At 60.7% G+C, this 54,176-nt stretch carries 40 protein-coding genes (1 of these 40 only partly in view); 21 read left to right on the top strand and 19 right to left on the bottom strand.

Translation table 11 applies throughout. The features are described from left to right. On the top strand, positions 1–413 hold a 413-nt coding region (locus ACODSP_RS15010; RefSeq protein ID WP_488966374.1), incomplete at its 5' end, for an ISAs1 family transposase. A gap of 53 nt (positions 414–466) precedes the next feature. On the opposite strand, the gene ACODSP_RS15005 is transcribed toward ACODSP_RS15010, so the two are convergent. From ACODSP_RS15005 to ACODSP_RS14965, 9 genes are all read right to left on the bottom strand, one after another. Then, positions 467–2,179 carry a hypothetical protein gene (locus tag ACODSP_RS15005; protein WP_488966376.1) on the bottom strand — a complete coding sequence of 571 codons (1,713 nt, stop codon included), beginning with the start codon at positions 2,177–2,179 and terminating at the stop codon, positions 467–469. Beyond that, a complete protein-coding gene (locus ACODSP_RS15000; RefSeq protein WP_488966373.1) occupies positions 2,068–4,026 on the bottom strand; it encodes a beta strand repeat-containing protein in 1,959 nt (652 codons plus the stop codon). The genes ACODSP_RS15005 and ACODSP_RS15000 overlap by 112 nt, the downstream gene beginning before the upstream one ends. 66 nt (positions 4,027–4,092) lie before the next feature. Next, positions 4,093–8,202, bottom strand: coding sequence for a hypothetical protein (locus ACODSP_RS14995; RefSeq protein ID WP_488966372.1), 4,110 nt, complete (start codon positions 8,200–8,202; stop codon positions 4,093–4,095). A 283-nt stretch (positions 8,203–8,485) separates the two neighbouring features. After that, positions 8,486–9,523 (bottom strand): NAD(P)H-binding protein, encoded by a 1,038-nt coding sequence (locus ACODSP_RS14990; protein WP_488966371.1) that lies wholly within the window; start codon positions 9,521–9,523, stop codon positions 8,486–8,488. A 305-nt stretch (positions 9,524–9,828) separates the two neighbouring features. Next, complete coding sequence (locus ACODSP_RS14985) at positions 9,829–10,767, bottom strand: hypothetical protein (protein WP_488966370.1); 939 nt, start codon at positions 10,765–10,767, stop codon at positions 9,829–9,831. Further along, positions 10,764–12,155: a hypothetical protein gene (locus ACODSP_RS14980; protein WP_488966369.1), complete on the bottom strand. Its 1,392-nt coding sequence runs from the start codon at positions 12,153–12,155 to the stop codon at positions 10,764–10,766. The genes ACODSP_RS14985 and ACODSP_RS14980 overlap by 4 nt, the downstream gene beginning before the upstream one ends. Beyond that, the gene (locus ACODSP_RS14975; RefSeq protein ID WP_488966368.1) at positions 12,133–12,801 is read right to left on the bottom strand and encodes a hypothetical protein; all 669 of its coding nucleotides are present in this window, start codon (positions 12,799–12,801) and stop codon (positions 12,133–12,135) included. The genes ACODSP_RS14980 and ACODSP_RS14975 overlap by 23 nt, the downstream gene beginning before the upstream one ends. Before the next feature lie 937 nt (positions 12,802–13,738). After that, positions 13,739–14,719: an OmpA/MotB family protein gene (locus ACODSP_RS14970; RefSeq protein WP_488966367.1), complete on the bottom strand. Its 981-nt coding sequence runs from the start codon at positions 14,717–14,719 to the stop codon at positions 13,739–13,741. Further along, on the bottom strand, positions 14,719–16,605 hold the full coding sequence (locus ACODSP_RS14965; protein ID WP_488966366.1) for a hypothetical protein: 1,887 nt from the start codon (positions 16,603–16,605) through the stop codon (positions 14,719–14,721). Before ACODSP_RS14965 ends, ACODSP_RS14970 begins: the two co-directional genes overlap by 1 nt. Before the next feature lie 335 nt (positions 16,606–16,940). Here ACODSP_RS14965 and ACODSP_RS14960 point away from each other — a divergent pair, with 335 nt between their 5' ends. From ACODSP_RS14960 to ACODSP_RS14935, 6 genes are read left to right on the top strand one after another with little or no spacing between them, the layout of a single operon-like run. Continuing rightward, positions 16,941–18,185 (top strand): hypothetical protein, encoded by a 1,245-nt coding sequence (locus ACODSP_RS14960; protein WP_488966365.1) that lies wholly within the window; start codon positions 16,941–16,943, stop codon positions 18,183–18,185. Next, a complete protein-coding gene (locus tag ACODSP_RS14955; protein ID WP_488966364.1) occupies positions 18,185–19,855 on the top strand; it encodes a hypothetical protein in 1,671 nt (556 codons plus the stop codon). The genes ACODSP_RS14960 and ACODSP_RS14955 overlap by 1 nt, the downstream gene beginning before the upstream one ends. 13 nt (positions 19,856–19,868) lie before the next feature. Continuing rightward, positions 19,869–20,363 carry a hypothetical protein gene (locus ACODSP_RS14950; protein ID WP_488966363.1) on the top strand — a complete coding sequence of 165 codons (495 nt, stop codon included), beginning with the start codon at positions 19,869–19,871 and terminating at the stop codon, positions 20,361–20,363. Positions 20,364–20,385: 22 nt separating this feature from the next. Then, entirely contained in the window at positions 20,386–23,550 is a 3,165-nt protein-coding gene (locus ACODSP_RS14945; protein WP_488966362.1) for a tubulin-like doman-containing protein, read from the top strand. 10 nt (positions 23,551–23,560) lie between these two features. After that, positions 23,561–26,503 carry an Hsp70 family protein gene (locus ACODSP_RS14940; RefSeq protein ID WP_488966361.1) on the top strand — a complete coding sequence of 981 codons (2,943 nt, stop codon included), beginning with the start codon at positions 23,561–23,563 and terminating at the stop codon, positions 26,501–26,503. Continuing rightward, positions 26,500–28,203, top strand: a complete 1,704-nt coding sequence (locus ACODSP_RS14935) for a hypothetical protein (protein ID WP_488966360.1) — start codon at positions 26,500–26,502, stop codon at positions 28,201–28,203. The genes ACODSP_RS14940 and ACODSP_RS14935 overlap by 4 nt, the downstream gene beginning before the upstream one ends. Here ACODSP_RS14935 and ACODSP_RS14930 read toward each other — a convergent pair. Continuing rightward, the gene (locus tag ACODSP_RS14930; protein WP_488966359.1) at positions 28,200–29,150 is read right to left on the bottom strand and encodes a LysR family transcriptional regulator; all 951 of its coding nucleotides are present in this window, start codon (positions 29,148–29,150) and stop codon (positions 28,200–28,202) included. The genes ACODSP_RS14935 and ACODSP_RS14930 overlap by 4 nt on opposite strands. A gap of 116 nt (positions 29,151–29,266) precedes the next feature. Between ACODSP_RS14930 and ACODSP_RS14925 the strand changes: the two genes are divergently transcribed. From ACODSP_RS14925 to ACODSP_RS14905, 5 genes are all read left to right on the top strand, one after another. After that, positions 29,267–30,721: an aldehyde dehydrogenase family protein gene (locus tag ACODSP_RS14925; RefSeq protein WP_488966358.1), complete on the top strand. Its 1,455-nt coding sequence runs from the start codon at positions 29,267–29,269 to the stop codon at positions 30,719–30,721. Positions 30,722–30,846: 125 nt separating this feature from the next. Then, entirely contained in the window at positions 30,847–32,010 is a 1,164-nt protein-coding gene (locus ACODSP_RS14920; RefSeq protein ID WP_488966357.1) for a DSD1 family PLP-dependent enzyme, read from the top strand. After that, positions 32,010–32,411, top strand: a complete 402-nt coding sequence (locus tag ACODSP_RS14915; protein WP_488966356.1) for a RidA family protein — start codon at positions 32,010–32,012, stop codon at positions 32,409–32,411. Before ACODSP_RS14920 ends, ACODSP_RS14915 begins: the two co-directional genes overlap by 1 nt. A gap of 46 nt (positions 32,412–32,457) precedes the next feature. Then, positions 32,458–33,780 (top strand): NAD(P)/FAD-dependent oxidoreductase, encoded by a 1,323-nt coding sequence (locus ACODSP_RS14910; protein WP_488966355.1) that lies wholly within the window; start codon positions 32,458–32,460, stop codon positions 33,778–33,780. Positions 33,781–33,819: 39 nt separating this feature from the next. Beyond that, on the top strand, positions 33,820–35,022 hold the full coding sequence (locus ACODSP_RS14905) for an acetyltransferase domain-containing protein (protein WP_488966354.1): 1,203 nt from the start codon (positions 33,820–33,822) through the stop codon (positions 35,020–35,022). 28 nt (positions 35,023–35,050) lie between these two features. Here ACODSP_RS14905 and ACODSP_RS14900 read toward each other — a convergent pair whose 3' ends face one another. From ACODSP_RS14900 to ACODSP_RS14885, 4 genes are read right to left on the bottom strand one after another with little or no spacing between them, the layout of a single operon-like run. After that, positions 35,051–36,289, bottom strand: a complete 1,239-nt coding sequence (locus ACODSP_RS14900) for a DegT/DnrJ/EryC1/StrS family aminotransferase (protein ID WP_488966353.1) — start codon at positions 36,287–36,289, stop codon at positions 35,051–35,053. Next, positions 36,270–36,656 (bottom strand): DMT family transporter, encoded by a 387-nt coding sequence (locus ACODSP_RS14895; RefSeq protein ID WP_488966352.1) that lies wholly within the window; start codon positions 36,654–36,656, stop codon positions 36,270–36,272. Before ACODSP_RS14895 ends, ACODSP_RS14900 begins: the two co-directional genes overlap by 20 nt. Then, entirely contained in the window at positions 36,656–37,012 is a 357-nt protein-coding gene (locus tag ACODSP_RS14890) for a DMT family transporter (RefSeq protein ID WP_488966351.1), read from the bottom strand. Before ACODSP_RS14890 ends, ACODSP_RS14895 begins: the two co-directional genes overlap by 1 nt. 14 nt (positions 37,013–37,026) lie before the next feature. Continuing rightward, a complete protein-coding gene (locus ACODSP_RS14885; RefSeq protein ID WP_488966350.1) occupies positions 37,027–38,370 on the bottom strand; it encodes an aspartate aminotransferase family protein in 1,344 nt (447 codons plus the stop codon). A 350-nt stretch (positions 38,371–38,720) separates the two neighbouring features. Here ACODSP_RS14885 and ACODSP_RS14880 point away from each other — a divergent pair, with 350 nt between their 5' ends. From ACODSP_RS14880 to ACODSP_RS14860, 5 genes are all read left to right on the top strand, one after another. After that, a complete protein-coding gene (locus tag ACODSP_RS14880) occupies positions 38,721–39,404 on the top strand; it encodes an MtnX-like HAD-IB family phosphatase (RefSeq protein WP_488966349.1) in 684 nt (227 codons plus the stop codon). Further along, entirely contained in the window at positions 39,401–40,375 is a 975-nt protein-coding gene (locus ACODSP_RS14875; RefSeq protein WP_488966348.1) for an arginase family protein, read from the top strand. The genes ACODSP_RS14880 and ACODSP_RS14875 overlap by 4 nt, the downstream gene beginning before the upstream one ends. Positions 40,376–40,464: 89 nt before the next feature. Further along, on the top strand, positions 40,465–41,325 hold the full coding sequence (locus ACODSP_RS14870) for an alpha/beta hydrolase (protein WP_488966347.1): 861 nt from the start codon (positions 40,465–40,467) through the stop codon (positions 41,323–41,325). Further along, complete coding sequence (locus ACODSP_RS14865) at positions 41,315–42,445, top strand: GNAT family N-acetyltransferase (protein WP_488966346.1); 1,131 nt, start codon at positions 41,315–41,317, stop codon at positions 42,443–42,445. The genes ACODSP_RS14870 and ACODSP_RS14865 overlap by 11 nt, the downstream gene beginning before the upstream one ends. A gap of 129 nt (positions 42,446–42,574) precedes the next feature. Next, the gene (locus ACODSP_RS14860; protein ID WP_488966345.1) at positions 42,575–43,471 is read left to right on the top strand and encodes a glucosamine inositolphosphorylceramide transferase family protein; all 897 of its coding nucleotides are present in this window, start codon (positions 42,575–42,577) and stop codon (positions 43,469–43,471) included. On the opposite strand, the gene ACODSP_RS14855 is transcribed toward ACODSP_RS14860, so the two are convergent. The 4 genes from ACODSP_RS14855 to ACODSP_RS14840 are packed head-to-tail and all read right to left on the bottom strand — an operon-like array spanning position 43,440 to position 47,819. After that, the gene (locus ACODSP_RS14855; RefSeq protein WP_488966375.1) at positions 43,440–44,528 is read right to left on the bottom strand and encodes a glycosyltransferase; all 1,089 of its coding nucleotides are present in this window, start codon (positions 44,526–44,528) and stop codon (positions 43,440–43,442) included. The two genes, ACODSP_RS14860 and ACODSP_RS14855, sit on opposite strands and share 32 nt — an antisense overlap. A gap of 5 nt (positions 44,529–44,533) precedes the next feature. After that, a complete protein-coding gene (locus tag ACODSP_RS14850; RefSeq protein WP_488966344.1) occupies positions 44,534–45,856 on the bottom strand; it encodes a lipopolysaccharide biosynthesis protein in 1,323 nt (440 codons plus the stop codon). Further along, positions 45,847–46,635 carry a glycosyltransferase family 2 protein gene (locus tag ACODSP_RS14845; protein ID WP_488966343.1) on the bottom strand — a complete coding sequence of 263 codons (789 nt, stop codon included), beginning with the start codon at positions 46,633–46,635 and terminating at the stop codon, positions 45,847–45,849. The genes ACODSP_RS14850 and ACODSP_RS14845 overlap by 10 nt, the downstream gene beginning before the upstream one ends. After that, positions 46,632–47,819 carry a CDP-glycerol glycerophosphotransferase family protein gene (locus ACODSP_RS14840; RefSeq protein WP_488966342.1) on the bottom strand — a complete coding sequence of 396 codons (1,188 nt, stop codon included), beginning with the start codon at positions 47,817–47,819 and terminating at the stop codon, positions 46,632–46,634. The genes ACODSP_RS14845 and ACODSP_RS14840 overlap by 4 nt, the downstream gene beginning before the upstream one ends. 460 nt (positions 47,820–48,279) lie before the next feature. Between ACODSP_RS14840 and ACODSP_RS14835 the strand changes: the two genes are divergently transcribed. Beyond that, on the top strand, positions 48,280–50,088 hold the full coding sequence (locus tag ACODSP_RS14835) for a sensor histidine kinase (RefSeq protein WP_488966341.1): 1,809 nt from the start codon (positions 48,280–48,282) through the stop codon (positions 50,086–50,088). Next, entirely contained in the window at positions 50,085–51,452 is a 1,368-nt protein-coding gene (locus tag ACODSP_RS14830) for a sigma-54-dependent transcriptional regulator (RefSeq protein WP_488966340.1), read from the top strand. Before ACODSP_RS14835 ends, ACODSP_RS14830 begins: the two co-directional genes overlap by 4 nt. A 214-nt stretch (positions 51,453–51,666) precedes the next feature. On the opposite strand, the gene ACODSP_RS14825 is transcribed toward ACODSP_RS14830, so the two are convergent. Beyond that, positions 51,667–52,557, bottom strand: coding sequence for a LysR family transcriptional regulator (locus ACODSP_RS14825; RefSeq protein ID WP_488966339.1), 891 nt, complete (start codon positions 52,555–52,557; stop codon positions 51,667–51,669). A gap of 106 nt (positions 52,558–52,663) precedes the next feature. Here ACODSP_RS14825 and ACODSP_RS14820 point away from each other — a divergent pair, with 106 nt between their 5' ends. Then, complete coding sequence (locus tag ACODSP_RS14820) at positions 52,664–54,010, top strand: MFS transporter (protein WP_488966338.1); 1,347 nt, start codon at positions 52,664–52,666, stop codon at positions 54,008–54,010. Positions 54,011–54,018: 8 nt separating this feature from the next. After that, a protein-coding gene (locus ACODSP_RS14815; protein WP_488966337.1) for a glycoside hydrolase family 3 protein crosses the window boundary here: on the top strand, positions 54,019–54,176 show its beginning. Its footprint extends 1,795 nt past the window's final position; 158 of the gene's 1,953 nt are visible here — the first part of the coding sequence; it begins with the start codon at positions 54,019–54,021; its stop codon lies off the right edge, out of view.

The raw sequence follows: 54,176 nt of genomic DNA, 5'->3' as shown, positions 1-54,176 counted from the left end.
ATGTCGGCTGGCTCTTCTCAGACCGGCGATACACCGATCAACCCAGCTTCCCGGCACTGGCCATGATCGCGATGGTCGAAACCAAGGTCGAACGCGACGGACGCACACAGCGGGAAAAACGATACTACTTGTCTTCCGCCACCTTGGATGCCCAGACCTTCGCCCGCGCCGTCCGAGCCCATTGGGGCATCGAAAACCGGCTCCACTGGGTCCTCGACGTCGTCTTCCATGACGACCTCGCACGCCTCAGATCCGGACATGGCCCCCAAAACATGGCCATCGTCAGGCATATGGCCATGAATATCATCCGAAACCCAAACGACAAGCACAGCCTAAAGGTCCGCAGAAAACGCGCAAACCTCGATCCAGATTATCTCGAAAATATCATTCGAAATTCAGGGCCGTTAATCTGAAGCGATTCCCCTGTTTTGAGGGTGGGAACGGTATCCCACCCTCACAGTTACGTTCAGAGTACCAATTCGGCGTTTGAGATGCTGGCCACGCCTGTAAGTGTGACCTCCAGATCGGCATCGCCGTCGCCGTCCCGATCGGCCAGCAGCTTGACGTCGCTGCCCGCCACAACCCAGCGCAGTTCACCCGCCACGCCGGAGAAGGTCGTAGTGTCGATCCAGATAAAGGACTGAAAGCCGGCGGTGCCGTTGTCGGCATCCAAGCTGGTCAGATCCAGCTTGTCAGCGTCGGCGGAGCTGAAGTCGGTGACGATATCCCCGTCATCGACGACAAAGCGATCCGCCCCAGCCCCGCCGGTCAGCGTGTCGGCACCAGCCCCGCCATCCAGCGTGTCATTGCCGGTACCGCCGGTGATGCTGTTGGCGGCGGCGTTGCCGATGCCGGTGAAATCACTGCTGCCGGTATAGGTCAGATGCTCCAGGTTGATGCCCAGGGTGTACGCGGCCAGCGCCGTTTCCACGCGGTCGGTGCCTTGGCTCGCTGCCTCGGTGATCGTGTCGCCGGCATCATCCACGACATAGACATCGTCGCCTGCGCCGCCGGCCATGGTGTCGGCCCCGGTTCCGCCATCCAGCCGGTTGGCTCCGCTGTTGCCGGTCAGGATGTTGGCCAGGTCGTTGCCGGTGGCATTGATGGCGCCGCTACCGGTCAGGGTCAGGTTCTCCACATGTGTCGACAAGGTGTAGGTGACGGAGGATTGAACGCTGTCCGTTCCCTCGCCCGTCAGTTCGGTGATGATGTCGCCGGCATTGTCGATTGTGTAGAGATCGTCACCGGCCCCGCCCACCAGCGTATCGGCACCGCCGCCGCCATTCAGGCTGTCATTGCCCAGACCGCCCTCCAGGCTGTTGGCGGCACCATTGCCGGTCAACAGATTGTCGCCATCATTGCCGACGCCGTTGATGGCGGCCCCACCCGTCAGGGTCAGGGTCTCCAGCACGCTGGTCAGGGTGAAGCTGATGGAGGATTGCACGATGTCGGTGCCTTCGCCCGCCTGTTCCACCACGACGTCGCCGATATTGTCGACAATGTAGGTATCGTTACCGGCCCCGCCGACCATCGTGTCGGCACCGGTCCCGCCGGTCAGGCTGTCATTGCCGTTGCCGCCGGTCAGGCTGTCATTGCCATTCCCGCCCGACAGCGTGTCATCCCCGTCCAGACCGTCCAGCGTGTCGTTGCCGGCGCCGCCCGTGATGGAGTTGTTGGCGCCATTGCCGGTCCCGGTGAAGTCACCCGTGCCGGTAAAGGCCAGATGTTCGACATCGGTGCCCAGCGTATAGGCGGCAAGGCTGGTGCGGACCGTATCGGTGCCGCCGCCCGCCGCCTCCACCACGACATCGCCGGCATCATCGACGATGAAGGTATCATTGCCCAGGCCACCCGCCATGCTGTCGGCCCCGACACCGCCATCCAGCGTGTCGTTGCCGCCAAGACCGTCCAGTGTGTCATTGCCGGTGCCGCCGGTGATGGAATTGGCGCCGCCATTGCCGGTGCCTGAGAAATCGCCTGTGCCCGTAAAGACAAGGTTCTCGATATTGGCCGCCAGCGTATGGCTGGCCAGCGCCGTGCGGACCGTGTCGGTGCCCCCTGTATCCGTCACCACTTCGCCGGCATCGTCCACGATATAGGTGTCATTGCCGGTGCCACCGGCCAGCGTGTCAGCCCCAGCCCCGCCATCCAGCGTGTCATTGCCCGACCCGCCGGTGATGGAATTACCCGCAGCATTGCCCGTGCCCGCGAAGGCGCCGGTCCCGTTGAACACCAGATGTTCCAGACCCGCCCCCAATATGTAGGCGGCAAGGCTGCTGCGGACGGTATCAATCCCGGCGCTGTCGATGATGGTGTCGCCCGCATCGTCGACAGCATAGGTGTCGTCACCATCGCCGCCATCCAACGTGTCAGCGCCGGCGGCCCCCCGTCCAGCGTGTCATTGCCGGCCCCACCCTTGATGGAATTGGCTAAGGCGTTGCCGCTGCCGGTGAAAGTGCCGGTGCCGGTGAAGGTCAGGGTCTCGATCTCCGCAGACAGCGTATAGACATTGGCGCTGGACCGGACATGGTCATTGCCACCGCCCGCCAGTTCCACCACCTGATCGCCCGTTTCCTCCACATCATAGAGATCATCGCCCGCACCACCGGCCAGCGTGTCGACCCCGCCCAGACCCGCCAGCGTGTCAGCACCCGCACCGCCCGTGATGAGGTTGGCCGACGCATTGCCGGTACCGGTGAAGGTGCCGCCGCCGGTATAGGTCAGGTTCTCAACGTTGGCCCCCAGCGTGTAGGCGTCCAAGGTCGTGTTAACGCTGTCCGTCCCGCCACCCGCAGCTTCCACCACAACATCATCGGCGTTGTCGATGATGTAAAGATCATCACCGGCACCGCCGTTCAGCGTATCGGCACCACTGCCGCCATCGAGTGTGTCAGCACCGATGCCGCCGTCGATCAGATTGGCCAGCGCATTGCCGGTACCGGCGAAGGCAGCCATTCCATCATAGGCCAGATTCTCTACATTAGCTGACAAGGTATAGGCGGCAACGCTGGCAATGACCTGATCTGTGCCTGCGCCTGATGCTTCGACGATCAGATCGGCGACATCATCAACCACATAATGATCATCGCCGGCCCCACCAGCCAGTGTATCGACCCCGCCAGCGCCATCCAGTGTATCGGAACCGGTTCCACCAGAGATGGAATTGGCGGTGTTGCTGCCCGTGCCGGTGAAATTGCCTGCACCGATGAAGGTCAGATTCTCAATCTCGGCCGAAGAGGATAGCGCATAGGTGTTGGCCTGGGTCCGCAGTGTATCTATGCCACCGCCGGCCAATTCGATCACAAGATCGTCGGTGCTGTCGGTGGTGTAAGTATCGTTACCAGCATCACCGATAAGCGTGTCAGTGCCACCTTCACCCGACAAGGTGTCGTTGCCCGCACCGCCGACCACGCTGCCATCCAGCAAACTGCCCTTCCCATTGAAGTTTCCCGACCCGGTATAGATCAGGTGTTCCAGGCCATAGGCCAAGGTGTAGCTGGACAATGTTGTCTGAACAGTATCAATCCCGCTGAAATCATCTATCAGGTCGCTGGCATTATCCACGATGTAGGTATCGTTGCCTTCACCGCCGACCAGTGTGTCAGCGCCACCACCACCGTTCAGCGTATCGTCGCCTGCACCGCCCCGGATGCTGTTGCCTTGACTGTTGCCCGTGCCTTCAAAATTACCGGTGCCAACCCAGAACATGTTCTCGACGTTGGCCGCCAGGACCACACCGGAAATGTCGGCATAAACGGTGTCATTGCCAGCCCCCGCCGCTTCAACCACGACGTCTGACAAACTATCCACCTTGAATATGTCATTGCCGGCACCGCCAACCAGCGTGTCATTGCCTGTGCCGCCATCCAGGTAATCATCGCCATTACCGCCGATCAGACTGTCATCGCTGCCCAGGCCATAGATCACATCATTGCCGCCCAGGCCGTTGATTTTATCACGGTACGGGGTACCGGTCAGACCATCGTCACCCGCTGTACCCGTCTGTTCGACAAAGTCATTGACCATGACATTGGGATCACCCCAGGCGCGGGTATAGATATATCCAGCACTATCGGTTAACTGTCTGGCCTGCTAGGCCGTCACCCATCCGCCATCGGCACGAGCGGCCAGGGAAATACGATAATCCTGCGCATCATCGTTGGTATTGGACACCGGAAACTCAACACCGACCTTAGCGCCGAGCTTGTCAAATCGCTGAGCAAACATTTTCGGCGAACCGCCAGCTGTAACGTCTCCATGGTTGACCCATCCCACGATGAAGCCCCCATCGGCCAAACCGGCCACGGATACCTCCAGCTGATCATAGGTGTTGGATGTGTTGCCTACGAACTCGTCGCCGATCAGTTGTCCCGCCGCGTCGATGAACCGAAGAACAATGCCATAGCCAGCACCGTCATAGCCTTGGCTGGACCAAGCCGCCACATATCCGCCGCCCGCCAGTGCTGAAATGGCCGGCTGCGTTTGATCGCCCGCTGTACGTCCAACGCTGATATGGGTCTCGTCAGTCAGAGGCGACCCAAAACGATCAACGAGACGGCCATATATTCCCGTGCCAGACCCATCCTGGCCTGCAGACTGCCAGATGACATAGGAGGTGCCGTCAACACCCCCTGCAACGTCCACGGATGTTTGATTGCCCGTCAGATACTGATTGAGCTTATAAGATTGATTCTGGGCAACATTATTGGCATTGAAAACCCGAATAGCAATATCGTACCCGGTCGGCCCGGAGTAGTCATAGTCTTCGAAAGCATAGACGTAGCCTCCGTTGGACAAAGCGGCTACTTCGGATCTGTTTTGAAATGCAGAGTCTCCGGGTGCAACATTAATGTCACCGGTTAGCGCCGTGCCATTAGCACTGAACCGTCGGCCAGCCAGGTCCCAGCTGCCGTTGCCATGCCAGGTGACGAAATAGCTTCCATCCTCCAAAGCGGCGATGGAGGGCCTATCCTGATCACCTTCATAATTGGCATTTACCCGGAACTCCCCTCCCAGTTTGCTCCCGTCCGCCGCATAGCGTTGGGCATAGACCCCCCTCGTCGGGCCATTTACCGTCGTACCCTCATCACTGGATGTCCAAACGAAGACATAGCTACCGTCTTTCAGGACGGCGACATCGGGGTCGCTACCAGTGTGGACCGGATTGGCACGGGTTTCACCAGTGACGGCAAATGCATCCGGGGACGCGGTGCCATTGATCGTCACCGTGACCGGTGCGCTCCAACGTTCACCATCAAAAGCGCGGACCTGGACGGTTTCCGCACCTGATCCAACCACCCATTTCAGATAGGGCATCTGTGAGGCAGACACCGTGAAGGGGGTGCCGCTGGCTTGACCACCGCCATGCAGCAAGAACTGCCCACCGCCCGCATTATTGTCGGTGAATTCATAAGTAATGATTTTGTGTTCGCCGCCCGGTACGGTTGCCGTGGCCGCGTCGATGGCGACATCGAACAGTTCGAGACCGGCAATGTCGCTGCCCGCAAAGGCGGTCTTATCGGTTGCGACCAAGACAGGGGCGTCCACGGCATGCCCCCAGAACCGGCCATAAATACCGCTGCCATAGCCATCCAGGCCAATATCATCCCAGAAAGCCACCCACCCGCCATCGGCGCGCGCCGCAATCGCAGGAACTTTCTGGTCGCCGCCGACGCGGTTATTCATCCGGAATTCAGACCCGACGGAAGCGCCGTTCGTGTCGAAGCGCTGCGCATAGATGCCGTAGCCAGACCCATCCTGATTCTCGGAGTGCCAGGCCACCAGCCAGCCACCATCGGCCAGGGCCACCACTTCGGCGCCGGACTGACTTCCAGGGGTAAAGGTATTGATCAGATTTTCAGCGGAAGTAGGTTGCCCTTTTCCGTCCAGGTGCATGCCATAGACGCCATAGCTACTGCCATCCTGGTTGAGGGATAGCCAGATGACTTGGTAGCCGCCGTCTTTCAAGGCGGTGACGGAAGGGCCAGCCTGATTATCCGAGGTGTTCTGGTTGATCTGGAACTCAGAGCCCAGGAAGTAGCCGTCGGCGGACATCAACCGGCCATAGACGCCATATCCAGAGCCATCCTGTCCGGAGGATTGCCAGGATACCAAGAAGTCGCCGTTGCTTCCGGCCGTTACACGGACATTTGTTTGAAATGACCCGCTATACTGGTTCACCTTGATGTCGGTGCCACGCCCCCCTTCAGGACCATAGACACGGACATGGACGTCATAGTCTGTCGTACTCACCTGGTGGGTAAAGGCAACGGCGTACCCTCCGTTGGACAGACCCGTGATGCTGGACAGTTCCTGATCGCCCGCCGTCGTTGTGTTGATGCGGAACGCAGCCGCCATCGGACTGCCGTCGCCATCATAGCGCCGGGCATGGATTGCGTTGCCGGACGTGTCGCCCCCGCCGATTGTCCATGAGACGACAAAGCCGCCGTCCACCATGCTGGCGATCGCGGGATTGATAACGGAACCCGTAGACGAAGCGGAAATTACAAACTCCGACCCCAGCTTGGCACCCGCCGCGCTGTAACGCTGCCCGACAATGCCCTGAGCTGCGGTCTGCCACACAACAACGATGGTGCCGTTATCCAGTTCCACAGCCTGGGGATTGGTTTCGTTGTTCGTCGTCGTGGTGTTGGCCCGCAGCAGGCCCGTCTCCACAAAGGCCCGGGCCGGTGCCGTCGTGTAGATATTGGCACTGACGGACGCGCTCCAGTTCACGCCGTCAAAGGCGCGGATCTGCACCTGTTCGGTGGCAACACCTGCGGCAGCAATCCATTGCACCGTATGTAACAGATCGGTCGTGACGGTAAACGGCGTGCCGCTGGCCTGCTGCACGCCACTCACCGTGAAATAGCCACCCCCAGCCGCATTGTCAGTGAACTCATAGCTGCTAACCGGGTGATCTCCAGCAGGCCGGGTGCTAGAAGCGACGTCATCCACCAGATCAAACAGCGCAGTAGCGCCCACCCGCCCGTTGACCCCCACATTCTGATCCGTTGCCGCCAAGGTCGGCGCGGCATCGGTCGGTGCAAAAATGCGCATGTGCACATCGAATGTCCCGTCAGCGCCTTCATTCAGCCAGACAAGATTCCAGCCGCCATCGGCCCTGGCGTCTACGGAAACATTGCGCTGGTCGCCCCCGACCCATTGATGAAGTTGGAATTCGTCGCCAACCCGGTTGCCTGTACCGTCATAACGTTGGCCATAAAGACCAAGCCCATCCCCGTCTTGTCCCTGCGACTGCCAGGTGATCAACCAGCCACCATCTGCCAGATTGGTTACGCTGGGTCCGTTCTGGTCGCCAGTTGCATATGTGTTGACTTGAAATTCCCCACCAACAAGGTTCCCGCTGGCATCGACCCTCTGGCCGAAGATGCCAAGACCGGTGGTCGCGTCCTGGTTGGTGGAAACCCAGACGACGAGGTAGTCCCCATTTGGCAAGGCCGTCAAAACGGGGCCGGCCTGATTGCTGGCCGTTGTAGAGTTGATGCGGAATTCGCTTCCGCTGGCGCCACTGGTGAACAGTACAAAGCGGCCATAAATGCCGTAGCCGGACCCATCCTGATTGTTTGATTGCCATACGACCAACGAATGACCATTTGCGCTCCCCACTACCGAAGCGTTGGTCTGGAGCGAAGAAGTATATTGGTTGAGTTGTATGGGATTGCCCCAGGCTGTGCCATCCGGCTTATAAGAACGCGCAAAGATGTTGTAATCCGTGCCAGTAGTTGCCTCATGACTGAACGCCACGATGAAGCCGCCGCTGTTGAATGCACCGACTTCGGAAGCGAATTGACCGTTGGCTGTTGTCACGTTCACGCGAAAAGGTGCCGCGACTGCGGTCCCGTCGGCGTTGTAACGGCGTGCATAAACCCCCTGACCGGACCCGTCCTCTCCGGTGGATGTCCAGCTGATGACATAGCCACCATTTGAAAGAGAAGTAATTGATGGATCGTTCTGGTCACTGGTCGTATATGTGTTAACTCGGGTTTCCGACCCCACCATATTTCCTAAACTATCGAACCGCTGATGATAGACACCGTATCCAGAGCCATCCTGAGCTGAAGAAGACCAGGCGACGACATAGCTGCCATCATTCAGGACGGTAACCCGCGGCTGCAACTGGTCTCCGGTAGTATAACTATTTACTCTCTTGACATCGCTAATCACCATCGGGGTGGTCATAAATGTAGTCATTTTTTATATCCTCGTATTGTAAGATGGCGTCGTATATAAATACTTGTATGTCTAAATAAATTTAATTTTCTAAAATTGAATATGACATATAATTATCGGTAAATTCCGGCTCCTCTTGATTTGATGGTCTCCGTAAGGAAGGAGGGGCGGGTAGAAGGTTGAGCTGATGGGCCCTTGGCCCCCGACCGTCGCCGGGGAGGCTGATATGCTCCATTTCGAATGAGCCTCGTCACACCCAGGTCATCACGTAGATCAGGACAAAGGTCGTTTGTCAGAACACGGTGTGATCGCCCCGTTCGGCGCGCTCCTGTCCGCAGATGACGCGTGCGTAGAACTCGACCAGGGTATCTTTCCCCGTCGAAGGCGTTGCGGCTTCGTCGTAGCATCCGGTAGCGGGATCAAGAACCAGCATTGATTGAGTAGCGTAATAGCGTCCGATCCGGGCAAGTTCCGCCTTGTCCGCGAGGGTGGGTGAGAACCGTCCCGCGAAGGCCAGCCCGGCGATGATGGCATCAAGCAGGCCCACCGGCACGCGACTGAAACGGGGTGGGCGTTTCAGGAGTGCGAACAGCATCTCGCCCTGCTGCTTTGGCGTTAAGGCGGGGCCAGGGCCACCGATCGGCAGGATACGGTTCTGGCACACCGGATCGTCGAGACATTCGGCAAGAAAGGCCCCAAGATCTTCATCGCTGATCGGTTTACAGGCGGTGATCATCCCATCGCCGAACATCAGATAGGGCTTGCCGCTTTTCACCCGCTCGATCTGGCCGGAGAGCGATTTGAAGAATGCCGTAGCGCGCACGATGGAATAAGAGAGCCCGGATTCGATCAATGCCGTTTCGAAAGCCAGCTTTGCCTGCTGGAAAGCCAGAAGCGGCTTCTGCACGCAGATGGCAGAGAGCAGAACCATCTGGGAAACACCGGCCTCCTTTGCTGTGACGAGCGCGTTCAGATGCGCCTGATGATCGATAGCCCAGGCGTCTTTCGGCGTGCCCGTGCGGGAAGCGAGGCAAGAAACCAGAGCATCAAAGCGCTCGCCATGGAACCCGTCACGCTTGAGAGACGCGGGGTCCGTCACGTCACCATAGCGCAAGCGGGCACCCGGCAGCAGGAAGGCGCTGTCCTCTGGCGTCAGCCTTCCGCCGACACCGGCGCGCGGTCGGATGAAGCAGATGACCTCATGCCCGCGTGCCACCAGAGCCCGGACCGTTGCTTGGCCGATCGTGCCGGTCGCGCCGAGCATGAACACCCGCTTGGCCTGCGCGGCAGGGGGCGGAACGGGCCGGGGATGGGGCGGTTGATCAGTCATGTCTGCCAGACATTGTTTACATCATCCGTTCAAGACCGGAATGGGCAAGGGAGCAATCCCACCCAGGGATACCGGATGAGTTTCATCTTAAAGGACTCTCAACGCCAGAATGATTGCTATGAAGCGTGTATGTCACCTGCTGTTTCTGGTCAGCGTTGCCGGGTTCGGTGGCATGGCCATCTGGCTCTTGCACAACTGACCACCGCGAGTGGCGCCCGGACCGTGTTGTTTGCCAGACCAGATAGTATCAGTGGAGGTGGCTGCCCGTCGGGCACCTTCGCCCTCTGCCCAATCAACCCATTTGTTCAGCGTTTGCGCCGAGCCGTTGGCTTTTGCATTTGCGCGGCCGTCTGTGCGCTAACTCTTGTGGGTGGCCCTGACAAACCTGACCAGAGCCCCGACGGATCGACCAGCGGCAGCAGGCGCGTGACCCTGTCCAATGTTGTTGCCTCCACATCGACAGCGTTCGGCAGGTAGGCAAGACGGATCACGGGGCGCATCATTTGCAGGTTCCAGCCTGGAAGCACGATGCGTGTACCTGTTGCCCATGATTCAATGGTCCCGCCTGCTTTCTTGATTTCGTCCGTGAGTTGGATATCCGCGGCACGGGGGGTATCAAGCGTGATGACCATGCGTTCCTGGGGGCGAGGTACTGGCAGCCCTCGGAATTCCTGACACAGGCCAGCCCGCCACCCTCTCTCTCCGCCCAGCCTTTGTCCACGAGGGGCTTCTGACGCGTTCAACTCGTTGCCGGGTGCATCTTGCCACCCCCATGGTGTCGGCTGGGCTTGATCATCGGCAGCCCACCACACTATGTGCCGCATAATCCACCCCGCTCTTGCTTTCAGCACATCGGCTGCCGCCTGCGTTACACTCCACCAGGGTCCGTAATGGGTGCGTAAAGGGCCATGCAGCCGTGTCAGCAGCTCCAACAGGTCTTCCCGACGGGAATACAAAAGGGGAATGGGCAGCATTTCAGCTCCCAGTATGGTGAGCCAAGCCTCATCATGAGCCAGCTTACCATAGTAGCTCAGCATCAGATCCAACGTATGGTCGATCTCTATCCTTGGCTCATCGATCAAGGACTGGTCACCGACGGAAATGAGGGTTGTACGCCGCGGATGATCGGCAAAATCAAGTAACATCAAGCCCAAATCATCGCCCTGGCGCCGCCATTTTACGTAAAGCCCATCCAGTAATCCATTCTCGCGGACTACCCGTCTACCATTGGATATCTGGGTCATTTCATGACCTCCACAAGCTTGCGCTCTGTTCTGACAGCGGTGGTCATACTCCGTATGTCCAGCACCCGGCTCAGCTCTATCGCATTGGTGACAACACCAACCCTGTCTGTTCCAAGCAGGGGGCCATAGGTGTCTGGCCACCATATCCAGATAAAGGGCCGCTTACTGGCAAAGACCAAGCCATCCAGAGCGATATTGATTGGGGTACTGGGAAAATCCTGGAGAAGTCCAGGTTTGGGCATCACCAACAGCACAGGAATGTCTTCATGAAGCAAAGTCTGGGTACTGTTATATTCATACACGGTCAGCATGACGCGCCGCGTTGTGGCCAGGCCTGCCATTTTAAGGGGTAATCTGTACGGCCATTTTTCTGGTCGTTTCCAATCCTTGACCTCTGTCACCTGTTCAACGATCCATCGCAGTACAGGTGTAGTATCGACGCCGCCAATTCCGACAATCTGGATGGCTTTGTGCCCCTCATCCTGGGTACAGCCCTGATCCGACCAGATACACTCTGTCCTTCTGAGGTGCAGTGTCTCTTTCATCTTCCCGGCATGCCAGATGTGATGACTGCTGCAACAGATCGGGCAGACGCTGACATAGGGCCGGTCAATGGCGCGATCTACGCGCACATAGGAAGTGATCCCGTCCTGTTCGCATGGCTTGCACTGCCGTCCCAGTTCCCACTGATACATAGGACACCCAGGGGTACAGCAGCGTTTTGACTTATCCGTGCTACTATCTATTGCTCCAGCCAATTTGTTCAGCCAGAGGAACAAAGGGATTGTAAGCATGATCATGCAGTACTCCGATACATAGACAAGTCGTATCGCAAGCCAATAGAAGGTACCGGTGGGCGATAGGCATCGCTTCTCGATTGTCCATGCGGAGATCCAGAAGGTGATCGACATAAGGGCGAAAATGATAAATAAAAGAGCGATTGGCTCATGCGGAATCTGTAATAACTTTGTAACCAAAGCAGCTATAATGGTAAAAAGTAGCTGAATAAAAATCAATGACGTGTTACGGATAAAGGCAATTGATCGGAAAATCCCCAAAATAAATAGAGATATTTCAACGCTCGTACTGCTGATGGCGTCAATGAATTGCATCCAGAAGCCGGCGCCTTTAGAGTCTTCGGCGACCGCCAATGCGGAAGAGAAAGTGAGTAGAAAGATCGCCCAGCGAGACGCACTCAGTTCACGTATATTGGCGGGAACATTCAGCAGAAATAGGTCGCGTTCCGCCATTGTCGGTGATTCTGGCTTAGGCGGCGGGTTGCGGAAGAAGATCAGACAATGCAGGCGCCAGATCAGGGTGCGAACATGCTTGAACGTCGTCAGGCAATGCTCAGCGGCCAATCTGTCAGGTTGCGCTTCCGCCAACATGTAAACTCTCCCCCTTAATAGCCCATGACGTCCAGGTGGACAGATCCGTCAGACCATCGAAGTGCTGACTGGCGATCATCAGCGAATGCACAGAGCGGAATCGGGCCCGTAGTCCGACAAGGCGATCAAATCTGGCGCAATGCTCAAGCCATCTTGACCGTGCCGCCGGTGTGGGCAGGTGGGCAGCAACGACTGCCGGCGAAGGATCCAGCAAGGACAGCAGCGCCTCTGCCCCCGTCAGGCACAGAAACAGTGCCGCGCCATCTTGTATATCGCGGGCAAGCCTTTCCAGCGCCTCTATCCACCCGTCATTGCTGTCGCCATGCTGATCGAGCAGAACACGAGCCGGTACCAGAACGACCACGGCATCAGCCATCGCCAGCCGTTGGCCCAACACCGCCCGGTGCTCGCACTCCTCATCCGGTGGATCGTCAATGGTCCATATATGCAGAAGACACAGCTGCCGTTCGCCGGCAACTGACCGCCGCGCCATGAGCATAGGGCGGCGATCCTTCAATGAAATCCACCCCAGATCAGGTCGGGCCTGCCGCCAGTGCAGCCAGGTTTCCATCTGCCCCGGTGCGTAAGCCGGCTCATCATGGGTCAGGCAGGCTATCAATCTGGTGATCGCCTGTCTGTCCTCCATCCGCCATCCCCGATGATGTGGATCCAGGCCAAGAAGCACGACATGCCGGTGTTGTCGGTGCTCGGTCTCCACAGGTTGCATCTGCGGGTGTCCGCACCCAGCGACTTTGGCTTCGGAAAGCAGGTTCCGACGGCAATCTGGGCACCGGATCAGCGACGCACTATCGCTGGCCACGTAAGGATCTGCATGGTTATGCCACTTGCCTTGCGAAGCACAGACTTTCGGGCAGCGCCATTGCAAGACCTCAGGCGCATAGGTGCTCAGGCAGACGGAGCACTTTGGACGCGTGGTGTGTTTTCTTGACAATCGCTTCACCCCTCCCAATCGCGGATAACGACGCAACCGGCGGTCTGGTCGGTTGCTGCCGGCCTTCGCAGTACCGGAGAGCCAACGATGAACAGGCAGGCCGGGGCATTAGCCCGCAAATCTGGCAGGCGCCTGCCTGGCAATGCCCGCCAGCCAGAGGCATGTTGGTCCGGAACCACCAGTCGATAGCTCCAATCCGACCAGAGAGACGCCGTCCAGAGCGGTATTCCGCTCGGTAAACGGTTGAAGACGTCCTTATTGGCTCGGAGCAGCCGGTCCATCTCGGTCTCATCTGGCAGCCGCCCCCCTGAGGCGCCGGCAATGGCAACCGCTTCTGCTTTGGTCAAACCTATAAGCGCTGTCGCATCATTGGCCCCGGTCGGTAGAAGCTTGAGTAGCTGCTGTGGGTCACGCAGTTGACCGGGGCGCCGCCGCATCGCCGCATCCCATAATCCCGCTGCACATAATCGGCGAAATACGCCGAGATCTACGAGCGGATGCTCGGGGTGCCGCGCTCCCCCCAATTGAAAGGCCCGTGCCACCCGACCATGGGCGGGGAGTTCATGATCCCCAAGATGCCCGACGGTGACGAAGCCACCGGGAAAGGTCCAGCCCATCCGCGCAGGTACCGTCACTGTTCGGTTTCCTTCTGCAGGCGCTCATCCTTGAGATAGCCGATCTCAATCCGACGATTCTTTGCGTCGCGATCCCTTTTCTCAGTATCGGATTCTGTGACCCCATCGGGCGGGGGGCGTTGCTTTTGTTCATCGTCTGCCAAACCGATCGCGACCAGCCGCAATCGGTCCGTGCCCTGCGAATTGAGCCGCTCCTTGATTTTCTCGTCCCGTTCAAGAAAGCTACGTACGGCCAGCATGACCCGCTTTGCCCGCTGGTAGGACAGGTCATAATTGTCCTTAAAGCATTGGCATTGCGTGTCTTCGACTTTACAGACGCAGTCACGGTCTGTTCTTACTCTTGTACTATCCGTGTGGCCGATGAATTCTATCCGGTTATATTCAGGTGAATTTTTTATCGCCGTCTTAATTCTGGCGGCCTGTCCATCCATGCTGACTTGGAATTCCTCGTCTGTTAGTTCCCTTTGATCGGTTTTGCTCTGTACCGGATGCGAGGTGCCAAATTTGAAATACACCTGGACTTCGCTGGGACCCGGTATCGTGACATCAGCAGTGCAACGCGCCAGCATTTTAAGAGTGTCAAGCCGCTGGCCCGCGAGATCACGCAGAGATCCAATTTCCATCCCGACCGACTGTGCAACACGGTTCTGATCTGATGGACAGAACAGAGCGATGGGGGGCGGAGAAGCATCGGATTTCGTCAGTTTCTGTTGTTTCAACTCACGCGGACAGAGTCTCTCCAACCTTTCCCGATCTTGCTTCTGTTGCCTCTCTTCCATGTGTTTCCAGGTGCTCAACTCCTGAGCCAACCCAGGCATTGCTTCTGGCGCCGCGATCTTGCAGAGGTTGTGCTCATCTCCGCCGCCGACCATCGCCTTAATCATATATATGACGAATAGCAGCAGAACTGGGCCGAAGATGGCCATGGAGACATCGGCGAATGCGATTTCACCAGAGTTTGAGATATGGCGGCCCATCACGGAACCCTTGCGTGGTTCATGGCAACATTGACCAGTTCGCGGAACTTTTCGAGAGATTCGCAAACGTCGCGCAGCACTTGATCTTGATTGGCTAAACTGTTGTTCAGTGTTTCGATCAGCGCTTTCTCTTCAATCAGACCATTACGCATGTCCTCGCGGATGGAGGTCACAGCATCACGAATCTGACTGCCAGACTGACTGGTCGACTGATTCAGGGCGACTGCCAGGCTGGCGATTGAATCCAGGGTTTCACGCATCGTCTCGAAGCTTTTGCCGGCCGTCTGCGTGGCGCTCTTTAAATTCTCCGTGGCTTCGGACAATTGTACGGTGGACGCTGTCATCGTGTTCTGCATAGACTGCCCTGCCTTAACCAGATTGCTGGCCAGGGCTTCGCCTGCTTTAAGGGCGGATTGGTCAAGGGCGGCAGATGCCTTCTCCAGCTCTTCCCGGGCACCAGTAAGAGTGCCCGCCATCTTGTCGACAATCCCTGTCAGATCCGTCGCCGCAGTTCGGAAAATATCAGCACCTTCCTTGACGATGCCCCCGGTTGCCTTGCTCTCCGTGGTGATGGCTTGTGCGCTGTTCGCCACCCTGGTTGCGGCTTCGCCAGCGGCGGTTGCCGCCAATGCGGTCGCATTGGCGGCTTTGGTCAGCGACGAGGCCTGTTCACCCAAGGTCGCGAACCCTTTCTGGAACTCGCTGCGGGTCTGCCGTATTTCGTTGCTGGCCGTCGAGATGGCGGTGGCCATGTCGCGCAGCGAGTCTCGCGTCGCTCTGTCCCAGTTCAGCCGTGTCTCGGCGGTGCGAAGCGGAAATGCGTGAATGAGGGGCAGCAGCAGTTGTTCATGATAGATGGACCAGGTGGCCTCCATATCCTCTTCCAGGATATCCACCATGAAGCGGCCACCCGAGTGCACCCCATAGGCCAGCAGAGATGTCCCAAATGCTATCTGGAAGCTGGTAGCGATCGAAACCAGACTCACCTCGGTGATTGATGTCGGGTTGGACAGGACCAACTGGAATTGCTCATTGGAGAGAAACTGAATGAGGCCATAGAAAGTGCCGATAATCCCAACGGCGAGCAGAAGATTGACCAGCAATTGCTGAACGGAACGGTCGCGCCGCGGTTGGCCGGTGACCCGCGGCATATCAGTCAATGCGCGACTGAACGAATCAGCGTCGTTCAAGTGGCACTTACAGGCGTTCACGAGTGCCTGAATCTGATACGCCACCAAGGGAACAGCGGTAATTTCCTTCTTGCCCTCAAGGCTCTCAACTAAGTGAAGGGCTGACTCGCGACTTGGATTCCGAAATGTCGAGTGACGGATGCTCATCAGCCAGCGGATACACCCTCGATGTTTTTTCATGTCTCTTGCTACAATGAAGGAAAGAATAAATACAATAATTATAACAATTGCGAACACTATATGTGTAGAAAAGAAGCTTGTGTTGGATGATTTAGGTGTATCTATATTTTTGTCTGCGGCATTAATGTATTTTCCATTGTCATTTTTTGAATTATTTTCTGTCTTCATTGTTTCTGTGGGTGATTTTCCCTGCACTCCATCTTTTGTCTTTTCTGTTGTAGCGGATGGGGAATCTACACTGCTAACGTCCGACGACGTTGTTGGTGTGTCGGTATTTTGATTGAAGAGTGTATATGAAATAAAAATCCATAAGAATGTGGCCATGCTGGCATACAGCACGGAGCGATTTCTTCGTATGTGAACTTGATACCTGTTGGTTTTCTCGTACGCTTGTTCATCAAAGAGGTTGAAGTCAACCTGATGATCGTCCTGTTCGATTTGAACCATTCCCGATGCCCCGTTTCCTGCAAGTGAATTCTCATATAACCAAAAGAATTCAAGATTATTCTTATCCATATGTATTTACAGTTATTCGATTAAACTTGTATTTTCCTCCATCATTCGCAGTATGTATCTCAAAATATTATGTGATAATCAAACGATGTATGCTAGCAATTTGAATATGGTGTCGTAAGAACAATTGGATGGTGTTTGTGAGCGGTGAGCCGTGCCCATTCGTGCATGAGGAAGACCATAAATTCCAGTCGACGGCTGGCGCCGGTAATCGCTGCAGGCAATGTGGCGGCCATTCCCGAGTTTGCACGATCTGTGGTACGCGAAGTCGGCAGGCTGCCCGCTACTGCCAGGCTTGCGGACTGCCGTTGAAGAATGTTTGCGTGGTTCTTCCGCCAATGCCCGCCGATCTGCGTGAAAATGTTATGGCGTTGGAAGGTGGAGAACCTCGCCTTCTGGAGCGGCTGCTGGGTTTGGGGGGGGATGAGCAGGCCCTGGCTTGGTATCCCTTGGACGCGGGTGTCCTTGTCGTCGTGAACCGGATCAACAGTCGCACCCATACTCTATATCTGATCGAATCTCACATCCTTGCCCATGGCCAGGGAGGCGCGCGCGTTCCGATGCTGGGCGAGTTGCCCGCCCCAGATACTTGGTTGGCCGCCCCCGCTGTTGGGGGGGGCGGTTTCCTGCTCGCAGCCAAGGGGGCGACGGCTGTCAAGCTCTACTGTTCGCCAAGCCTGCGGCGCGGGGGTGCGTTGGTTGAGGTGCCAATGCCTGACCAGCACGAGGTGGTGGGTCATGTTGTTGATTGCAGCGGTCGGTTTGTTGTCGCACTGCGTCAGTCGGGACGGGTTTCGTTGGTTCGCGGGTTTGGATTGGAGAGATGGCAGCAAGGGCCACTCCTGACCGCCGCCCTCAACCCCACAGCGGGAATTGCCATGGGGGTAATAGAGGGTGGGGGGTTCTGGCTGACCGACGGCGTCACCATTCTCCATTGGCATGATAACCCAGCGGGAGCGCCGGATACGGTATTGACCGTTCCCGATGGGACGCTGTTGCCAGATACTATGCGTGAACGACTGAATCACCACCGACTGAGTCACCTGGGCGCACGGCAGGTGGGTGGGGCCAAGCCTGCGGCTCACCTTTACTTGCCCACGATAGTGGAAAGCCACGGTGTTGCCTGTCTTCCGCTTGTACCGGACGGGCGCCCAAATTTGCTTGCCAAAATCAATGGGCGCAGTTCGTTCAGTGCCATCGATACAGCGACGGGCGGGCTGATTCTCGGTGACGAGAGGCAGATTGAATGTCTGCTGCCTGATGGTACCACGGCCTGGCGTATCCGGGACATTGATGTCAGGCCAGTCCCTCCGCTGCGTATTGGAGATCAAATCCTGACTATGTCGGGCTTGTCCGGGATTAGCGCGGCCAATACCGGCCGCGAGGCCACCCTGTCTTTGTGGAAGCAGGACACTGCCTCACAAGGGCCTGAGGTTCAGCGGCATCTGTCCGGCTCGGTAAAGAGCAACTTCCCGCCTCTTCTGGTGGGAAACCGTGTGGTCTATGCAACCGAAACAAAAGAGGGCATGCGGGTTCGCATGTTTGAGTTGCCGGTGGCGTCTGAAACAGGGGGGCTGGAGTGATGCGGCGGCTTCTAGCCGGGTTGCTGATGGTGGTATTGCTGTTAACTGGCGGCGCGACCGCCCAACAGGAAGTTGTCGTCAAACCTGAATTCGATGTACTGATTGACAATTCTGGATCTATGGACGGTTTTCGTTTCAGTAATACATGGATTTCGTTCGTCTCGGCGCTAGACAAAACATCTGGTCGTCGCTTTGTATTCGATGAAAATCTTCGACGAGTTAACTTTGATCTTAAATCCCTCCCGTTGGATGCACAGGTAACGGATCTGGGGCAGGCAATCAAGTCCTGGATGGGTATCGCTAAGCCGGGGCAGTCCGCTATCATCGTGACGGATAATGTCGCCGACAGCCGCAATGCGCGTTCCAGTTCCAGTCAGTTGGAATGGGAGCGGGAACTTCAATCGGGCTCTGTTGCCCATCTGGTGTTGGTCCCGTTGCGCCTACCTTTCAATGGGAGAATTTATTCTCCGGTTGACGCTGGTGCTGCTGATTATCAGGGGCAAAGGGCACTTGCCGTTTATCTTTTGGTGAAGGCTGCGGATGACAACGCGACTGTCAGGGACTCTGTCCTGGCCTTGGAGGCATCGGCGCGCAGCATTCTTCAGAACTTGCGGGCAGAACCCGGACGGGGAGTGGAGCATGTGTGGCTGCCCATCACGCCGTTCGACATTGCGGGTTCTACCAGTCAGGTGATCCTGGATCTGGTCAAGCAAGAACGCGCCACCGTACGCTTGCTTACAGATACGGATGGTAAAACCCGTTTGGAAATTCGCGATTTTGGGGTTGGTGACACGATTGCTTTCGGTTTCGATGCCACTGTGCGGCCTGGCGAGAATTTCGTTCTGAAGGATGCGCAAGTTGACGCGCGGCTATCGCTGGATGGCCACACCAAACTGGTTAATGAGGGGCTGATCAAGGCAGCGGTGACACCGACACAGAGCGACCTTGGCCCCGAAGGCCGTAAGTTCCGCATCGATTTCTCTGTACAGCCCTTCCATGTCATCGACCTGTCCTATCCGGACATGTTGCAGCTGGCCATGGCGAATGAAACAACGGTCAAGGGCAAGCTGAACATCCGCTACAGCGTGGAACGCAACAAGCTTTGGCTTGTAGACGGACTGTCTGTTGGTTGGAGCTATGATGGGCCACCTAACGATCTGCGCCAGCCGGAACGGGCGATCCAATCGCGTATCTACCGATTGACAGAGCTGGTTCGAGGTTCCGTGCGCACCGACGCATTGACGCAGGATGCCCTGACTATCGATGTGGAAATGCATGTCCGTTATCCCCTGCGCCCTCTGTTGCTGGGGATCGTATTGGGGGCATTGGCGCTGGCAGGGGCAGTCTGGGTCCTGCTCCAACTGTCACGGCCGCGTGCCTTCCTCGGTCGCAATGATGCCAACCAGGAACAGTTATTGGCTCCGTCCCTGTTTGCTCCCGCCTACATGGTGAGCAGCGATCAGCGCTGCGGCATCACTGCGCGTTGGCTGCCTGTCGGCATCTTGGTGAGCGCCAATGGTCAGTTGCGAACAGGGAGGCTGCTGCCATCGGGCGGCGGGGCGATCGAGGTTAGCATGCCGGCGGACGACGCTGCTTTGCCGTCCTTCTACAGTTTCTTTCTGGAACCTGTGTCCGATCCGACGCCGGAAGACGACGACGGATTCTACTGAACGAGGTGGTTGAATGACGATGGGACTAAAGTTATGCCACCTGAGAATGCTGGCGGCCATATTGCGGCGGCCATGCCTAGCGGCCAGTCTGCTGGTAACTGGACAGGCATCGGCGCAGACAGTGAGCGGGACCCACCGGCTGTTCGATTTCACTGTTTCGATGCCCGACAATTCGGATGTCGTAATCCTGGCCATAATCCTGCTGGGTACGCCATTGGCAGCTTATGCGATCTACCGGATGTTGTTGAAGGGGACCGTTCAGAAGGGGGTCCATCCATCACATTTGTCGGCTGCTCTTTGGTTGTGGGCTCTTTTCGCTGTCAGCGCGATACCGCTGCTTCTGCCGTGGCTGGGCTTCGGTATGGGGTGGTTTGTTCTTTCTGCTGCACTGCTCAGTGTGACGGCGTTGGTGTTCATTGTCAGCCGCGTCGTCATCGTCACTTGGGCGGCGGTTCTGTTGATTCTGCTCGTGCTCATCGTCGGCTCGCTGGCCGGCGGCATCCTCTGACCATGCCGACGGAGCTTTCACCATGGCGACTGACAACAACAAGCGTGTAATCACCCAGCACCCGACCCTGCTGATTGGTCTGGGTGGTACCGGAAAACAAGTGCTTTTGCAGTTGCGTCGTATGTTCTTCGACCATTACGGCGCGCCTACCCTTGGCCATATTGGCCATCTCTGGGTGGATACCGATACACGCAATCGCACGTTGGATGGCAACGCGCTGAACTGGTTCTACGAACAGGTCAATTTCCAGGCGCGGGAATCCGTTATGGTCGAACTGACCAAGTCGGATCTGCGCAACTATTTTTCCCAACAGAAAAGCTATCCAAATATCTTCTCCTGGCTTGATCCCTCGCTGGAGAAACATGGTGAGATTTCAGACGGCGCGGCCCAGATTCGCATGTTCGGTCGGCTGGCTTTCTTCAAGCACTATCCGCGTATTCGTCAGGCGCTGCAAACCACCCTCGACGATATTCGCAACAGTGCTCGCCACATGGAGACGCTGCGTGATCATGGCATCCAGGTGGACGCTTCGCGCACAGATGCATGGCTGGTCATGTCGGTCGCCGGCGGCACTGGAAGCGGCATGTTCCTCGATATGGCATTTGCGCTGAAGTACCTTGATCCCAACATCACGATACGTGGCATCATTGTGCTGCCATCCGTTTTCACACGTGAATACAACCATAAGATATTCGGTAACTCCTACGCCGCGCTGATGGAACTGGAGCATTACAATTACGCCAAGGATACGGGCGAGGGTGCGGCTAGCCACCTGTTCCCGGTGCAGTGGACACTTGATCAATACCAGTCCCGGCAAACGTTGCGCGGTCCGGTCTTTGAAATGGCCTATCTGGTCGGGAACAAGCCCGACAGTCCGGCGGGCGAGTTGCGGGTGGACCAGAAGACCGCTCTTTGCGACATGCTGGCGGAATGTCTGTTTGTCGAATATGGCGGTCGCTCCGAGGCGATGGCCCAGGACTGGGCCAGCAAGCGGTCTAACCTTCAGGACAGCTTGGCCAACGTCGTCAGCTTACCCTATCACGGTGCCGTCGAGGGCTTCACCGTGACTGAGGAGTTCAGCTGCCGTTATGGCAGCATCGGTCTGTCCAAGTTGCATGTACCGATCCAACGCGTTGCCGCCCTGGTTCGTCATCGGCTGGCCCAGGATATGGTCAAACATTGGGTCGAGCCCGCCGGTGTTCCTTCGAATTTCGATAACTTGATCGCCAGCGACTACCATCCCAGGCTGATGATGCGCGAGCAGGCAGGGGGCGGGCGTGCGGGCCTTTTCGTACGTGAACTGGGGCGCGGAACAGGCGGAGCATCGCTTGAGCAACTGCTGCGTCAGTCCGTGGAACGCCGCCGGGAGGAATTCCTGCGATCCGCCGCCAATCCCGACATTGGGTCACGGTTGACGGAATGGTTGCAGACCGAGATGCTCCGCGACCAACTGGACAAAACCAATCCTGACCGGAAAAAATGGGGCGTATTGACCCGCCTGATCCTGGATCAGGGGCTGGAGGATATGTTCAGCCAGATCAGTGAGGAGTTGGACCGGATCGTCGGTGCCATGGTCAATTCTCCTGGTCAGCGGTTCACTTTGACGCGTGAGCTGTTACGACGGCTGTTCGTGACATTGGAAGCCGGTCGGCAGGTGCTTGTGACGCAGGTGCAACGCACCCGTCTTCAGTCGGAACGACGCAGGCAGGAGATCGCGAAACGGTTAAACTGGCTGAATGGGATTCGCGGTCGCTTTACGCGCAAGACGGTTGTCGATGTCATTATTGACCTGAGCGCAGATTATCTTCTGCAGGAACTGCGCGCACAACTCTGCGAGGCGGCAATTGATCTATGCGGTCGGCTATCGGATCTGATTGGACGCGGGACTGTTACGCAGGATATCTCCGGAAAGGAGATACTGGTTGAAACAGGTCTTGTGAAACAACTGAGCAACTTGGAGCAGATCTTGATTGAAGATTTGGCTCCAATGCTTGGCAATCATGTGGATTCTTTACGTCAGCTACCAGATTCTCCGATTAATATCAGTCTGTTGGAAGAGAGCGACCTTCGGGATTTCTATGTTACGAGGGAGAACAAGCCTCTCGACGCAGCCGCTCTGGTCGATCTCTCCAGTCGTTTCTTCGAGGAAGCCGCTGATGCAGGGGGAGGATTGTGGGAGATGCGTGAGCTGTTGCAGCGCGACGGCTCCGGTAAAGCCAGTGAGCTGCTGCTGACCTTTGCACGGCGGGCGACGCCACACCTTGACGAAAGGACTGTGGATGCAATTGACCGCTTCTCACGCAAATACTCCGCCGATGGGCAGGAGTATTCATCGATGCTACAGCGGCTGCTGAACAATGGTATGCCATGGCTTAATGCACCGCGTCATCACGTCATGGAAGACAAAACGCTGGCACACAGGAAACTGAATATAAGCCTGGGTATCTGTCCCACCAGTCCCGAGGTGGCACGCAAGAACTTCTTGAAGCGGATGGAGAATAACTCGACTCTTCCGCTGCCCGTTGTGGATAACCGGCCCGACTGTGTTTACGTTGCGAGTGAAATGGCAGGTGTTCCACTGGCAGTAACGCCGGAGTTGGACCGGTACCGGGACCTTTCCTACTACACCAGCCTGCGTAATGGCCTGGCGCTGCATATTGATGTGGACTACGAGAAGTTCCAGGACATCCTGGTGCGCAACGCCGAGGACGCGGTCCGCTACATTGATGCCCTGCATCTCGTCGGCACGGCGATCCTGGCGAATGTCATCCGAGTGGACCGGACCCAGCGTACCGGCGGCACACAGCGGATGGAGCTTTTCTATATCGACCGGACCAGCGTGATGAACGACCCCATTAACCTTGGTGCCTTGAAACTGGCGTTGCGCCGGCTGCAGGAAGCAGGGTCGGAAGGGTTGCGTCGCAATATTCAGAACGATACGGACCGCCGCATCCGACAGATGAACGACACTGAACGCGCCCGCTGGCTGGCCTTGCTGCGCTATCATGCCCGGCACAAGTCCTTGGGTAACAGTTCGATCGCGTCCGTGCTGGAGCGGCTGGCCGAACAGCTTGAGCGCAGCGATCCGGATCTTGTCGAACTGGCCCGACAGCAGGTCGAGCGCATCGGTGACTGGGCCGTCGAACAGCCAAGCAACAGCGGCATCTATTGTCTGGCGGCAAGATAGGACGGGAGAGATGTTGTTGATCTGTCCTGACTGCCATGACTGGGAATTCCATCCACGCGACCGCTTCTGCGGCGGGTGCGGTCGCTCCTACATCCAGGTGAAGGCCACCGTCGGCAATGCCCTGCATTACAAGGAACGCCCCATCGCGGCTGTGGCCGTAGAGCTGCGCAACACCGGTCGCATCCCCACCGGTGGCGGCAAGGTCAGGGTTGTCACCGAAGGAGGGCGCGAACTCTGGACCGAGCAGCTTCCATCCGAAGCACTGGCCATGCAGGGCGATGTCTGGAAGGGCAGCTGGAAGCCGCGCGCGGGCGCCAACCCGACCGTGGCTGAGCTGCGCTTTCAGCCCACCAATGCCGGTCAGGAGCTTGTGCTGGCCACATTGGGGTTCGGGTTGACCCGGGCGGTGGTGGGGTTGGAAGAAGACAGCATTGTTCTTGATATGCTGACTATCAGCAGTATGGAGGACATGTCGGTCAAAGTGCCGTTACGACTGCTCAAAGGACAGGTGGGGCGGCTGCGTGGCATCGTTCTGGTTGATGACAATCAGGGAGCCGGCACGACCATCCTGGCTGATGACCAAAACCAGGAGCCCCTTATCCTGCGGCCCAACCGGCTGACATATTTCGATCTGCCGCTAGCGGCTGAATTGTGGTCGCGGATCATGGCTACGCCGGCGGGCGTGAATGTCACATTGCGAATATCACTTGATGAACAGGAGCAGCCGACGCGTCTCAATCTGCGTTTGTCTGTCAGAACGGCCGCCAGCATCGAGGTGAAGGTGCTGGAACGCTGGCGGCTGCAGGTGGATCGGCCCGGCTTGGCCTTCATCGGCGTTGCCAATGTCGGCGGGCAGTCAGGCCGCATTATGTCCCTGACAATGGCGCTGCGCGCGCCGGCGCCCCTTGGGGGGGCAGAAGTGACAGGTCGCATGGAGTTTCGGGCCAACCTGCCTGAACAGGGTTTGGTGCTTGTGGCCGGAGAACGACGGCATGTTGCCCTGACTTTGCCAGTACTGTCATCGACACCGGTGGAATATCAGGGAACGCTGACCGCAGTATTGGCCGATGGATTGCCCGCTGTTCAGCAATTGGTTGTTGTATCAGTGCGACCTGCACAAGTCCTCGACGGCAATGTCGCCATCGATTTCGGTACAACCGAGACGGCCATGGCCATCCGCCGCCGCGATGCCGGCCCAGAGCCCGCGATACTGCGACTAGAAGAGGAAGGGGAGTTCTTGCCAACGGTCATCGCCTACACGGTGGATGCCAATGGCAGTCTGCGGACCCTGATCGGTCGGCAAGCCCGTATGCCTGAAGCGACCGCGGATCAGCGAACACTGATCATTGAGGGCCTGAAATGGCGCCTGACGGAGGCCGGTGAGGTTGTGCGTCCAGACGGAACGGTTTGTCATATGCTGGAGGTGGCCGCCGATTATCTGCGCGCCGTTCGCCAAAGGGCGGAGGAACGGATCGAGATAGGGGCAGGGATTCGTGAGGTGTACATCACCGTTCCATCCCGATTCAGTCCCTCTCAGGTCACCGCCCTTCTTGAGGCTTTCCGGTTGGCGGGGATGTCTGTCCGCATGCTGAATATCAGTCGGCAGCCGACACTGGTTTCCGAAAGCTGGCCACCTGCATGCCTGGCTCTGCCCATACAAAGCCTGTCCGCCCTGTCAAAGCGTGCCCTGCGCGACGATATTCCCTTGGCAGGCGTCAGCAAGGGGCGCTTCGGATTGGTGACCTTCGACATGGGTGGTGGCAGCACCGATGTCTCCGCCTTCCTGGTGTCCATCGAAAACCTAGCGTCGATCAATAGCAGGGAGGTATTCACGGATGGCTCAAACGATATCTCCGGCAACATCATTTCTCGCCTGTTGACGCAGGCTCTGATGCCATCGCTGCGTTTGGCGATGATGCAGCGTGGAATCCTGGAGATCAACGTTCCCATCCATCCCCCTTGGGACCCGTCACCGGGAGGCTACATAGACCGGCTGGGAGGAGACAATGGTCGGAACCTGGCGAAGATGGTCTGGGCCCTGCAAGCCAATCCGGCATTGGCTGCACCCCTAGATCTCGACAATTTGGAATCGGAAGCGAACCAGCCGCTGATCGAACAGATGGCTGCGTCAGTGATCAGCAACACCCGTCTTCCCCCGGTAGAACTACGCGACCGGTCGGGAAATGTGCATCAGTTCGCCTGGGGCGAAGGGGGGGTAAGCCTGAACATTACCGCTTTCCTCCATAGTTTCGTATCCGGTCCCGTTGCCGTGGCTCGGCGGCTGGTCCAGGACGCGGCCAGTGCCTTGGCTGCCAACGGTGAGCGCGAAGCCAACTACATCATCATGACCGGTCGCGGTTCCATGTTTGCGCTTATGGGGCCATTGCTGGATGCTCAAGTGAAGCGCCTCTGGGAAACGGAACAGCCGCGCTTCCGCATGGATGACGGAATGTTGAAGCCCATTACCAGCCTGGGCGCCCTGTTCCTGGCGCGTAGCCTGAACAATGCACCGGGCATCCGTTTCAGTTCCGGCTTGTCAACATGGTTTGGCTTCCAGGGTGACCTTGATCCTGATACCGGACATCCGCAATTCATTGTCTTGTGCCAGGGCTTGCCGAAGACGGTTGTGGTGGCTTCCTTGCCGTTGTCCTGGGACGATGAGTTCCGGCTGATCCTGGGTATCTCAATGTTTGAAAGCGGTGAACTTGCCGCCAGTAGCTTTCGACCGGATTTTGAGTTGGACATTGTGCTGGCCGATACCAGCGGGCCCCCGCGCTTCGTTCGCGTGGAGCCTTCGACGGGGCGCGACCTGACGATCAGCATCGTTCGTGCGAAGGATGCCCAGATGGCCGCGACAAGCGGGGGAATCCTGTTCAGCACCACACTTAGCTTGTTGCCTGCGGGCTACCAGCCCCCACCGGAAGGGGCGGCGCATGAGGGAAGAGGGCCATGAAGCTGACAGCATATGTCGACCTTGCGCAGATTGCCCGTCTGACTGTGGCCAGCCTAGCCGTAGCGTGGGCGCTGCTTGTCGCTAACCCTGTGCAGGCAAATTCCACTGAGGCGCTGGTGTATGGGCGTTACCTTGGGCCCAATGGAAAAGCGTCTTCCGTCTGCAGGAAAAGTTCGAATATCTGGCCGGCAGGAAAGTATACTATTATTATGGCCCCTATGTTAAGAGATAAAAAAATATATGGCCCTATTGCAATCACGCTTGAGGTGGTGTCAGGTAACGACCCTAACAAAATGAAAAACCATCTTATGAGTGATGAGGTTTTTGATTCTGGATTTAATCAGCCAATTCCTCTTGTTGATTTAAAAGATTACTTGTCTCCATGGTTGAGTAATGGGAAAACATCTCGTGATTTATTGAATCTTATCTGTGGATTGGAGGGGGTTGAGAAGTCGAGTGATGAATTCGGCCCGGAACTCTGGCGGATTGGTGCGCTGATATCTGGGGGCGGAGATGCTACTAGATACTTCAATATTATGAGGCATGGCCTCGGTGCGCCACCAACCGTTCAGACGCCGAACGAGTTCGGGGCGTGGTTAATCGATGGAGCGGAGCCGGTGTTCGGTATAGATCGCTCTGTCATTAAACAGAAACCTGAGATCAATGATTTGCTTGAGAAGCTCTCAAATGATGTCAGGTCAATAATATTAAATCAAAACAATAACAAGGTGGATGATAACGAAATTATTAAAAATAACGAGAAAAACAATGATGGCAATCATATTTCACTAAATAACAATGATAATAAAAGTTTTGATGGTAGTGAAGAAGGTAAAAATACCGCAATAATTTCAGCAATAGTATTTTTCATTGTCGTGATATTTGCATCGACATTGGTTTATATTATAAATAGTCGAAAAATTATTGAAAATAAGCATCAAGCTATAAATCCGAATTTTGTTCAAAAAAGTCACTCTGGAGGGAATTCCGAAACTTCAGAATTTGTTATGTCAGAAGAGGGCGTCTCTGAGGATGGGGAATATAAACACATGTATAGGAGAGTTGATGTTCTTGAAGCGAAGCTTCATGATCTCTATTCGAAGATTGAGCCGCTTCTGGTTCATATAGAAGAGGTTAATAACGCGCAGAGGGTCTTGCGTGACCGGGTGGCCGTCTTGGAGAGTTCCAGTGTGGACGTCACGGCGCTTTGGGCAGAAATTAAAGAGAGGAAGCAACTCTCTGTGCCTGAAAAAGTGCCAGAAAGCAGAGTGCCAGCGGCGCCCCGCACGACGGTACAGCGTACAAGCCGACAGCTGACGAAGCCAAATCTCCTGGAGGGAGACAAGAATCAGTTCGCTGAAATCGTGAGTAAACTTGGCCTGTCGCGAGAGGTTGGCTTGGCCCTTGAAAGTGTTACCGATGATAATGCCCTGCTTGATTGGCTGACCCGTCAGTTGCTGACAACCGGTCAAGCCTGGGATCGGTACGAACGAATTGGTGTTGAGATGACACGCCTTTCGCGGCGATGGTTGCTTATCCTTCCCGAACTGGGCAGCATGATGGATGAGAATTTACACGAGCCTGTTCAATATCACGCGCAAGGTGGCCGTGCTCAACGCATCCTGGAAGTGGTAAGGCCCGGCTTGATGGGGCCAGATCAAACTGTAAGGTTGAAGGCAAAAGTAAATATCACGCATTAAATGTGTGTCATTTCCATGGTTGGTTCGCCGTCGTGATTGTGCGGGGGGGCCCAGGGGGGCGAGGCCAATGCCTCCCGAAGCGATTGAAGGAAGACGTTGGCGCGGCTGCTGCGGCCCCGGCGCGCATGCACCAGGGCGACTACGTCGGCGGGGGGCAGGGACCATTCGGGGAGAACCCGATGCAGCCTTTCCGTTGCAAGGTCCCTGGCCACATCCCACTCACTTCTCACGATGATGCCGGCCCCTGATAGAGCCCAGTCACGAATGACCTCGCCATCATTGGTCGACATGGTGGGGTTGATCCGCACCGTCGCACCGCCCAGCGTCGGGTGCGTAAATCGCCACAGCGTGACATCTTCATTATTTTCGCGCAGGGCCAGACAGCGGTGCAGGCCAAGATCCTCCGGCCTTTCAATGGGCGGGTGGTTTGCCAGATAGTCCGGTGCCGCGCAAAGCAAGCGGCGATTGGGGGCAAGGGTTGTCACCAGCCGGTCACTTTCCGGCAAGGCGCCGATATGGACCACGATATCCCAGCTTTCCGACATCTGCCGTATCGGGCTGTCCGATAATTCGAGTGTGACGGTGGCGGCAGGGTGCTGCTGTGCGAACGCCTGCACGATGGGGGCGACATATCGCCGACCAAAGCCGTGGGGGGCCGCAATCCGCAAATGCCCCCGAACCTGCGTCGTTCGCCGGGCGAGGCGTTCGGAAAGATCATCCATCGCCTCGATGATTGCCCGCCCCTCCGACGCAAGCAACTCGCCCTCGTCGGTGAGGTTCAGTCCGCGCGAGGTGCGGTCGACCAGATTGACCCCGACGCGCAGTTCCAGGGCGCGCAGCCGCTGGGTCACCGCCGGTGCGGTGACATTCAACCGCCGCGCCGCCTCCGCCAAAGATGGGGAGGCGGCGATCATGGCGAAGAAGGTCAGATCCTCGGTGGAGATCATAAGATCGGCCTTAATCAAACATGAAGTGATAGTTAATTGCGGAGTTCATGTTTTTGCATGATCCTCTGGTTGACGCAATGCCTCCGGAACCAGTGCTTCCGTTTGCCGGCATTGGCATGAAAAGGTGGATTATGGCGTTTATGGTCTGCGATCAGCATTACATCGGGGGACGCTGGACGGCTTCGTCCAAAGCCGGGAATGCGTTGCCGGTCATCAATCCGGCAACCCAGAAGGAGATCGGCCTGGTCACCTCCGGTCACGCCGATGACGTCGATCTTGCCGTCGCCGCAGCGCGTGCCGCCTTTCCCGCATTCTCCGTCAGTCCGGTGGCAGAGCGTGCGGCGCTGCTGGGCAGGATCCTGGCGCTGATGGAGAAGCGGGCGGAGGAGCTGGCCCAGGCGATCAGCACCGAAATGGGGGCGGCAATCAGCTTTTCACGGGCCTCGCAGGTTCCCTTTGGCATCGCGCATGTACGTGCCGCCATTGATGTGCTGGGGACCTATGAGTTCATCCGCCGGCAGGGAACGACGGCGATCATCAAGGAGGCCATTGGCGTCTGCGGACTGATCACACCGTGGAACTGGCCCCTATATCAGGTCACGGCCAAGGTCGCCCCGGCCATCGCGGCGGGCTGCAGGATCGTGTTGAAGCCCAGCGAGATGTCGCCGCTCAGCGCCCAGTTATTTGCCCAAATCATGCATGATGCCGGGACCCCGCCGGGTGTTTTCAACCTTGTCCATGGCACCGGCCCACAGGTGGGCGCCCCGCTGGCCGCACACCCGGATGTGGACATGATCTCGATCACGGGATCGACGCGTGCCGGCATTCTGGTGGCACAGGCGGCGGCCCCGACCGTGAAGCGTGTCACACAGGAACTGGGCGGCAAATCGCCCAACATCCTGCTGGATGATGCCGATTTCGAGCGTGTCGTGCCGTTGGGTGTGGCATCGGCCTTCCGCAATGTCGGGCAGTCCTGCAGCGCCCCCACCCGCATGCTGGTGCCGGCCAGCCGGTTGGCGCAGGTTGAGGAACTGGCGGCGAAGGCCGCTGCTGCCATGACGGTGGGTGATCCGATGCAAGAGGGGACGGTGCTGGGGCCCGTCTCCACCCCAGCGCAGTTCGACAAGGTACAGGCCATGATCACCATCGGTATGGCGGAAGGGGCGAAGCTTGTCTGCGGCGGGCCGGGGCGGCCCGAAGGCCTGAAACAGGGATATTTCGTGCGACCGACCATCTTCTCCCAGGTGCGGTCGGACATGCGTATCGCCCAGGACGAGATATTCGGCCCGGTCCTTTGCCTGATCCCCTATGCCGATGAGGAGGAGGCGGTGAGCATCGCCAACGATACGGTTTACGGCCTGGGTTCGCATGTGCAGTCCGCCGATCTTGACCGTGCCCGGCGGGTCGCGTCGCAAATACGGGCCGGGCAGGTCCATATCAACCATCCCGCCTGGGACGCCCATGCCGCCTTCGGTGGCTACAAACAGTCCGGTAATGGCCGGGAATATGGAGCGTTCGGCATGGAGGAGTATCTGGAGACCAAGGCGGTCCTGGGCTATTTCCCGCAATGAATGGCGGCATTAAGTCCAGCCTTATCCCATCATGCAGAAGCCGTTAATTGCGCCGCGTTGATCGCGCGAGCACCATTGAAATCACCCTATCTGCGAGGACCTATCCTGTGACGCACGCGGACACAATGACGAACCCTGACACGGCCCCTGCGCCGGTGCGGTTGGCGGACCTTGAAACGCCCTGTCTGATCCTGGACGCCGACCGCATGGACCGCAACATTGCCCGCCTGCGGCAGCGGCTTTCATCCCTTGGTGTTTCGCTGCGCCCGCACCTGAAGACCGCGAAGTCCGCCGATGTGGCGCGTCGGGTGATGACGAGCGCGGAAGGTCCGGCAACGGTCTCCACCCTGAAGGAGGCGGCGTATTTCGCCGCAGCCGGCGTCAAGGACATGATCTATGCCGTCGGCATCGCTCCCGGCAAACTGGCCAAGGTGCAGCAGCTTCGCCAGGACGGTGTCGATATCGCGGTCGTCCTGGACAATGTTGAACAGGCCGAAGCCGTGGCGGCGGCGTCGCGGGCGGCGGGCCATGCCATCCCGGCGCTGATCGAGATCGATTGCGACGGTCACCGGTCGGGCGTCCTTCCCGATGATGCCGACCGTCTGCTGGCCATCGGGCGGGCGCTGGTGCAGGGGGGGGAGCTTCGTGGCGTTCTGACCCATGCCGGTGCCAGCTATGGTGCCCGCACCGAACAGGCCCTGGTCGATGCGGCATCCCAGGAACGCCGCGCGGTGGTGCAGGCGGCGCAGATACTGCGCGGTGCCGGCCTGCCATGCCCGGTGGTGAGCCTGGGTTCCACGCCCACGGCCCATTTCGCCACCGATCTTTCCGGTGTTACCGAGGTGCGGGCCGGCGTGTTCGTCTTCTTCGATCTGGTGATGACGGGTATCGGTGTCTGCACGGTGGACGATATCGCCCTGTCGGTCCTGGCCACCGTGATCGGGCATCAGCGGGAGAAGGGCTGGGTGCTTGTCGATGCCGGCTGGATGGCGATGTCGCAGGATCGCGGCACCTCCAAGCAGCCTGTCAGCCAGGGCTATGGTCTGGTCTGCGACAGCAGCGGCAAACCCTATGGCGACATCATCCTGGCCGATGCCAACCAGGAACATGGCATCGTCACCGTCCGGCCCGGTTCCGGGGCGACCTTGCCCGATCTGAAGATCGGTGACCGGGTCCGCATCCTGCCCAACCATGCCTGTGCCACGGGGGCCCAGCATGCCGGCTACAAGGTCGTGCGCGGCGCGTCGGATATTGTCGAGGCCAGCTGGCCGCGTTTTGGAGGCTGGTAATGTCCGGTATTGAAACCATCCTGACCGATACCGCCCCAGCGCCTGCTGGCCATTATGTGCAGGCGGTGCGGGCCGGTGACACGCTTTATATCTCCGGGCAATTGCCGATCCGCGCGGATCGCCAGCCGCTGCCCGATACCAGCTTTGAGACGCAGGCCCGTCAGGCCGTGACCAACATGCTGGAAATCCTGAAGGCGGCAGGTGGAACGTCGGCGCAGCTGGCGCGCGTGACCGCCTATATCGTGGGCGTCGCCAACTGGCCGGAATTCAACCGTATCTATGCGCAGATGCTGCCCGACGCGCGGCCGGCGCGGACCGTCGTGCCGGTGCCCGAGCTTCACTACGGCTTTCTGGTGGAAATCGACGCCGTCGCGTACATGCCGGTGATCAAGCCGGCGTAACCGCATACGCGCCGGCAGCCCAAACCCACCTCGTTGAGGTTTCCCCATGCTTCCCGCTGTTCGATCCGTTGCCAGTGACGAAACCCTGCCCCAGTCCGTCGATGTCGTGGTGATCGGCGGCGGCATTGTCGGCACGGCGTCGGCCTATTATCTGGCCAAGCGCGGCCTGTCCGTGGCCCTGCTGGAGAAGGGCCATATCGCCTGTGAGCAGTCGAGCCGGACCTGGGGATGGTGCCGGCAGCAGAACCGCGATCCGCGTGAAATGCCGCTGTCGCTTCTGTCCATGTCGCTATGGGACGGGTTGGCGGCGGAGATCGGCCAGGATCTGGGCTTCCGGCGCACGGGTCTGGTCTATGCGACCGACGATGCCGCCATGCTGGCCGGGTGGGAGGCCTGGGGGCCGACGGCGCGGGCGTTCGGTGTTGAAACCTACATGCTGACCGGGGCGCAGGCCGCACTGCGCATTCCCGAAACCCGCCGCAAATGGGTGGGCGGTTTGCACTCCGTCGCGGATGGAAAGGCGGAACCCGCCTGGGCGGCACCGGCCCTGGCCGAAGGGGCGCGTGCGCGCGGCGCCACCATCCATCAGAACTGCGCCGTGCGCGGCCTGGACATCACCAATGGCCGTGTGACGGGTGTGCATACCGAAAAGAGCAGCATCCGGGCGGATGCGGTTCTGTGTGCCGCCGGTGCCTGGGCCTCCACCTTCCTGGCGCGTCATGGCGTGGTGTTTCCCCAGGCCAGCGTGCGGCAGACGGCGTTGCGCACGAAGCCGACCCGTGATGTCGGCGACGTGGTCTATTGCCCCGACCTGGCCATGACGCGGCGCCTGGATGGTAGCTACACCCTGGCGATCAGCGGGCGGGCGACGTTGGAACTGACAGCGCAGGGCATGCGGTTCGCGAGGCAATTCCTGCCGCAATTCATCAAGCGCCTGAAGGCGGTGCAGATCGGGGTCGGCAAGTCTCTGTTCGCGGGACCGGAATCCCTTCCATCCTGGCTGGGCAGCGATGACCGGATGTTCGAACGTCAGCGCGTGTTGGACCCGGCCCCCAACCGGCGGCTGGTTGAGGCCATCATGGACAATGTGAAGGGCACCTTCCCTGAACTGGCCGGGATTGAGATCGACCATGTCTGGGGCGCCTATGTCGACTGTACGCCGGATGCCGTGCCGGTTGCGTCCTGTATTGACGCGATCGGCGGTCTGTTCCTGGCGGCCGGCTGTTCGGGGCACGGGTTCGGCCTTGGACCGGGTATCGGCTATCTGATGGCGCAACTGATCGCCAATGAAACACCATCCGTCGACCCCACACATTTCAACCTGTCGCGGCTGGTTGACGGGTCGACCATCAAAGTCGGCTCGCTTTAGGACTTTCCACAGTAAACAGACAATTCCAGGGGGCACAACATGGGCACGATTGCTATGGCCGCTTCCGGACAACAGCCATCGGGCGTGATCGGAACGGCTGTCAAATCGGCGGGGTCGCGTCTGCGCAGTATCGATGCGCTGCGTGGCTTCGTCATGGTGGTGATGCTGTTGGACCATGTCCGGGAGACGTGGTTCCTGCATGTCGACATCACCGATCCGGTGGATGCAAGGACCATCATGCCGGCCCTGTTCTTCGCCCGGCTGGCCGCCAGCCTGTGCGCGCCGATCTTTGTGGCGCTGACAGGGCTGGGTGTCTTTCTTTATGCCCGCAACCACACGGCCCAGGAAACGACCTCCTACCTGCTGAAGCGCGGCCTGCTGCTGATGGCGATTGAGGTGTTTTTCCTGTCACCGCTATACTGGGGCGTTGCCCAGCCGACGCTGTGGCTGCAGGTCATCTGGTGCATCGGCGTGTGCATGATCGTGCTGGCCGGCCTGTTCCGGCTGCCGCTGGCCACGCTGATCGTGCTGGGTCTGGTGATCGTCGCGGGCCATAATCTGCTTGATCCCATCCGTCTGGCCCCGGATGCGCCGTTCCACTGGCTCTGGGCCCTGCTGCATCAGCGTGACCTGCTTGTCCTTCCCTTCGGGCTGGTGGCCAAGACCAGTTATCCTGTGCTGGCCTGGATCGGTGTGATCCTGCTTGGCTTCGGGATCGGGCCCTGGTTCCTGCCGCATGTGTCGGCCCAGGTGCGTCAGCGCCGGCTGATGCTGCTGGGTGTCGGCATGATCGCCCTGTTGATTGGCCTGCGCCTGCTGAACGTCTATGGCGACAAGCCGTGGTTTGTTGTCGATGGTGATCCGGCCCGGACGATGATGAGCTTCATGTCGCTGACAAAATATCCGCCATCGCTGGATTTCCTGCTGTTTACCCTGGGTGTCGGATCGCTGCTGCTGGCGTTTTTCGAGCGTATCCGCGATGCCGGTGTCAGCAGCGCGCTGTCGGTGTTCGGCGGTGCCCCGATGTTCTTCTACATCTTCCACCTGGCCATGTTGCGCGTGCTGTACCACACGGCCCTGGCCATCTGGGGACCCAACCATGGGATTTTGTTCGGGTTTGATACTTATGGCTGGGTGTTCGCCTGGTATCTGGGCCTGATCATCCCCTTCTACATTCCGACGGCCTGGTTCTCGCGGTTGAAGGCGCGGCGCAAGGATATTGCCTGGCTGAGATATTTCTGACCAGTCGCGTCTTTCCCTGGGACGGCAGTCAGGTCGTATGCTGAATGCTGGTGGATAATGTCGTCACAATGATGTCCAGGTCGGCGTTCGTCAGCCAGGGGGAATTCCCGAGGAGCAGGCTGGTCCGTGCCAGCCTGCGGGCCTGGGGCAGCGGCGTGTCAGGCAGGATATCGGCCAGGAATGGATAGTCGGGAAGGGCATGGACGAATAGCCGGGATAGGCCCAGGCCAGCCCCCCACAGGCTGTCCAGGGCCAGATCGCAACTGGCCGCATCGGGCATGCGCAACAGGAAGGACGGCCAGATACCGTCGGTCCCCCCGGGATCGCCCTGGACCGTCAGGCCCGGCACGCGGGAAAGACGGGGCAGAATTAGGTCCGCCTGCTGACGCCCTCCGGCCAGGAAGGCAGGCAACCGCGCCAAGGCACGTTCGCCCACGCCTTGACGCCAGCGACCCACGCCATGCATCGGGATGGTACGCCCGAAGCGATCGCCGGCGGCGGTGAGGATGTCGCCATGCCGCAAATGGCGCCGCAGGGCACGCCCATAGGCCAAAGGCAGCAGCCGGGGGCGGTAGAGAAGGGTATAGGCGGCCAGTTCCAGGCTGCGCTGCCACTCCAGAACCCGGTTCTCCGGCAACAGTTCCGCCGCCGTCCGCGCCAGTTCCGCGCGCATGTCGGGATCGCGGGCATGCAGCAATCCGCCTTCATAAAGGGACAGTCCTTTGCCCACGGCCAGGCTGTGGAAGCCGATATCGCCGATGGTCCCGGCTGGCCGCGTGCCGATGCGGGCACCCAGGGCCTGGGCGGCGTCTTCGATAACAAAGGCCCCATGTTGCGCCGCCAGCCGCAAGGCCGGTTCCAACCGCGTCACCCTGCCGGCGAGGTGGGTGGGAAGCACGGCCAGCGTGTCGGGGTCGATCAGACGGGCCAGTTCTGTCTCGTCCAGGTCGATCCCGCCCGGCGCCAGATCGCAGGCCACGGGTTGCAATCCGCAATGCGCGATGGCGATGGCCACCAGCGGACAGGTAAAGCCGGGCACGATCACCTGTCGGCGGGTGCTGTACCGGCGCAGCGTGGTTAGCGCCACGACCAGTGCCGCCGTGCCGGAACAGGTGATCAGGGGCGGTGCCTCAAGGTCCAGCATGTCGGCAATGGCGTTGGCAAAGCCGCGCCCCGTCCGCCATCCGGCCAGCAGGTCGCGCCAGCCCAGCGGCAGACCCGCCGTGGGCGGCAATTCCCGCCAGGGATCATGGGGGCGGGGTGGCATGTTCCTCCTCCTCCAGTGCCAGACACAGGATGCCGGCAACGATGGCGACGGCGCCCAGCAATTGCGGCCAGTCCAGGCTTTCCCCGAACAGCAGCACCGCGAAAGGCATCACCGCCACCACCTCCAGATGCGAGGCGGCGAAGGCCGGGCCGATAGGTGCGTGCCGCAGCAGCGACATCCAGGTGACGAAGGCCCCCAGATATCCGGCCACGGCCATGTAAAGGCCGGGATGGACCAGCAGCCGCAGCAGCCAAGCCACATCCGCATCCATGGGCAAGGCGCTGTCGGCCGCCAGCTTGAAACCGACCTGGGCCATGACATCGAAGCCCAGCAGGAATACGAACCCGATGGCGATGCCTTTGCGCATCACGATCCCCCCACGCCCACGGCGGCCACGCCCGCGGCGATCAGCAGGATGCCGGTCAGGCGCAGGCGGCCCAGCTTCTCTGCGAAGAAAAGCCGCCCGGCCAGCATGATCAGCACGATATTGACGGAGCCCAGCAGCACACCTGTCGACAGGGGCACCAGCGACAGGAAGGCTGTCCAGGCCAGGAATTCGCCCAGGTAGCAACCGACGCCGATCCAGATCCAGGGACGGCCAGCCATGGTCCGCCAGCGGGCCAGCCCGTCGCCGGGTGCCAGGGCCGCCTGCTTGAAGGCCAATTGCCCGCCGGTATCGAAGAACATGTTCAATAGCCAGAGGGCCAGGGTGAGGTTTGACATATGCGCGCCGCCCGTCACGCCACCAGCATCTCGGCCAGGGTTTCCCGCGCGGCGGCCAGGGTCTGGTCTATATCGTCATGGCTGTGGGCGAAGGAGACGAACAGGTTCTCATAGGCGCCGGGATGGAACATCACGCCCCGGTTCAGCATCCCCTCCCACCACAGGCGGAAGGCGTCATGGTCGGCATGGCGGGCCGCGTCGCGGTAATTGCGGATCGGTTCGCGCGAGAACCAGAGCTGGAAGACGGGACCCAGGCCCACGACATGCGCAGGCACGCGCAGGTCACGGACGATACGGCCCAACCCCTCCCGCAGCCGATCGGACACGGCGTAGAGATGTTCATACATGCCGGGGCGGGCCAGTTCGTCCAGGGCGGCATTAGCGGCAGCCACGGCGATACCGTTAGCGTTGTAGGTGCCGGCCATGGAGACCTTGCCCTGTTCGACCAGGGCCATGATGTCGGCCCGCCCGCCCATGCAGGCCACGGGGAAGCCGCCGCCCAATCCCTTGGCAAAGACCGACAGGTCGGGGCGGATGCCGTAATGGGCCTGGGCACCGCCCAGCGCGATGCGGAAGCCGGTGATCACCTCGTCGAAGATCAGCAGCACGCCGTGCCGGTCGGCCAGCATGCGCATCGCCTCCAGATACCCGTTCTCCGGCAGGATGCAGCCTGTATTGCACATGATGGGTTCGGTGATGATGGCGGCGATATTGTTGCCTTCGCGCGCCAGAACCTCACGCAGGGCATGCACGTCGTTCCAGGGCAGGATGATCAGGCTGTCGCCGATGCCATTGGGCAGGCCCGGCCCCTGCGGCACGGGGCGTGGCGCCTGGTCGGGGCCTGCCGTTTCGGGGTTGGGATGCTTGCTCCAATAGATGCCGTCGGAAAAGCCGTGATACATGCCCTCGAACCGGATGATCTTGGAACGACCGGTGAAGGCGCGGGCCAGACGGATGCTGTAGAGCACCGCCTCGGTGCCGGTATTGCACAGGCGGACGCGTTCCAGGCTGGGCACGGCAGCGCGGATTTTTTCGGCCAGGATTGTCTCTGCCGCGGCGGGCAGGGCGAAGACGGTGCCGCAGCGTTCGATCTGATCGACCACGGCGTGGGTTACCGCCGGTGGGCGGTGGCCCAGCAGCATGGGGCCAAGGCCCAGCAGATAATCGATATACTCATTGCCATCGACGTCGGTGACCCGCGATCCGGTACCATGGCTGATGAACAGCGGATGCGGGTCCCATCCGGCCCAGGTGGCGCGCGCCGTGCTGTTGACGCCGCCGGGAATGATGCTGCGCGCCTTGTCGAACAGGGCGGCGCTGCGGCGATAACGGTCGGGCTGCCAGTAGCGTTGGGTCATGCTGCGTACCTGCTTGCAAAGAAGGGAAGGGGGCGGCGGTCGGTGACCGGGGCCATGGCACCGTGTGCATCGGCCATGCCAGGAAGGGTGCGGGGCAGGGAGGGTTCTTCTGATCTATCTGTAATTATTGTATTTTTCTGGGCTGAGTGCATTTCTGGTGCACCGGTCAGCACCATCCGGTGTGCCGACGTATCGGGTTGCTAACTACAAAATTTGTAGCTCGCCTGATGGGCGCGTCAGCGACGGGTTCACGCGCAAAGCGTTGATCCGTGCGGTTTTCGCCGGACGGACGGCGGCTGGCACGGGGTTTGCGGTTTGGACCGGAACCCTGGCCGCCACGGATGGTCCCCATGACCCCGCTTCTGCATCTCCATATCGATTTCGATGGCACCATCTCGTCCGTGGATACCACGGACCTGATCCTGGAGCGGTTCGCGCTTCCCGCCTGGCGGGAGGTGGAGGCCGCCTGGGAACGGGGCGAGATCGGGTCGCGCGATTGCATGGCCCGGCAGGTGGACCTGTTGCGTGTCGCCCCCGATGACCTTGACCGTTTCATCGCCGATATTCCTGTCGATCCCGGCGTCCCGGCCTTTGCCCGGATGTGCCGGGAGCGTGGTCAGCCCTTCACCATCCTGTCCGATGGGTTGGACCGGGTGGCGCATGGCGTGATGCGCCGGCTGGGCCTGTCGGTGCCGATACGGTCGAACCGTCTGCTGTCCTTGGGCGATGGGCGCTGGCGCCTGGGTTTTCCGCATGCCGATGCCGGCTGCATGACCATGGCCGGCAATTGCAAATGCGCCGGCATGGAGGCGATGCGGGGCGATGATGGTCGCCCCACCGCCCTGATCGGCGATGGCCGGTCCGATTTCTGCGGGGCGGGTGCAGCCGACCACGTCTTCGCGAAGGGACGCCTGGCCGCCCATTGCCGGGATCAAGGCATTGCGCATCTGCCCTTCGCGGGCTTTCAGGACCTGACGCCCTTGTTCGCCGACTGGCTGGACCGGCATTTCAGGCCGGCGGTGGCGGCGGAATGACGGAATTGGGGATACCATCGCACGTACGCTGCCTTGTCCTGGATCTCGATGGATCGCTGACCGGGCAGGCGGGGTTGCGGCGACGGATTGACGACGGGTCCGCCGTGCTGCTTCCGGCCCGCGATCTGGGACCAAGGCTGCGTATCCTGGCATCACGCCGGGGTTTGAGCACCCTGCGGCAGCGGATTGCGGATGTCTTTCCCCTGACGGGGGGATCGGCACCACTGATTTTCTATGGGTCCGGCGATTTTCACCATCTGGCGGCCCTGTTCCTGGCATCGGTGAGGGAGCCGGTCACATTGCTGCATTTCGATAATCATCCCGACTGGACATCCTTTCCCGCCACCTGGAACTGCGGGGCCTGGGTCAACCGGGCGTTGGAGAACCAGTGCGTGTCGCATGTCGTGACCATTGGGCCGGCCAGTGATGATTTCGTCCGACCGGAATGGAAATTCGCCAATCTGGAGGCGATCCGGGCGGGCCGGCTGGAGGTGCATCCCTGGAAGGCGGCACCCAGCCGCCTGTGGGGCCGGCCCGTGAATGGCCCCGGCTGCCGGACCCAGGCCGGGCATATCGTCTGGCGCAATCTGGCGGATGCGGGGGCCGAACAGTTCGCTGCCGACCTGGAGCGCCGTCTGCCACCCGGCGGCCTGTGGGTGTCGCTGGACAAGGATGTCCTGACGCCGGCGGAGGCGGTCACCAACTGGGACCAGGGCGGTATGCAACTGGATACGGTGCTGGCGCTGGTGCGGCGGTTGGCGCGGGGCCGGCGGCTGCTGGGCATGGATGTCTGCGGTGACCATTCGCCGCCGCTGTTTCGTGATCCGCTGCGCTGGCTGCTGTCGGCCACCGACCGGCCTGCCCGACCGGTTGATGATCCCGCTGCCGCGCGCGCCATCAATGACCAGACCAACCGTCGCATCCTGCGCATGGCGGACGCCATGGCCGAGGAGGGGATATGGCCGAAATGATACCGTGGGCTTGGCTACGCCGCATGGGCGGCGCGGCGGCAGTCGCCGCCGAACCAGACCCTGTTGGGTTGACCTCAACAGGGTCTGGTATGATACATGACCGCAGCATCTTCCTGTCCGGTGCCGGCATGGGCGGGCGGCGGGTCGGCCTGCTGCTGATCCACGGGTTGGGCGGCACGCCGGTTGAGATGAAGCCGCTGGCCCGCAAGGCGCGCGACGTCGGCGCCACCGTGCTGTGCTGTCAGTTGGCGGGCCATTGCGGCACGGCGGCTGAACTGGCCGGCACGCCCTGGCAGGACTGGTTTGCCAGCGTGGAAGCGGGGCTGCTGCGGCTGGAGCAGAGCTGTGACACCATCGTGGTCGGCGGGCTTTCCATGGGGGCCTTGCTGGCCGCGCGTCTGGCGGCGGGCCGGCCCGCCCGTGTGCATGGCCTGATCATGCTGGCCCCGACCCTGCGCTATGATGGCTGGTCCATCCCCTGGTACGGCTTCCTGCTGCGCATCCTGGTCCATACGCCGCTGGGAAAGCGTCTGGCCTTTGTGGAGCGGGAACCCTATGGCATCAAGGATGCGCGTATCCGGGCCGCCATCGTCCGCGCCATGCATGCCGGAGACAGTGCCGCTGCCGGTCTGCTGTCCACCCCAGCCCATGCCATCCGGGAGATGTGGCGCCTGACGGCGGACCTGAAGCCACGCTTGCCATCGGTGCGGCAGCCGACCCTGCTGGTGCAGTCGCGTGAGGATGACATTGCCAGCCTGTCCAATGCCTTTTATCTGCAACGCCGGCTGGGCGGTCGCGTGGACATGCTGGTGCTGGATGACAGTTACCATCTGGTGACCGTGGACCGGCAGCGGGACCTGATGGCCACCCGCGTCACAGATTTCCTGACGGCCCTGGTGCGCGAACGGCCAGCGGCCCTTCTGCCCGCAAGGGTGGCCAATGGTGGCTGACCTGAATGCCCGCATCCTGACGGATATTGGCCAGCTGCCGGCGGCAGACTGGGATGCCTGCCAGCCGGGAGAGGCCGAAGGCTGGGTCTATTACCGTGCCTGTGGCGGTCCCGTGGCCGTGGTCATGGACAAGGATGGGCTGGTCCTGGGTGCCCCCTTGTTCGAGATGGAGTACCGGCTGGACACCCCGTTCCAGGGAAGGGCCGGTGACATCGCGCGGCGGCTGGCGGGGTTGCTGCCGGGCCTGATGGTCTGGCGTCTGCTGGGAATAGGGTCGACCCTGGCGGAGCGCTGCCATGTCGCGGCCCGGCCCGGTCTGACACCGGCACAGCGGGAGGTGGCGCTGGACACCCTGCTGGAATTGCTGGCGGCGGACGCGCGGCGGCGCGGGGCGCGGCTGACCGCCTTCAAGGATGTGGCCGCACCGGAGGCGGACTGGCTTACCCCGCTGCTGGTGGCGCGCGGCTTCGTGTCCGTGACCAGCCTGCCTGTGGCCGTGCTGGATCTGACCGGCAAGGCGGGGGAGGCGGATTATCTGGCGGGCCTGTCGGCATCAACGCGCAAGGATATCAGGCGCAAGCTGAAATCCGCCGGTGCCGTCCGGGTCGAACACCGCCCGGCGGCGGGCGATCTGCTGGACCGGGTGGAAGAGCTTTATGAAAGCACGCGCGCCAACAGCCGGGTCCGCTATGGCGAGTTCGAGGAACTGCCAAAAGGCTATTTCGCTTCCGTGCCGGCGGCACTGGGTGATCGCGCGCGGTTCGTCTTCTACTGGGTCGGTGATCGGCTGGTGGCGTTCAATCTGCTGCTGCTGGCCGATGGCCGGATCATCGACAAGTTCCTGGGCATGGAGTATCCGCTGGCCCGCGACCACAATCTCTATGTGTTGAGCTGGCTGGAAAATGTGCGGCTGGCGATGTCGTCCGGCCGGCCCCGGCTGCAATCGGGCCAGACCGCCTATGCCGCCAAACTGCGTTTCGGCAGCAGCCTGGAACCCTCCGTCAATCTGGTCCGCAGCCACAATTTGCTGCTGAACCTGCTGCTGCGCCTTGTTTCCCCCTGGCTGGGCTTTGACCGGCAGGACCCCGATCTGGGGACCGTGCGGGAGAAAGGCGCGTGATGATCGCGGATGCCGTTGGGGGCGGCCGCTGCTTAAGATGTTCGACGGGCCACGGGTCCAGGGTTTATCCCTTGCTGCTGACATAGACGTCGCCAGCATCGGCCACCAACGGGATTGTGGAGTTAAGGCATGCCCCGGCGCAAGGATATCTGGAGATGCGGGCTGATCGCCCGGCCTGCGGCGGAACTGCTGTCCGGTGGGCTGGCCGATGCAGCGGTGCATTGGCTGCCCGAGGAACCCGCCTTCGCCTTCCTGGCCGATCCCTTTGCGTGGCGTGAACCGGGGGGGCGGCTTCATGTCTTTGTGGAAAGCTATGATTATGCGACACGGCATGGGATCATCGAACTGCTGACGCTGGGTGATGATTTCCGGGTTGTGGCGCGCCGCCCCTGCCTGCGGGAACCTTGGCACCTCTCTTATCCGCAGGTTTTCGATGCCGATGGGGCCACCTGGATGCTGCCGGAGGCGCACCGGTCGGGGGGCTTGCATCTCTATCGCATGGGGGAGGGGCCGGCGGATTGGAGGCGGGAGGCGGAAATCCGTCTGGACTGCGTGGCCGTGGACGCCACGCCGTTTTGGCATGAAGGGCGCTGGTGGCTGTTCTATTCACCGGCGACAACCAAGGCCACCAAGCTGGGGCATCTGCATGTGGCCTGGGCAGACCGGCTGACAGGCCCATGGACCCCGCATCCCGGCAATCCCGTCCGCATCGACCGTGGTTCATCCCGCCCAGGCGGTACGGCCCTGGTCATTGATGGCCGGATCATGTTGCCCGTTCAGGATTGCCGACACACCTATGGCGGCGCGCTGCGCCCGCTCTGGATCGACAGGCTGGATGAGACGGGGTTTGCGGCGGTGGCGGGGGCGCCGCTGGACCTGCCGGGATCGGCGGGCGCCTATCGTGATGGGATGCACACGTTGAGCAGTGGCGGCGGCGTCACTATGATCGATGTGAAGCGCATTGACCGGTCGCTCTCCGGTCTTTGGCTGGATATCAAACGGAGATGGGGGCGATCCGCCGCATGATGGTGGTGCCCGCCTCCCTGAACCGGGTTTGGGAGAACTGATCCTGGATGCGGGTTCGCGCCGCCATTCCCATGGCATGCAGTCCGCCGGGATTGGACAATAGCTTTGCCAACTGGGCGGCCAGGGCCGCCACATCACCGGGCGGAACCGTGTGACCAGTCATGCCCTCCATGATGCTGTGCGGGATTTCCCCCACGGCGGATGCCAGCACGGGCAGGCCGGCTGCCATCGCCTCATGTGCCGCGATGCAGAAACCCTCGGACCGGGAGGGTTGCAGATAGAGATGCAGGTCCGCCAGGAACCGGTCGGGGCGGTCCGTATAGCCGGGCAGGATCACATCGGCGATGCCGACGTCCCCCGCCAGGGCGGCCAGCCGCGCCCGTTCTTCCCCCTCGCCGGCCAGTGTCAGGCTGATGGGGCAGGGCGGGCGGAAACCCTGGCGATGCAGGGCCGCCAGTGCCATCAGCAAGACGTCATAGCCCTTGACCGGGTGCAACCGGCCCAGGCTGCCCAGGCGCAGCGTCTGTCCGGCTTGCCAGGGCTGTGCGGTGGGCTGGTCGGGATTGGCGGCGAAGATGGGCCAGGTCACCAACCTGTCGGGCGTCACGCCCAGCCGTTCCCGTGTCAAGGTGGTGACCGAGGCGGAATCCCCGACCCAGAGCAAGGCGCGCGATTGCAGAAGCTGCATCAGCCGCCGGTTCCACGGCTTCAGGAAGGCGGCATGCTGCCAGCAGACGACCGGCAATCCAAGTCTGGGGCCGATCAGCAGGCCCAGGATGGTGGCACGGCTGAGCGAGGTCCAGAGATGGGTGGCGCCCCATTTCCGCAGTTCCGCGTCCAGCCAGCGGGCGGCCTGCCAATGGTCGCCAGTTCCGCCGTCGCGCACCAGGGGATCAAGCCCGGCCGCCACCATGGGGGGCAGGGCACGGCCATCCCGGCGGGTCAGGGCAAAGACCCGGACAACGGCCCCGGCATCGCGCATGACGCGGGTGACGGCAGGCACGGGCAGGGCGGCCCCGCCACCCTCCACGGAATTGATGACATAGGCGATACGCATGGGCTTCACGCCGCCCCACTCCTTTTCCAGGTGAGGACCAGCAGCAGCAGGCTGGCGGTCAGCGACTGTCCCACGGCCTGAATGCCGGCCCCTGCCAGCCCGAACTGATCCAGCAAGATGGGCAGGGCCGGCAGGAACAGCAGGCTGGCCGTCAGGTTGGCGCCCATCGACCAGCCGGGCCGGCCCAGCGCGGTCAAGGCGGCGGTGCAAGGCGTTCCCGCCATCGCCAGGGCACGGGCCAGGACCAGCACCACCATCAACTGCGCCGCATCGGCGAAGGCCGGACCGGCGATCAATTCCACGATCTGCGCGTTGAACAGCCAGACGATGGCGACGATGGGGATGCAGGCACCCAGCGCGATGGCCGCCACCCGGCCCACGGTCTGGCGCAGGGCCCGCCCGCCATGGCCGCTGGCCATCAGGCGTGCCAGTTCCGGATAGGCGGTGTTGCCCAGGATCTGTGCCGGTTGTGCGATCAGCACGGTCGCCCGCTGCGCCACGGAGAACAGGCCCGCCGCCGCTGGCCCCAGCATCCAGCCCACCACCAGCGGCGCCACGCGCCCGGCCAGTTCGGTCAGGGTCACGTCGGCATTGCTGGCCAGAAGGAACCGCCAGATGCCGGGATTGTCGGCAGCCGGATCGCCGGGTTCCGGTCGCCGCAGGTCCGGCCCCAGATGGCGGCGGGCCAGCCATAGGCCCATGGCCCACAGGCTGACGAACTCGCACAGTGCCGCCACCAGCCATGCGACCAGGAAACCCTTCAGTCCCCACCCGGCCAGGGCCGCGATGCCCGCGCCTGCCAGCCGCACCATCGGTGCCACCAGATTATGCAGGCCCAGCAGGTCGAAGCGGTTGACCAGCTGCAGATATCCCGCTGGTGTGGAGCGGACGGAACCCAGCACAGCCAGACTGTAGGGCAGGGCCAGAACCATGGCCGTTTCCGGCCAGCCCAGATGCGGCCCCACCAGCGGTGCACACAGTGCCGCCGCCAGGATGGCCGCCAGCCCGCCCAGCAATTCCAACCGCGCCCCGAAGCGCAGCAGGCGCGACAGGCGATGACGGTCACCCGCGCGCTGCGCCTCCGCGCCATAGCGGATGACGGCCTGCCAGGCGGGGAATTCCACGATGCCGCAGACGGTTGTCACATAGGTGTGGATCAGCACCAGCACGCCATAATCATGCGGTCCCAGCGCGCGTGTGGCGATCACCAGATAGGCGAGGCTGATCAGCCCGGCCCCGGCCTTGCCGCCCAGCACCAGTCCCAGCCCGCCGAAGATACGGCGCAGCGCGCCAGCCGGTGCGCCCGGTGGCACCATGCTCAGGGACATGTCCAATCCTTGGCTCTCAAGGCGGTGGAATAGGCATTGCGGCGGGCCAGACGATGGCCCAGGAAATCATAGAAGAACCAGTCCATCCGCTCACGCGGCATATGACGGTACAGCAATCTTTCCCACCATGTCCAACTGACGCGGCGGCGGTTGGTGCGGCGTTGCGAAGGGAAGCAATGATGGCCGTGATCATAGATGACCGTGCCGAACCGCATCACCCGATGCACGATCTCGTGATCCTCCAGCACGAAGGGCCATCGCCGCAGGTCAAAGCCGCCGGCAGCCACCAGCGCCTCGGTGCGATAAGACTGGGCATAGCCGCCGGCATGGCATTGGTTACGGAACCGGCGCACCTTACGCAGGATGCGGTAGATCCGGCGCGTAGCGGCCTGTGAGTGCGCCGGGTGATAGAGATCGATAGCCATCACCGCCGCCGCTTCCGGGTGGGCGGTGAACAAGGCGAGGCAGTTCGCGACATAGTCGGACGGGTATGTTGTGTCCGCGTCGCAGATGGCGACAAAGGGTGTGCGGACCAGGGCCAGACCGGCGGCCAGCGCGTTCACCTTGCCCGGCGTGGGCACGGATAGGATGTCAGCCGTGATGTCCGGCAATGCGGCGAGGTGGCGGCGCGCCTCGTCCCGGCCCTGGTCGGTGGAGCCGTTATCCAGCAGCAGCAGACAGAAGCGCCGGTCGCTCTGCGCGGCCAAACTGTCCAGTGTGGTGCCGATCCATCCTTCTTCGTTGAAGAAGGGCAGCAGGATTGTGATCAGTGCGCTCATGCGGACAGGCTGGCCCGCTGGTTCCAGCCTGTGTCGCCCATCAGCGCGGCTAGCACCTCGGCGGCACGCTGTGACGATGGCTTGTCCGTCAGATCGAAGCTGTTTGTAAACATTTGCTGCTGCACCGGGCGATAGGCTTCCTCATGGCTGGCCAGGGCGCGTTTCAGCCCATCGGCCAGTTCGGCGGGCGTGTCGATGACGGGGCCCGCGCGCCAATGGCCATAGTTGGGGTCCTGGCGCCAGTCGGCCTTGTGACTGTTCAGGAACAGGCAGGGGCGGGGATGCAGGAGAAATTCGTAAATCTGGCTGCTGACGTCACCCAGATAGAGATCGGCCATCATCGTGTAGCTCATGTCCGTGGAGGCACGGCTGCCCAGGTCGATATGGATATTGGGTGCGCGCAGATAGCGCTCTTCGATATGGCCCGGCCGGTCGATACGCAGCTTGTCAATGGTCAGGACGAATTTGCGTTCGAACAGCATGACATGCGGGGCGAAGATCAGTTGGTAGTTGGGATTGTCCAGGAAGAAATCCAGCACCTGCCGGCCATGTTTGAACCAGGATGACAGGTGGGCCGAGCAATGGGGATTGTACAGCACGATGGGAGCCCGCGACCTTACCGGAAACATGGTCACGGACGGGTCGAGCATATCGAACTTCGGATAGCCCACCATGCTGATCTTCTCCGGCGGCACCTTTGCTTCGGCGATCAGCCGTTCGCGCACCTTCGGGCCGGAGCAGAATACATGATCGAAACCCGCCGAAGCCTTATCAAAGCCGATGGCCCGGTCCCCGGCCCCATGCCGTGTGTGAACGATCTTGAGGTTCTTCAGCCCATAGAGCGTTTTCAGGACCAGGGAGGTCTTTTCCGCCACGACCAGCATGTCCAGGCTGCGGAAGAAATCCAGATTGTCGCCATAGACCAGCAGCTTGCGCGATGGAACCAAGCTTTCCAGTGGGCGTGACAACACCAATGACCGGGCACGCAGACCCAGATCGACATGGGTTATATGTCGGCCAATCTCATCACCGCCCAGCCGCAGCACCTCCCGGCGGGTGCGCTCGTTCGTCGTGGCGACGAAAATCTCGCCAGCAAAGCCGCCCTTGGCCAGGGCCAGTGCGATGGGCAGGCTGTGCGCGACCTGATGGATCTGATCATGGTTGAAAAGAAAGCCGATGCGCATGGGACCCCGCGCTACTGATCGTGGATTGTATCCGCTCGGTTCCCGCGATGGCTCAATCATGAGCTTGTGCCTTCGGTTGTAAATAAAGCCATTTGAACGCCCACATCTTGAATGCCGGATACCGATCCACGGACAGCCTCCCTGGGTAATTTGCACCCGCCATGCCAAGGGCCATGTTCGGTGCTGGGCCTGCGATCTCCTGGAATTTTCAGGGATTCCAGCCCTTATCCATCTGCGCGCTTACTCTGCTTTTTGTTGGCAGCTACAAATTTTGTAGCTCGACGTGACGGTCTTCAGACCGCTGCGTCGATGCGGATCGGGTTTTTCGGGCCGGTTCTCACGTCTTCGTCTGTGCCTGTCCCGCTGGCATACCGTTTGCCTTTGTCGAACTCCATCTCTGGTCGGTGAATAAATTGTTTCACGCCCCAGGCCGGCCCCTGTCACAGTCGGGATCATTCGCATGATGCAATCACTGGGTCACGAACAGTCGGACCCGCCCCGGACAGGAGGTCTGATCGTGATGAAACGGTGGAGCGGCCCTGTCCCACCGATATTGTCCGGCATGCGGCTGCGCTGGCGGCTGGTCATCGCATTCCTGTCGGTCAGCGTCTTGCCCGTGCTGACGGCAAGCTACATCGCCGCCGACATCATCTCCGGTGCCTTTGCGTCCAACATGGAACGGTGGCTGCAGGAGGCGGCGATGCTGTTCGCGGAACGGTCCGTCGAGGATGAGGTGGAGGCCCGTCAGGCGGTAAGCATTGTCGCCTCCTCCCTTCGCGAAAGCACCGACAACCTGGACCGTGGCCAGATCGACCTTTCAGCGCACCTGTTGACGTCCGTCGGTTATCAGGCCGTGGCCATCTATGATGCCGATGGCCATGTGCTGTTCGCCAACGGTCCCATCGGCGATGGGGGCTGGTTGCCGCGACAGGAGCGCAGCACCTTCTTCGTGGCTGATGACGGGAAGGGCGGCTCCCTGCTGCTGATGGGGGCTGCCAAACGGTTCGAAAGCAAGGGCAGAAGCTTGTACGCCTTCGTCGCCAACCGCTGGGACGGGATCATGGTCAACATGGCCGACAGCATGCCGGGCCTGGTGGTGGAGGCCTATGCCGTGACGGAGGGCAAGGCGGCCTCGCTGGACGGTACAACTGTCAGTCTGCCGCCGGGCGTGGTGGAGGCGCTGGCCGGCGGGATGCCCAGCCTGATCGCGCATACGGCGGGGCCTGGGAATCTCGCGGCGGGTTTCGCTGCGCTCCGCGATCTTGATGGCCATCTGGTGGGTATCGTGACCTGCCGGCTGACCAATAACCTGTCTCTGTTGTCGCATGTACGCAGGCTGGAACTGTTCTTGATGCTGTCGGCTGTGGCCGGCCTGTTCTCGCTGGCGGTCGCCTTGTCACTTTCCAAATTGATCTCCCGCCCGCTGACAGGGCTGAGCCGGGGGTTGCAGCGTGTGCGTGAGGGCGATTTCAAGACGCGCATCGCAGAGATGGGCGGTGGTGAGCTGACGGAGCTGGCTGTCGGCTTCAACGAGATGGCGACGCGTCTGGAGGCGATGCGCGCACGTGAAACGGAGATGCGGCAGCGCGAGCAACTGGCGACGCTGGGTGAGGCGGCGGCAGTAATGGCGCATGAAATCCGCAATCCGCTGGGCATCATCAAGACCTCCACCCAGGTCCTGCGCATGAAATCCGCTCTCTCCCCGGAAGGTGAGAAGATGGTGGATTTCGTGCTGGATGAGGTGGGGCGCATCGACCATCTGCTGCATGAGCTGCTGGATTACGCGCGTCCCCGTACGCTGGACCGCCAGCCCGTGGATGTCGGTGCGGAGCTGGCGGGTGTGCTCGCCTTTGCCGCCCATGATCTGGAGCAGCGCGGCATTCGCGTCGCCATGCAGGCGCCATCCGGCTCCTTCATCATCCAGGCTGATGGGGGTCGGCTGCATCAGGTCTTTCTCAACATCATCCTGAATGCCATGGATGCCATGCCGGGCGGCGGTCTGCTGACCTGCCGGGTGGAGCAGTCGGGAGGGATGGTGGTCGTTTCCATCGCCGATACCGGGTCCGGTATTGATCCATCGGTGCGCGACCGCTTGTTCGAACCGTTTGTCACCACCAAGCCGCGGGGCACAGGCCTGGGTCTGGCCCGCGTGCGCCACATCCTGGAACAGCATGGCGGAACCATATCGTGTGAAAGCCTGGAGGGTGTGGGCAGTCTGTTCGCCCTGTGCCTGCCCTTTGCCCCTGCCAGCCCTGGAGAGATCTCGTGATCCTGATCGTTGATGATGAGGTGCGGTTGGGCGAAGTGACGGCGGCGGCGCTGCAAGCCCGCGGTCTGGATGCCCATGCCGTGGATAATGTCGCGGCGGCACTGAGCTTTTTGAACATGAACCCTGTACGGCTTGTGCTGACCGACCTGCGCATGCCGGGACTGGGCGGGCGCGACCTGCTGGCCCGCCTGCAGGCGGCACGGCCGGAGATGCCGGTGGTGATCATGACGGCCTATGCGTCCGTGCGCGATGCCGTCGCCCTGATCCGGGAAGGGGCCTTCGACTATATCGCCAAGCCGTTCGAGATCGAGGATGTGGTCGCCACCATCGGTCGGGCGTTGAAGCTGCGCGAGACGGAGGAGGATAATCGCCGCCTGCGTCAGGAACTGCGCGAAAAGTTCGATTTTGGCCGTCTGGTCGGGACCAGCGAGCCGTTCCAGCGGGTGCTGAAGCACATCACCGATGTCTGCGACAGCCGCGCGACGGTGCTGCTGCATGGCGAAAGCGGGACCGGTAAGGAGTTGATCGCCCGTGCCATTCACGACAATAGCCGCCGCCGGGATAAGCCCTTCATTGCCGTCAATTGCGCCGCGATTCCTGAGAATCTCATGGAAAGCGAGCTGTTCGGCCATGTGAAGGGCGCCTTTACCGGGGCCATCGCCACGCGCGAGGGGCGGTTTGCGCTGGCCCATGGGGGCACCCTGTTCCTGGATGAGATCGGGGACATGCCGCTGGCCCTGCAAGCCAAGGTACTGCGCGCCATCCAGGAGCAGAGCTTTGAACTGGTGGGCGGCACGCGGACTGTGACCGTGGATGTGCGCTTCATCGCGGCCACCCACCGCGACCTGCGCCAGGAAGCGGCGAAGGGCAATTTCCGCGAGGATCTTTATTACCGGCTCAACGTCTTCCCCATCACAGTGCCGGCCCTGCGTGAGCGCGAGGCGGATATCGAGGCGCTGTCGGCCCATTTCCTTGCCCGTTACGCAGCCTCCATGGGTAAGCGGCTGACGGGATTTTCCCGGGCGGCGCTGGCGGCCATGTCGGCCTATCGCTGGCCCGGCAATATCCGTGAATTGCAGAACTGTATCGAACGCGCCGTCATCGTGGCGCAAGCAACGACCGTGGATGTCGGCGACCTGCCGCCCTATCTGTTCGAGGGACGCCCCAAGCTGGCCCCCGAACAGGCCTTCACCGGCAACCTGGACGAGGAATTGGAGCGCATTGAACGGGAGATCGTGACCCAGGCGCTGCGTGACTGCGGTGGTATCCAGGCGCGGGCGGCGGAACGCCTGGGGATTACCGAACGCAGCCTCTGGCACCGGGTCAAGAAGCTGGGCATCCGCATTACACGGGGGGCCGAGTAAATTGGCGCGGCCTTACCCGCTCTTTATCCGCATTCTGTCCGCATAATTAGAATAAAATCAGCCTATTAAAGAATATTCTTCGTGCAGAATCTTAATAATGCTGCCCCCGTCGCTGAGGTCGGGTTGCCGATGAATGTGGTGATTGGGGGACCAGGGGGACAGAGCTGGTTCCCGGTCAGCGCAAATCCGGTGCAGCTCAGTTGCGCAGGCGGCGTCAAACAGCGGACTCCATGATCGTCCGCAACCGATTCAGCAGGGGACTTGGCTTCATGTTCTTTCTTAGCTTGTAACCGATGCAGCGGAACCCAGCCCCTTCAAGGGTGACGACCTTGAAGTCGCTCTTCTGCTCGGTTATCTGCACCTGCGACACCACGGTGACGCAACCGGAAAACCGCACCAGACTTTCCAGGACGGGCAGGGAATTGGCCAGGATACAGTTCTGCGGCCATGCGATCCCCGCCGTCATGAACAGCGCTTCCACATGACGGCGATAGGTGCTGCCGGGACGGGGCAGCACCCATTTGGCATCGGCCAGTTCGGCCAGTGACACTTTGTCCCGGTCGAAGAATGCGCTGCCTGGTCCCACGGCGATGGCAAACGGGTCACGCATCAGGACATGTTCAAGAATGTCCGGGGGACTGCCGAACATCTCCGCCACCGGCCCGATGATGATATCAATGGCGCCCGAGCGCAGCATCGGCACCAGCGTATCATCAAGGCCGTCCACGATCTCGATATCGACCGGGCCTGCATCTGCCAGCAGCAATCGAAGCGCCCTGGGAAGCAGCGTTGACAGCACGCTGGGTGTCGCACCGATGCGCAGGGGTCCATCGATCCCATCAGCGCGGCGTTTCACCTCTGTCTCCGCGTCGGTGAGCAGCGATAGAACGCCCTCCGCCCGGCGCACCAGGATTTCGCCATAGGGCGTCAGAGTGGACCCCCGACGCGTGCGTTCCAGCACGCGAACCCCCAGCCGCTGTTCCAGCAGCGCGATGCTGTTTGACAGTGCCGGCTGCGAGATACCCTTCTCCTCCGCCGCGCGGGTGAAAGAGCCGTATTTCGCGATGGCCAGCAGATTGGCGATCTGACTTGCTTCGACAGCCATAACCCAAACCTATGACAATGCCCTTTATCATTATTTGACAGGGGGTACTGAACGATGTCAACGCTGAACGGTGAAGCTGGCGAAGTCCGGCATCGGGAGGGAAAGTATGTCTGATCGTGCGATCAACGTGGCCCAGGAACTGGGCGATATGCGCCTTGGGCCCTTCCATATCCGGTTCGCGCTGCTGATGGGCGCCATCCTGTTCATCGATGGGTACGACCTGTTCAATGCCGCCTATGTCGCGCCCTATGTGAAGGCGCAATGGGCGCTCAGCCCGTTTCAGATCGGGCTGATGCTGTCCATCGGGCTGGCCGGGCTTGCGTCTGGTGCGCTGTTGCAGGGACCGTTGGCGGATCGCTGGGGCCGGCGTCGCGTGCTGCTGGCCGCCGTCACTGGGTTGGGGCTGGCCAGTCTGGCGCTTTGGCTGTGGGCGCCGACTTTTGTGATTTTCTGCGGCTTGCGCGCTGTATTGGGCGTCTGTCTGGGCATGATCTCGCCCCTGGCCTTTGTCTATATCAATGAATGGGCGCCGGCGCGTTGTGCAAACCGCTATGCCACGCTGGCGTTTGTTCTGCCCTTCTCCCTGGGCGGGATTGCCGCCGGTCTGGCCGGCATCGTCATTGCGCCGACCTGGGGCTGGCATGGGCTTTACGCTATTGGGGCATTGGCCCTGCCAATGGCCCTGATCGGCTATCGGCTGCTGCCGGAATCCGTGCGGTTCCTGGTGGCGCGCGGGCGGCATGCCGATGTCGCCGCCATCCTGTCGCGCGCCCGGCCCGAACGGGCCGATGCTTATGCCCAAGCCACGATATTCCTGTCGGGGGAAAATGCGTCGGGCAAGGCGCGGGTGGCCGATCTGCTGGGACCCCGGTATCGTGGCGTGACGCTGACCATTTGGGTGGGCGGCGCGCTCAGCCTGTTTTGCATCCATGGCCTGACGGGCTGGCTGCCCAGCATCATCCTGGAACAGGGGGCGCCGGTGCAGGCCGCCTTTGCCTATGGCTCGCTGCTGATGGCGATGCAGATCGTGGGCGGCGGGCTGTCGGGCTGGCTGGCCGACCGGCATGGGCAGATCAATGCCATGGCCGCCGGTTTCATCGGTGGCATGGTCACCCTGCTGCTGCTGATCCCTGCCATCGGCACCAACGCCGCCTGGATCGTGGTGGCGCTGGTCGGTGCCTGTGTCTTCGGTGCGCAGGCCGTGATGAACAATTTCATCGCCATGAGCTATGAAACCGGCTTGCGCAGCACCGCCGTGGGCGTTGCGGTCGGCGTGAACCGTATTGGCGGTGTCATGGGTCCCCTGTTTATCGGGGTGGCGCAGCAGCAATCGGGGGCGTTGTGGATCACTTTGTCCATGCTGGCCCTGGCACAGCTTTGTGCCGCTCTGATCTTCCTTTCCCGCCGCCATTCCCTGCAACCGGCGCTGACCGCCGTGCCCAGGGGCGTTTGAGGGTTTTCATGAAAAAGCATCTGAGCCTGTCCGTCGCCGCCATCCTGGCGGTGGCCGCCGCCGCCCATGCCGGCGCCCCGGCCCAACCCGCACTGGGTTACCGCACCACGCCGGTGATCCGGGTCGACGGCCTGTCCTTCAAGGACCTGAACCGCAATGGCCGCCT

This window comes from Niveispirillum sp. FG156 (assembly GCF_057809555.1).
Note: the sequence above shows the minus strand (reverse complement) of the source record. Positions and strands in the feature narration are given on the sequence as shown.

Coding starts and splice junctions, on each gene's coding strand:
- ACODSP_RS14890 (WP_488966351.1), bottom strand. CDS start 37,012: ATGTCAAACCTCACCCTGGCCCTCTGGCTATTGAACATGTTCTTCGAT.
- ACODSP_RS14875 (WP_488966348.1), top strand. CDS start 39,401: ATGACGGAATTGGGGATACCATCGCACGTACGCTGCCTTGTCCTGGAT.
- ACODSP_RS14910 (WP_488966355.1), top strand. CDS start 32,458: ATGCTTCCCGCTGTTCGATCCGTTGCCAGTGACGAAACCCTGCCCCAG.
- ACODSP_RS14880 (WP_488966349.1), top strand. CDS start 38,721: ATGACCCCGCTTCTGCATCTCCATATCGATTTCGATGGCACCATCTCG.
- ACODSP_RS14855 (WP_488966375.1), bottom strand. CDS start 44,528: ATGCGTATCGCCTATGTCATCAATTCCGTGGAGGGTGGCGGGGCCGCC.
- ACODSP_RS14845 (WP_488966343.1), bottom strand. CDS start 46,635: ATGAGCGCACTGATCACAATCCTGCTGCCCTTCTTCAACGAAGAAGGA.
- ACODSP_RS14850 (WP_488966344.1), bottom strand. CDS start 45,856: ATGTCCCTGAGCATGGTGCCACCGGGCGCACCGGCTGGCGCGCTGCGC.
- ACODSP_RS14925 (WP_488966358.1), top strand. CDS start 29,267: ATGAAAAGGTGGATTATGGCGTTTATGGTCTGCGATCAGCATTACATC.
- ACODSP_RS14905 (WP_488966354.1), top strand. CDS start 33,820: ATGGGCACGATTGCTATGGCCGCTTCCGGACAACAGCCATCGGGCGTG.
- ACODSP_RS14945 (WP_488966362.1), top strand. CDS start 20,386: ATGGCGACTGACAACAACAAGCGTGTAATCACCCAGCACCCGACCCTG.
- ACODSP_RS14915 (WP_488966356.1), top strand. CDS start 32,010: ATGTCCGGTATTGAAACCATCCTGACCGATACCGCCCCAGCGCCTGCT.
- ACODSP_RS14950 (WP_488966363.1), top strand. CDS start 19,869: ATGACGATGGGACTAAAGTTATGCCACCTGAGAATGCTGGCGGCCATA.
- ACODSP_RS14825 (WP_488966339.1), bottom strand. CDS start 52,557: ATGGCTGTCGAAGCAAGTCAGATCGCCAATCTGCTGGCCATCGCGAAA.
- ACODSP_RS14980 (WP_488966369.1), bottom strand. CDS start 12,155: ATGTTGGCGGAAGCGCAACCTGACAGATTGGCCGCTGAGCATTGCCTG.
- ACODSP_RS14970 (WP_488966367.1), bottom strand. CDS start 14,719: ATGGGCCGCCATATCTCAAACTCTGGTGAAATCGCATTCGCCGATGTC.
- ACODSP_RS14900 (WP_488966353.1), bottom strand. CDS start 36,289: ATGCCACCCCGCCCCCATGATCCCTGGCGGGAATTGCCGCCCACGGCG.
- ACODSP_RS14860 (WP_488966345.1), top strand. CDS start 42,575: ATGCCCCGGCGCAAGGATATCTGGAGATGCGGGCTGATCGCCCGGCCT.
- ACODSP_RS14840 (WP_488966342.1), bottom strand. CDS start 47,819: ATGCGCATCGGCTTTCTTTTCAACCATGATCAGATCCATCAGGTCGCG.
- ACODSP_RS14995 (WP_488966372.1), bottom strand. CDS start 8,202: ATGACCACCCCGATGGTGATTAGCGATGTCAAGAGAGTAAATAGTTAT.
- ACODSP_RS14835 (WP_488966341.1), top strand. CDS start 48,280: ATGATGCAATCACTGGGTCACGAACAGTCGGACCCGCCCCGGACAGGA.
- ACODSP_RS14920 (WP_488966357.1), top strand. CDS start 30,847: ATGACGAACCCTGACACGGCCCCTGCGCCGGTGCGGTTGGCGGACCTT.
- ACODSP_RS14870 (WP_488966347.1), top strand. CDS start 40,465: ATGATACATGACCGCAGCATCTTCCTGTCCGGTGCCGGCATGGGCGGG.
- ACODSP_RS14865 (WP_488966346.1), top strand. CDS start 41,315: ATGGTGGCTGACCTGAATGCCCGCATCCTGACGGATATTGGCCAGCTG.
- ACODSP_RS14990 (WP_488966371.1), bottom strand. CDS start 9,523: ATGACTGATCAACCGCCCCATCCCCGGCCCGTTCCGCCCCCTGCCGCG.
- ACODSP_RS14955 (WP_488966364.1), top strand. CDS start 18,185: ATGCGGCGGCTTCTAGCCGGGTTGCTGATGGTGGTATTGCTGTTAACT.
- ACODSP_RS14885 (WP_488966350.1), bottom strand. CDS start 38,370: ATGACCCAACGCTACTGGCAGCCCGACCGTTATCGCCGCAGCGCCGCC.
- ACODSP_RS14940 (WP_488966361.1), top strand. CDS start 23,561: ATGTTGTTGATCTGTCCTGACTGCCATGACTGGGAATTCCATCCACGC.
- ACODSP_RS14960 (WP_488966365.1), top strand. CDS start 16,941: ATGCCCGCCGATCTGCGTGAAAATGTTATGGCGTTGGAAGGTGGAGAA.
- ACODSP_RS14975 (WP_488966368.1), bottom strand. CDS start 12,801: ATGGAGGACAGACAGGCGATCACCAGATTGATAGCCTGCCTGACCCAT.
- ACODSP_RS14935 (WP_488966360.1), top strand. CDS start 26,500: ATGAAGCTGACAGCATATGTCGACCTTGCGCAGATTGCCCGTCTGACT.
- ACODSP_RS14930 (WP_488966359.1), bottom strand. CDS start 29,150: ATGATCTCCACCGAGGATCTGACCTTCTTCGCCATGATCGCCGCCTCC.
- ACODSP_RS14985 (WP_488966370.1), bottom strand. CDS start 10,767: ATGACCCAGATATCCAATGGTAGACGGGTAGTCCGCGAGAATGGATTA.
- ACODSP_RS14895 (WP_488966352.1), bottom strand. CDS start 36,656: ATGCGCAAAGGCATCGCCATCGGGTTCGTATTCCTGCTGGGCTTCGAT.
- ACODSP_RS14820 (WP_488966338.1), top strand. CDS start 52,664: ATGTCTGATCGTGCGATCAACGTGGCCCAGGAACTGGGCGATATGCGC.
- ACODSP_RS15000 (WP_488966373.1), bottom strand. CDS start 4,026: ATGGTCAATGACTTTGTCGAACAGACGGGTACAGCGGGTGACGATGGT.
- ACODSP_RS14965 (WP_488966366.1), bottom strand. CDS start 16,605: ATGGATAAGAATAATCTTGAATTCTTTTGGTTATATGAGAATTCACTT.